48 protein-coding genes and 1 pseudogene (2 of these 49 only partly in view) are annotated in these 56,645 nt (G+C 70.1%); 30 read left to right on the plus strand and 19 right to left on the minus strand.

What is annotated here, in order from left to right; translation table 11 throughout:
* Positions 1 to 1,345, minus strand: partial view of an acyl-CoA carboxylase subunit beta gene (locus ACIBK3_RS07695; protein ID WP_399362899.1) — the 5' portion only. The gene continues 293 nt to the left of window position 1, outside the view; the window shows 1,345 of its 1,638 coding nt (coding positions 1–1,345); the start codon lies at positions 1,343 to 1,345; its stop codon lies beyond the left edge, outside the window.
* Positions 1,346 to 1,600: 255 nt separating this feature from the next.
* Between ACIBK3_RS07695 and ACIBK3_RS07700 the strand changes: the two genes are divergently transcribed.
* Both ACIBK3_RS07700 and ACIBK3_RS07705 read left to right on the plus strand, forming a co-directional pair.
* Positions 1,601 to 2,494 (plus strand): biotin--[acetyl-CoA-carboxylase] ligase, encoded by an 894-nt coding sequence (locus ACIBK3_RS07700; RefSeq protein ID WP_399362901.1) that lies wholly within the window; start codon positions 1,601 to 1,603, stop codon positions 2,492 to 2,494.
* 172 nt (positions 2,495 to 2,666) lie between these two features.
* Positions 2,667 to 3,782, plus strand: a complete 1,116-nt coding sequence (locus tag ACIBK3_RS07705; RefSeq protein ID WP_399362903.1) for an adenylate/guanylate cyclase domain-containing protein — start codon at positions 2,667 to 2,669, stop codon at positions 3,780 to 3,782.
* Between the two features lie 46 nt (positions 3,783 to 3,828).
* On the opposite strand, the gene ACIBK3_RS07710 is transcribed toward ACIBK3_RS07705, so the two are convergent.
* Positions 3,829 to 4,530, minus strand: a complete 702-nt coding sequence (locus ACIBK3_RS07710) for a hypothetical protein (RefSeq protein ID WP_399362905.1) — start codon at positions 4,528 to 4,530, stop codon at positions 3,829 to 3,831.
* A gap of 222 nt (positions 4,531 to 4,752) precedes the next feature.
* Between ACIBK3_RS07710 and ACIBK3_RS07715 the strand changes: the two genes are divergently transcribed.
* The 3 genes from ACIBK3_RS07715 (at position 4,753) to hutH (ending at position 8,502) form a co-directional block, all read left to right on the plus strand.
* Positions 4,753 to 5,553 carry an enoyl-CoA hydratase/isomerase family protein gene (locus tag ACIBK3_RS07715; RefSeq protein WP_399362907.1) on the plus strand — a complete coding sequence of 267 codons (801 nt, stop codon included), beginning with the start codon at positions 4,753 to 4,755 and terminating at the stop codon, positions 5,551 to 5,553.
* 154 nt (positions 5,554 to 5,707) lie between these two features.
* Positions 5,708 to 6,853, plus strand: coding sequence for a diguanylate cyclase domain-containing protein (locus ACIBK3_RS07720; protein WP_399362909.1), 1,146 nt, complete (start codon positions 5,708 to 5,710; stop codon positions 6,851 to 6,853).
* 110 nt (positions 6,854 to 6,963) lie between these two features.
* Positions 6,964 to 8,502: a histidine ammonia-lyase gene (hutH, locus tag ACIBK3_RS07725; protein WP_399363961.1), complete on the plus strand. Its 1,539-nt coding sequence runs from the start codon at positions 6,964 to 6,966 to the stop codon at positions 8,500 to 8,502.
* Positions 8,503 to 8,675: 173 nt separating this feature from the next.
* Here the strand turns inward: hutH and ACIBK3_RS07730 are convergent, their stop codons facing one another.
* Positions 8,676 to 8,969 (minus strand): LPXTG cell wall anchor domain-containing protein, encoded by a 294-nt coding sequence (locus tag ACIBK3_RS07730; protein WP_399363963.1) that lies wholly within the window; start codon positions 8,967 to 8,969, stop codon positions 8,676 to 8,678.
* 130 nt (positions 8,970 to 9,099) lie between these two features.
* Here ACIBK3_RS07730 and ACIBK3_RS07735 point away from each other — a divergent pair, with 130 nt between their 5' ends.
* The 7 genes and pseudogenes from ACIBK3_RS07735 (at position 9,100) to ACIBK3_RS07765 (ending at position 17,938) form a co-directional block, all read left to right on the plus strand.
* Positions 9,100 to 9,447, plus strand: a complete 348-nt coding sequence (locus tag ACIBK3_RS07735) for a hypothetical protein (RefSeq protein WP_399362911.1) — start codon at positions 9,100 to 9,102, stop codon at positions 9,445 to 9,447.
* 244 nt (positions 9,448 to 9,691) lie between these two features.
* A complete protein-coding gene (locus ACIBK3_RS07740; protein WP_399362912.1) occupies positions 9,692 to 10,945 on the plus strand; it encodes an Ig-like domain-containing protein in 1,254 nt (417 codons plus the stop codon).
* Between the two features lie 384 nt (positions 10,946 to 11,329).
* Positions 11,330 to 12,550 carry an RNA-guided endonuclease InsQ/TnpB family protein gene (locus ACIBK3_RS07745; protein WP_399362914.1) on the plus strand — a complete coding sequence of 407 codons (1,221 nt, stop codon included), beginning with the start codon at positions 11,330 to 11,332 and terminating at the stop codon, positions 12,548 to 12,550.
* A 70-nt stretch (positions 12,551 to 12,620) separates the two neighbouring features.
* Positions 12,621 to 12,899, plus strand: a pseudogene (locus tag ACIBK3_RS07750) (ATP-binding cassette domain-containing protein); the annotation flags it as partial.
* 284 nt (positions 12,900 to 13,183) lie between these two features.
* Positions 13,184 to 16,423, plus strand: coding sequence for a S8 family peptidase (locus ACIBK3_RS07755; protein ID WP_399363965.1), 3,240 nt, complete (start codon positions 13,184 to 13,186; stop codon positions 16,421 to 16,423).
* 113 nt (positions 16,424 to 16,536) lie between these two features.
* Entirely contained in the window at positions 16,537 to 17,307 is a 771-nt protein-coding gene (locus ACIBK3_RS07760; RefSeq protein ID WP_399362916.1) for a group II truncated hemoglobin, read from the plus strand.
* 211 nt (positions 17,308 to 17,518) lie between these two features.
* Positions 17,519 to 17,938 (plus strand): hypothetical protein, encoded by a 420-nt coding sequence (locus ACIBK3_RS07765; protein WP_399362918.1) that lies wholly within the window; start codon positions 17,519 to 17,521, stop codon positions 17,936 to 17,938.
* 30 nt (positions 17,939 to 17,968) lie between these two features.
* Here ACIBK3_RS07765 and ACIBK3_RS07770 read toward each other — a convergent pair whose 3' ends face one another.
* On the minus strand, positions 17,969 to 18,889 hold the full coding sequence (locus ACIBK3_RS07770; protein WP_399362920.1) for a helix-turn-helix domain-containing protein: 921 nt from the start codon (positions 18,887 to 18,889) through the stop codon (positions 17,969 to 17,971).
* A 172-nt stretch (positions 18,890 to 19,061) separates the two neighbouring features.
* Here ACIBK3_RS07770 and ACIBK3_RS07775 point away from each other — a divergent pair, with 172 nt between their 5' ends.
* Positions 19,062 to 20,102 carry an NAD(P)-dependent alcohol dehydrogenase gene (locus ACIBK3_RS07775; RefSeq protein ID WP_399362922.1) on the plus strand — a complete coding sequence of 347 codons (1,041 nt, stop codon included), beginning with the start codon at positions 19,062 to 19,064 and terminating at the stop codon, positions 20,100 to 20,102.
* Between the two features lie 327 nt (positions 20,103 to 20,429).
* On the opposite strand, the gene ACIBK3_RS07780 is transcribed toward ACIBK3_RS07775, so the two are convergent.
* On the minus strand, positions 20,430 to 20,501 hold the full coding sequence (locus ACIBK3_RS07780; protein ID WP_399363967.1) for a hypothetical protein: 72 nt from the start codon (positions 20,499 to 20,501) through the stop codon (positions 20,430 to 20,432).
* A gap of 210 nt (positions 20,502 to 20,711) precedes the next feature.
* On the opposite strand from ACIBK3_RS07780, the gene ACIBK3_RS07785 reads away from it, so the two are divergent.
* A complete protein-coding gene (locus ACIBK3_RS07785) occupies positions 20,712 to 22,226 on the plus strand; it encodes a lysyl oxidase family protein (protein ID WP_399362924.1) in 1,515 nt (504 codons plus the stop codon).
* 270 nt (positions 22,227 to 22,496) lie between these two features.
* On the opposite strand, the gene ACIBK3_RS07790 is transcribed toward ACIBK3_RS07785, so the two are convergent.
* Positions 22,497 to 23,090 carry a DUF4291 domain-containing protein gene (locus tag ACIBK3_RS07790; RefSeq protein ID WP_399362926.1) on the minus strand — a complete coding sequence of 198 codons (594 nt, stop codon included), beginning with the start codon at positions 23,088 to 23,090 and terminating at the stop codon, positions 22,497 to 22,499.
* A 226-nt stretch (positions 23,091 to 23,316) separates the two neighbouring features.
* Between ACIBK3_RS07790 and msrA the strand changes: the two genes are divergently transcribed.
* Complete coding sequence (msrA, locus tag ACIBK3_RS07795) at positions 23,317 to 23,829, plus strand: peptide-methionine (S)-S-oxide reductase MsrA (RefSeq protein ID WP_399362928.1); 513 nt, start codon at positions 23,317 to 23,319, stop codon at positions 23,827 to 23,829.
* A 141-nt stretch (positions 23,830 to 23,970) separates the two neighbouring features.
* Here msrA and ACIBK3_RS07800 read toward each other — a convergent pair whose 3' ends face one another.
* Positions 23,971 to 25,089, minus strand: coding sequence for a hypothetical protein (locus ACIBK3_RS07800; RefSeq protein WP_399362930.1), 1,119 nt, complete (start codon positions 25,087 to 25,089; stop codon positions 23,971 to 23,973).
* 276 nt (positions 25,090 to 25,365) lie between these two features.
* Here ACIBK3_RS07800 and ACIBK3_RS07805 point away from each other — a divergent pair, with 276 nt between their 5' ends.
* On the plus strand, positions 25,366 to 26,520 hold the full coding sequence (locus ACIBK3_RS07805) for a cystathionine gamma-synthase (protein ID WP_399362932.1): 1,155 nt from the start codon (positions 25,366 to 25,368) through the stop codon (positions 26,518 to 26,520).
* A gap of 29 nt (positions 26,521 to 26,549) precedes the next feature.
* On the opposite strand, the gene ACIBK3_RS07810 is transcribed toward ACIBK3_RS07805, so the two are convergent.
* The 3 genes from ACIBK3_RS07810 to ACIBK3_RS07820 all read right to left on the minus strand — a co-directional run bounded on the left by ACIBK3_RS07810 (position 26,550) and on the right by ACIBK3_RS07820 (position 28,123).
* Positions 26,550 to 26,798 (minus strand): hypothetical protein, encoded by a 249-nt coding sequence (locus tag ACIBK3_RS07810; protein ID WP_399362934.1) that lies wholly within the window; start codon positions 26,796 to 26,798, stop codon positions 26,550 to 26,552.
* Positions 26,799 to 26,805: 7 nt separating this feature from the next.
* Positions 26,806 to 27,318, minus strand: a complete 513-nt coding sequence (locus ACIBK3_RS07815; protein WP_399362936.1) for a sigma factor-like helix-turn-helix DNA-binding protein — start codon at positions 27,316 to 27,318, stop codon at positions 26,806 to 26,808.
* Between the two features lie 298 nt (positions 27,319 to 27,616).
* Entirely contained in the window at positions 27,617 to 28,123 is a 507-nt protein-coding gene (locus ACIBK3_RS07820; RefSeq protein WP_399363968.1) for a MarR family winged helix-turn-helix transcriptional regulator, read from the minus strand.
* Between the two features lie 164 nt (positions 28,124 to 28,287).
* Between ACIBK3_RS07820 and ilvA the strand changes: the two genes are divergently transcribed.
* The 3 genes from ilvA (at position 28,288) to ACIBK3_RS07835 (ending at position 31,597) form a co-directional block, all read left to right on the plus strand.
* On the plus strand, positions 28,288 to 29,517 hold the full coding sequence (gene ilvA / locus ACIBK3_RS07825) for a threonine ammonia-lyase (protein WP_399362938.1): 1,230 nt from the start codon (positions 28,288 to 28,290) through the stop codon (positions 29,515 to 29,517).
* Positions 29,518 to 29,717: 200 nt separating this feature from the next.
* The gene (locus ACIBK3_RS07830; protein ID WP_399362940.1) at positions 29,718 to 30,743 is read left to right on the plus strand and encodes an ATP-binding cassette domain-containing protein; all 1,026 of its coding nucleotides are present in this window, start codon (positions 29,718 to 29,720) and stop codon (positions 30,741 to 30,743) included.
* Entirely contained in the window at positions 30,740 to 31,597 is an 858-nt protein-coding gene (locus tag ACIBK3_RS07835) for an ABC transporter permease (protein ID WP_399362942.1), read from the plus strand. Before ACIBK3_RS07830 ends, ACIBK3_RS07835 begins: the two co-directional genes overlap by 4 nt.
* Before the next feature lie 57 nt (positions 31,598 to 31,654).
* On the opposite strand, the gene greA is transcribed toward ACIBK3_RS07835, so the two are convergent.
* Complete coding sequence (greA, locus tag ACIBK3_RS07840; RefSeq protein ID WP_399362944.1) at positions 31,655 to 32,155, minus strand: transcription elongation factor GreA; 501 nt, start codon at positions 32,153 to 32,155, stop codon at positions 31,655 to 31,657.
* Between the two features lie 258 nt (positions 32,156 to 32,413).
* A complete protein-coding gene (locus ACIBK3_RS07845; RefSeq protein WP_399362946.1) occupies positions 32,414 to 32,812 on the minus strand; it encodes a DUF4307 domain-containing protein in 399 nt (132 codons plus the stop codon).
* A 166-nt stretch (positions 32,813 to 32,978) separates the two neighbouring features.
* On the opposite strand from ACIBK3_RS07845, the gene mca reads away from it, so the two are divergent.
* Both mca and ACIBK3_RS07855 read left to right on the plus strand, forming a co-directional pair.
* On the plus strand, positions 32,979 to 33,839 hold the full coding sequence (mca, locus tag ACIBK3_RS07850) for a mycothiol conjugate amidase Mca (RefSeq protein ID WP_399363970.1): 861 nt from the start codon (positions 32,979 to 32,981) through the stop codon (positions 33,837 to 33,839).
* Positions 33,832 to 34,080 carry a hypothetical protein gene (locus ACIBK3_RS07855; protein ID WP_399362948.1) on the plus strand — a complete coding sequence of 83 codons (249 nt, stop codon included), beginning with the start codon at positions 33,832 to 33,834 and terminating at the stop codon, positions 34,078 to 34,080. The genes mca and ACIBK3_RS07855 overlap by 8 nt, the downstream gene beginning before the upstream one ends.
* A gap of 171 nt (positions 34,081 to 34,251) precedes the next feature.
* Here ACIBK3_RS07855 and ACIBK3_RS07860 read toward each other — a convergent pair whose 3' ends face one another.
* Positions 34,252 to 37,452: a tetratricopeptide repeat protein gene (locus ACIBK3_RS07860; protein ID WP_399362950.1), complete on the minus strand. Its 3,201-nt coding sequence runs from the start codon at positions 37,450 to 37,452 to the stop codon at positions 34,252 to 34,254.
* 365 nt (positions 37,453 to 37,817) lie between these two features.
* Here ACIBK3_RS07860 and ACIBK3_RS07865 point away from each other — a divergent pair, with 365 nt between their 5' ends.
* The 5 genes from ACIBK3_RS07865 to ACIBK3_RS07885 all read left to right on the plus strand — a co-directional run bounded on the left by ACIBK3_RS07865 (position 37,818) and on the right by ACIBK3_RS07885 (position 46,610).
* Entirely contained in the window at positions 37,818 to 39,872 is a 2,055-nt protein-coding gene (locus ACIBK3_RS07865) for a thioredoxin domain-containing protein (protein ID WP_399362952.1), read from the plus strand.
* Between the two features lie 201 nt (positions 39,873 to 40,073).
* Positions 40,074 to 41,342, plus strand: a complete 1,269-nt coding sequence (locus ACIBK3_RS07870) for a glycosyltransferase (RefSeq protein ID WP_399362954.1) — start codon at positions 40,074 to 40,076, stop codon at positions 41,340 to 41,342.
* Positions 41,339 to 42,997 (plus strand): ArnT family glycosyltransferase, encoded by a 1,659-nt coding sequence (locus ACIBK3_RS07875; RefSeq protein ID WP_399362956.1) that lies wholly within the window; start codon positions 41,339 to 41,341, stop codon positions 42,995 to 42,997. Before ACIBK3_RS07870 ends, ACIBK3_RS07875 begins: the two co-directional genes overlap by 4 nt.
* Positions 42,994 to 44,196, plus strand: a complete 1,203-nt coding sequence (locus ACIBK3_RS07880) for a glycosyltransferase (RefSeq protein ID WP_399362958.1) — start codon at positions 42,994 to 42,996, stop codon at positions 44,194 to 44,196. Before ACIBK3_RS07875 ends, ACIBK3_RS07880 begins: the two co-directional genes overlap by 4 nt.
* A 71-nt stretch (positions 44,197 to 44,267) precedes the next feature.
* Positions 44,268 to 46,610 (plus strand): galactose oxidase-like domain-containing protein, encoded by a 2,343-nt coding sequence (locus ACIBK3_RS07885; protein WP_399363972.1) that lies wholly within the window; start codon positions 44,268 to 44,270, stop codon positions 46,608 to 46,610.
* 145 nt (positions 46,611 to 46,755) lie between these two features.
* Here ACIBK3_RS07885 and ACIBK3_RS07890 read toward each other — a convergent pair whose 3' ends face one another.
* The 3 genes from ACIBK3_RS07890 to ACIBK3_RS07900 form a co-directional block, all read right to left on the minus strand.
* Entirely contained in the window at positions 46,756 to 47,490 is a 735-nt protein-coding gene (locus ACIBK3_RS07890; RefSeq protein ID WP_399362960.1) for a Mut7-C RNAse domain-containing protein, read from the minus strand.
* Positions 47,491 to 47,546: 56 nt separating this feature from the next.
* A complete protein-coding gene (locus tag ACIBK3_RS07895; RefSeq protein ID WP_399362962.1) occupies positions 47,547 to 48,176 on the minus strand; it encodes a TetR/AcrR family transcriptional regulator in 630 nt (209 codons plus the stop codon).
* A gap of 183 nt (positions 48,177 to 48,359) precedes the next feature.
* The gene (locus tag ACIBK3_RS07900) at positions 48,360 to 49,067 is read right to left on the minus strand and encodes a hemolysin III family protein (RefSeq protein WP_399362964.1); all 708 of its coding nucleotides are present in this window, start codon (positions 49,065 to 49,067) and stop codon (positions 48,360 to 48,362) included.
* A gap of 327 nt (positions 49,068 to 49,394) precedes the next feature.
* Between ACIBK3_RS07900 and ACIBK3_RS07905 the strand changes: the two genes are divergently transcribed.
* Both ACIBK3_RS07905 and ACIBK3_RS07910 read left to right on the plus strand, forming a co-directional pair.
* On the plus strand, positions 49,395 to 51,218 hold the full coding sequence (locus ACIBK3_RS07905; protein ID WP_399362966.1) for a phosphoenolpyruvate carboxykinase (GTP): 1,824 nt from the start codon (positions 49,395 to 49,397) through the stop codon (positions 51,216 to 51,218).
* A 503-nt stretch (positions 51,219 to 51,721) separates the two neighbouring features.
* Positions 51,722 to 52,366 (plus strand): hypothetical protein, encoded by a 645-nt coding sequence (locus tag ACIBK3_RS07910; protein WP_399362968.1) that lies wholly within the window; start codon positions 51,722 to 51,724, stop codon positions 52,364 to 52,366.
* Positions 52,367 to 52,480: 114 nt separating this feature from the next.
* Here ACIBK3_RS07910 and ACIBK3_RS07915 read toward each other — a convergent pair whose 3' ends face one another.
* The 3 genes from ACIBK3_RS07915 to ACIBK3_RS07925 form a co-directional block, all read right to left on the minus strand.
* Positions 52,481 to 53,767 (minus strand): glycosyltransferase, encoded by a 1,287-nt coding sequence (locus ACIBK3_RS07915; protein WP_399362969.1) that lies wholly within the window; start codon positions 53,765 to 53,767, stop codon positions 52,481 to 52,483.
* Between the two features lie 223 nt (positions 53,768 to 53,990).
* Positions 53,991 to 54,419 (minus strand): hypothetical protein, encoded by a 429-nt coding sequence (locus ACIBK3_RS07920; protein WP_399362971.1) that lies wholly within the window; start codon positions 54,417 to 54,419, stop codon positions 53,991 to 53,993.
* Between the two features lie 68 nt (positions 54,420 to 54,487).
* Positions 54,488 to 55,699, minus strand: a complete 1,212-nt coding sequence (locus tag ACIBK3_RS07925) for a pyridoxal phosphate-dependent aminotransferase (RefSeq protein ID WP_399362973.1) — start codon at positions 55,697 to 55,699, stop codon at positions 54,488 to 54,490.
* Positions 55,700 to 55,825: 126 nt separating this feature from the next.
* Here ACIBK3_RS07925 and ACIBK3_RS07930 point away from each other — a divergent pair, with 126 nt between their 5' ends.
* Together ACIBK3_RS07930 and ACIBK3_RS07935 are read left to right on the plus strand one after the other, a co-directional pair.
* Positions 55,826 to 56,509, plus strand: a complete 684-nt coding sequence (locus ACIBK3_RS07930) for a hypothetical protein (RefSeq protein WP_399362975.1) — start codon at positions 55,826 to 55,828, stop codon at positions 56,507 to 56,509.
* Between the two features lie 122 nt (positions 56,510 to 56,631).
* Positions 56,632 to 56,645, plus strand: the 5' portion of a protein-coding gene (locus ACIBK3_RS07935; protein ID WP_399362977.1) for a serine protease. It continues 853 nt past the right edge of the window; 14 of the gene's 867 nt are visible here — the first part of the coding sequence; its start codon is at positions 56,632 to 56,634; its stop codon lies off the right edge, out of view.

Raw genomic sequence — 56,645 nt, forward strand, 5'->3', positions numbered from 1 at the left:
CCAGGTTGAGGTCGGCCCCCAGGTGCTTGGAACCCATGACGTCGTAGGCGCCGCCGAAGGCCTTGCGGGTGATGACGGTGATCAGCGGGACCGTGGCCTCGGCGTAGGCGTAGATCAGCTTGGCGCCGCGGCGGATGATGCCGTCGTGCTCCTGGTCGACGCCGGGCAGGAAGCCGGGGACGTCGACGAAGGTGAGCACCGGGATGTTGAAGGCGTCGCACGTGCGCACGAAGCGGGCGGCCTTCTCGCTCGCCTTGATGTCGAGGCAGCCCGCGTACTGCATCGGCTGGTTGGCGACGATGCCGACCGGATGGCCCTCGACCCGGCCGTACCCGGTGAGGATGTTCGGCGCGAACAGCGCCTGCGTCTCGAAGAACTCGGCGTCGTCCAGGACGTGCTCGATCACCGTGTGCATGTCGTACGGCTGGTTCGCGCTGTCCGGGACCAGGGTGTCCAGCTCGCGGTCCTCGTCGGTGACGGTGAGGTCCGCCTCCTCCGCGAAGACCGGGGCCTCGCTGAGGTTGTTGGACGGCAGGTAGGACAGCAGCTGCTTGATGTACTCGACCGCGTCCTTCTCGTCCCCGGCCATGTGGTGGGCCACGCCGGAGGTCGAGTTGTGGGTGCGGGCGCCGCCGAGTTCCTCGAAGCCGACGTCCTCGCCGGTGACCGTCTTGATGACGTCCGGGCCGGTGATGAACATGTGCGAGGTCTGGTCCACCATGACCGTGAAGTCGGTGATCGCGGGGGAGTAGACCGCGCCGCCCGCGCAGGGGCCGACGACCAGGCTGATCTGCGGGATCACCCCGGAGGCGTGGGTGTTGCGGCGGAAGATCTCGCCGTACGCGCCCAGGGAGGCGACGCCCTCCTGGATGCGGGCACCGCCGGAGTCGTTGATGCCGATGACCGGGCAGCCGGTCTTCAGCGCGAAGTCCATCACCTTGACGATCTTCTGGCCGTAGACCTCGCCCAGCGCCCCGCCGAACACGGTGAAGTCCTGGGAGAAGACCGCCACCGGGCGGCCGTCGACCGTGCCGTACCCGGTCACGACGCCGTCCCCGTACGGGCGGTTGGTCTCCAGGCCGAAGTTGGTGGAGCGGTGCCGGGCGAACTCGTCGAGCTCGACGAACGACCCCTCGTCGAGCAGCAGGTCGATCCGCTCACGCGCCGTCAACTTGCCCTTGGCGTGCTGCTTCTCGACGGCGCGTGCCGAGCCGGCGTGCGTCGCCTCGTCGATGCGGCGCTGGAGATCCGCGAGCTTGCCCGCGGTCGTGTGGATGTCGATCCCGGGAATCGCTGGGATTTCTGCGATCTCTGGGACCTCTGGACGCTCTTCCGGCTCGGACATCGGGATGTGGCTCCCTGCCTGCTCAAAAGGGGGGACGGTTACTCATCCGTAGAGTAGTGGGGTGCCCCTCGTTCGGCAGTGCGGCGTTTACCACACTCCCCACCCCTTCCGGCTGTACGATCAGTGCGTCACGGCGGGACACGCCGGAGGGGTGACATCACGAGAGTGATCGAGCGCCCGTGAACCTCAGCCCTTCGCTGGGCTGGAATCCACCTCCGCTGGGGGGTGGAGGATGTCAAACCTAGGGTGGGTTGCATGACTACGCCACCAGGTGCAGAAGGAAACCCGTTCAACGGGCCCCACGAGCCGAGGTCGGACCGATGGTCCGACCTCGACCGCCCACCCCTTAACGCCGCCGCTTTGCGGCGGGGGCTGGTGCAGCAGGGCGGACTGTGGTCCGGGGTCGAGGTGGTGCAGCGTACCGGCTCCACCAACTCCGACCTGGTCGCTCTCGCAGCGGCCGGCAAGGCGGCCGAGGGCTCGGTCCTGGTCGCGGAGGAGCAGTCCGCCGGGCGGGGCCGCCTGGAACGCCAGTGGACGGCACCGGCCCGCTCCGGTCTGTTCTTCTCCGTCCTGCTGAAGCCGACCGGGGTGCCGGTGGCCCGCTGGGGCTGGCTCCCGCTGCTGACGGGGGTGGCGGTGGCCACGGGCCTGTCGCGGGCGGCCGGTGTCGATACGGCCCTGAAGTGGCCGAACGACCTGCTGGTGACCGTTGGCGGGGAGGAACGCAAGGCGGGCGGGATCCTGGCCGAGCGGGCCGGGGACGACGGGGTCGTCGTCGGCGTCGGCATCAACGTCACCCTGCGCGCGGACGAGCTGCCGGTGCCCCAGGCGGGGTCCCTGGCCCTGGCCGGAGCGGTGAGCACGGACCGGGATCCGCTGCTGCGGGGCGTCCTGCGGTCCCTGGAGGAGTGGTACGGGCGCTGGCGCGCGGCCGGCGGCGACCCGACCGTCAGCGGCCTCCAGGAGACGTACGCGGCGGGCTGCGCGACCCTCGGGCGCAGGGTCCGGGCCGAGTTGCCGGGGGACCGGTCGATCGTGGGGGAGGCGGTGGCGGTCGACGGTGACGGCCGGTTGGTGATCGCCACGCAGGAGGGCGTGCAGGAGCCGGTGGGGGCGGGGGACATCGTGCACCTGAGACCGGCGTGAGTGATGCAGGCGTACCTGGCGTTATGAGGAAGAGACCCGCATGGACGCCGGGTGACGTATCCGAAGCGGCACCGTACCGTCGGCCACACCGAACGGAGTGAGCTGGCGCACACCTGCCGTAAAGTGAAGGCCGGTCGATACCTGACCGTGGCAGATCGGAAGGGCAGCAGGCGTGACCGTCGACGACACGGGCTCCGGCGCGGACGGGGCGGACCCACACGCCACCGATCCCGGCGATGACCCGCTCGCCCTGCGCCTCGAACAGCTGATCCTCGGGGCCGAGCGGCGCTACACCCCCTTCCAGGCGGCCCGCACCGCCGGCGTCTCCATGGAGCTTGCCTCCCGTTTCTGGCGGGCCATGGGTTTCGCCGACATCGGCCAGGCCAAGGCGCTCACCGAGGCGGACGTACTCGCGCTGCGCCGGCTCGCCGGTCTCGTCGAGGCCGGGCTGCTGAGCGAGGCGATGGCGGTCCAGGTGGCCCGGTCCACGGGACAGACCACCGCCCGGCTGGCCGAGTGGCAGATGGACTCGTTCCTGGAGGGGCTGACCGAGCCCCCGGAACCCGGCATGTCGCGCACCGAGGTGACGTACCCGATCATCGAGTTGCTCCTGCCCGAGCTGGAGGAGTTCCTCGTCTATGTCTGGCGGCGCCAGCTCGCCGCCTCGGCGGGCCGGGTCGTGCAGACCGCCGACGACGAGGAGATGGTCGACCGGCGCCTCGCCGTCGGCTTCGCCGACCTCGTCGGGTTCACGCGGCTGACCCGCCGGATGGAGGAGGAGGAGCTCGGCGAACTCGTCGAGGCCTTCGAGACCACCTGCGCCGACCTGGTCGCCGCGCGCGGCGGACGGCTCGTCAAGACACTCGGCGACGAGGTCCTGTACGCCGCCGACGACGCGGGCGTGGCCGCCGAGATCGCCCTGCGCCTGATCGAGACGATGGCGAACGACGAGACCATGCCCGAGCTGCGCGTCGGCATCGCCTTCGGCACGGTGACCACCCGTATGGGCGATGTCTTCGGTACGACGGTGAACCTCGCCTCCCGGCTGACGTCGATAGCTCCCCGCGATGCCGTCCTCGTCGACAGCGCCTTCGCTCAGGAGCTGATCCGCACCGGAGAGGCCCCGGTCTCCGAGGCGGAGGCCGCCGAGGCCGCGGCCGCCGCCGAGAAGGAGGGCGAGGAGCCGCCCACGTACCGCTTCGCGCTCCAGCCGATGTGGCAGCGGCCGGTCCGTGGGCTCGGCGTGGTCGAGCCGTGGCTGCTCACGCGGCGGGACCGGGAGTCGTAAGCCCCGCGGAGGGTGTCGCCGGTCGTACGGAGGGTGTCGCCCTCCTTCAGCGATCCGGCTGAGCCGGCTGGTCCAGGCAGAGGCCGATGATCGGCACGCACAGGCCGGGACGGCGGGGCTGACCGGGCGGCTGGGGAGCCTGGGGTGGCTGGGGCGTCGGGGTCGGTGAGGGTGAGGTCCGGCTCGGCGTCGGTGCCGGGCGCGGGACGGCGGGCGCGGAGGACACGGGCGTGCCGGTGGGCGGGTTCAGGGCCTCGGGGATGGTCGTGATGGGGGTGAGGCCGGACCCGGGTCCGGCCTGGGACGTGGTCGTGGACGCCGTCGGGCCGAGGGGCGCGCCGGAGCGCGGTGGGCTCGCGTCGGCCCCGCCCGGCACGGCGGTCGACGACCGACTCACCGTGGTCGCGGCCCCGGACGCCCCGGCGGCCCCGGCGGACTCCACGGCGGTGGCGGTAGCGGTGGCGGCGTCGGTCGCCCGGTCCGGGCCGGCGACGGCGCCCGGGCCGTGTGGACGGGGATCCGCCTCGGCGGTGCCGAGACCGCCGACTCCGGCATCGGGCGTCAGCCGTACGAAACTCAGCACACCGGCGGCCAGGGCGAGTCCGCCCGCCGCGAGCAGCGCCTTGCGGGGGCGGGGCCTGCGGTGACGGCCACGGGGGTGCCGGAGGCGGGGCTCCGTGCCGTTGCCTTCCGGCTCCGCGGTGGCGCTCTCCGGTGTGGCGTCGGCCTGCGTGTCCGTCGTCGTCATCGCGATCCCTCCCGTGCCTCGCGCCCCCGATGCGCCAGGCGGACGCACGTTATGCGCCGCCGTGGGTGGTGCGCCGGGGGTTGTGCAGGTGTTCACTCGAACGGGGTGTCGGGTGAGGTCGGGGGAACCGGCCCGGCCCTTTCCCGTTACCGGCCCGGCTGCGATGATCGGAGACACGGAGTTAACCGTCGTTAACCATTGGCCGTCGAGCGGGAGGATGTCATGAGCGAGGAACGGTTCGGGGAGTTCGTGGTGGTACGGCGGCACCAGGAGGGGCATGTCGCGGAGCTGGCCCTGGACCGGCCCAAGGCCATGAACGCGGTGTCGACGGAGATGGCCAGGTCCCTCGCGGCGGCCTGTGCGGCGCTCGGCGAGGACAGGGACGTCCGCGTGGTCGTGCTGACCTCGACCCATGAGCGGGCCTTCTGCGTCGGCGCCGACCTCAAGGAGCGCGACTCCTTCTCCGACGCCGACCTGGTACGGCAGCGGCCGGTGACCCGGGGCGGGTACACCGGCGTACTGGAACTGCCCGTCCCGACGATCGCGGCGGTCCACGGGTTCGCCCTGGGCGGCGGCTTCGAGCTGGCGCTCGCCTGCGACCTGATCGTGGCGGACGGTACGGCCGTGGTGGGGCTGCCGGAGGTGTCGGTCGGGGTGATCCCCGGAGGCGGCGGTACGCAGCTGCTGCCACGGAGAGTCGGGGCGGCCCGGGCGGCAGAACTGATCTTCACGGCACGGCGGGTGGAGGCCGCCGAGGCGGCCGATCTGGGGCTCGTGGACGCGCTCGTGGAGGAGGGCCGGGACCGGGAGGAGGCGCTGGCCCTGGCCGCCCGGATCGCCGGGAACTCACCGGTCGGGCTGCGCGCGGCGAAGCGGGCGCTGCGGCTCGGGCACGGGATGGATCTGCGCGCCGGCCTGGAGGTCGAGGACGCGGCATGGCGTTCGGTGGCCTTCTCGGGGGACCGGGCGGAGGGAGTCGCCGCGTTCAACGAGAAGCGGCCGCCTGTGTGGCCGGGGGAGTAGGGAGGCCGGTGTTTGGTGCCGGTGCCAGTACCGCTACCGGTGCCGCAGTGTCTGCGGGTGACCCCGGGTAAGGGACAGTCGGCCCTCGCTTACCCAGTCACCCCTGCGGCGCACAAAGTGACCGGTTCATCCGGAACCTCCCTAGGGTGGAGTGATGGGTGAGGACAGTCGGCTCGCGGGCATCGTCGCGTTGGCGCAGGGCATGGCCGCGGCCCGCAGCTCGCGGGACGTGTGGCGGGCCGCCGCCGGTGGGGCCTGCCGTGCGCTCGGCGGGAGTTTCGCCGCGCTGTCGGTGTGGGAGCGGGAGCTGGGGCGGCTCAGGGTCCTGGTGAACGTGGGGGAGCGGGCCGAGGGCGAGAAGGAGTTCCCGGACGACGAGACCTACCCGGTGCACCAGTTCGCCGAGATCACCGAGTTCCTGCACGAGCGCTGGGCCGGGGGCGGCGAGCCCAACGCCTGGGTGGAGACCGCTCAGGGGCCCGCCGCCGGACGCCGGCCCGGTTACGTCCATCAACGCGTCGCCGCCCTGCGCAGACGCGGCCGCGGCTGCTGCGTGGTCGCGCCCGTGGTGCAGCACGGGCGGGCCTGGGGGGAGCTGTACGTGGCCCGCCCGGTCGGCGCCCCGGTCTTCGACCGCGGTGACGCCGATTTCGCCACCGTCCTGGCCTCCGTCGTCTCCGCCGGGATCGCCCAGTCCGAGCGGCTGGAAGAGGTACGGCGGCTGGCGTTCACCGACGCCCTCACCGGTCTCGCCAACCGCCGCGCCGTCGACGCCCACCTGGACGAGGCCGTGGAGCGGCACCGCAGGGAAGGGGTGGTCGTCAGTCTGGTCGTCTGTGATCTCAACGGGCTCAAGCGGGTCAACGACACCCGGGGGCACGCCGTCGGCGACCGGCTGCTGGAGCGGTTCGGGTCGGTGCTCTCGTTGTGCGGCGCCATGCTGCCGGGGGCGCTCGCGGCCCGCCTCGGCGGGGACGAGTTCTGTCTGCTCGCGGTCGGATCGCCCGCCGACGAGGTGGTCAAGGCGGCCGACGAGCTCTGCCGCCGGTCCGCCGAGCTGGAGCTGGGGGAGGGGGTCGCGTGCGGGGTCGCGTCCACCGAGGACGCCATCGGGCCGGTGCACTCCGCCCGCCGGCTGTTCCGGCTCGCGGACGCGGCCCAGTACCGGGCGAAGGCCGAGCGGGCCACCCGGCCGGTCGTCGCAGGCCGCGCGGGCCCCGACGACCCGGTCGTACGGCTGGCCGACGAGCCCTCCGCCGAGCAGACCCCCGAACGCCGCCGGTTCAGGGGGCGCCCGTGAGGAAGCGCCGGCACCGGGGGAGCGTGACGGTGTGACGTATCGGTAAGGGGCAAACCCCGCCCCCACTGGTGACAGCCCGGAATTCACTGCGTACGCTCCTGAATATGGATATGCACACTGTGGTGGTGGGGACGTCCGGGGTGACCGCGTCCGACGTGCTCGCCGTGGCGCGCGACGGTGCCCGGGTCGAGCTTTCCGAGGAGGCGGCCCTGGCCCTCGCCGCCGCTCGCAGGATCGTGGACACGCTCGCGGCCAAGCCCGACCCCGTCTACGGCGTGAGCACCGGCTTCGGCGCCCTGGCGACCCGGCACATCAGCCCGCAGCTGCGGGCCCAGCTGCAGCGCAACATCGTCCGCTCGCACGCCGCCGGTATGGGACCGCGGGTGGAGCGGGAGGTCGTACGGGCTCTGATGTTCCTGCGGCTCAAGACCCTCTGCTCCGGGCACACCGGCGTCCGGCCCGAGGTCGCGCAGACCATGGCCGACGTCCTGAACGCCGGCATCACCCCGGTCGTCCACGAGTACGGCTCCCTCGGCTGCTCCGGCGACCTGGCCCCGCTGTCCCACTGCGCCCTGACCCTCATGGGCGAGGGGGACGCCGAGGGCCCGGACGGTGTCGTACGGCCCGCCGGTGAGCTCCTCGCCGAGCACGGCATCGACCCCGTGGAACTGCGCGAGAAGGAGGGGCTCGCCCTCCTCAACGGCACCGACGGCATGCTCGGCATGCTGGTCATGGCCCTCGCCGACCTGGACACCCTCTACAAGTCCGCCGACGTCACCGCGGCCCTCAGCCTCGAAGCCCTCCTCGGCACCGACAGGGTCCTCGCCCCCGAACTGCACGCCATCCGCCCGCACCCCGGGCAGGGCGCCTCCGCCGCCAACATGCTGGCGGTACTGGAGGGTTCGGAGCTCACCGGACACCACCAGGACGACGCTCCCCGCGTCCAGGACGCCTACTCCGTGCGCTGCGCCCCGCAGGTCGCCGGCGCCGGCCGGGACACCATCGCCCACGCCCGCACGGTCGCCGAGCGCGAGCTGGCGTCGGCCGTGGACAACCCCGTGGTGCTGCCTGACGGGCGGGTCGAGTCCAACGGCAACTTCCATGGCGCCCCGGTCGGCTACGTCCTCGACTTCCTCGCCATCGCGGCCGCCGACCTCGCCTCCATCACCGAGCGCCGCACCGACCGGCTGCTCGACAAGAACCGCAGCCACGGCCTCCCGCCGTTCCTCGCGGACGACCCAGGCGTCGACTCGGGGCTGATGATCGCCCAGTACACGCAGGCCGCGCTGGTCAGCGAGATGAAGCGGCTCGCCGTACCGGCGTCGGCGGACTCGATCCCGTCCTCTGCGATGCAGGAGGACCACGTCTCCATGGGCTGGTCGGCCGCCCGCAAACTGCGGACCGCCGTCGACAACCTCACCCGGGTCATCGCCGTCGAGCTGTACGCCGCCACCCGCGCCGTCGAACTGCGCGAGGGGCTGACCCCGGCGCCGGCGTCCCGGGCGGTCATCGAGGCCGTACGCAAGGCGGGGGTACAAGGCCCCGGTCCTGACCGGTTCCTGGCGCCCGACCTGGCCGTGGCGGACGCGTTCGTGCGCGAAGGGCGGCTGGTCGCGGCGGCGGAGACGGTCACCGGGCCGCTGCGGTAGGCGTCGGCAGCCAGGTTTCGGCCAGGCGTACCGAGGGGCCCTGCCGTGTGTACGGCGGGGCCCCGGTCCGTCAGTGGGTCACGCGAGCTTGGCCGCCTGGGCGTCGATCACGGCCGCCAAGCTGCTTCATGGGCGGACCATGAACGGGTCGTCAAGAACAGGTCAAGCGGAATTCAAAACCCGAGGCGTTCCCGGCGTACCGAATAGACCACGAAGCCGGCACCCAGCGTGAGGAACATGGTGCCGCCGATGACATACGGGGTGGTGTCGAAGCTTCCGGTGTCTGCGAGCTGGGTGCCGTCCCCGGTCGTGGACGAGATCTCGGTGGTGGCCCGGGCCTGGGCCGTGACCTGGGAAGTCGGGGTCGCCGAGGGTTCCGTTCTCGCCGGGTGGTCGTCTGTCGCGTTCGCGGACGGGACGAACCACAGGGCACCCAGGAGGGTCCCCGCGGCGGTGGCGGTCAGCAACGATCGGCGAGCGGTTGACACGGAATATCGATCCCCTTGTGGCGCTGGCGAATTGGCCGTGTGGGGCGATGTTAGTGAAAGGCGCGGGTCACAGGAAAGTCACGGGAGGATTGAGTCGTACTCTCCGGGCATGAGCACTCCAGAGACATCACGTTTTGTACGGCTTCGCGTGGAACTCGTCCTCGAGGTGGACGAGACGGGCGCCGTCACCGAGGCCGCGTTGGCGCGGATGTCGGAAGACCCCGACATGCCGGCCGAGGAGCGAGTCCAGGCCGAGAGCGCTGTGACGCACGACACCGCGGAGGCCCTCGCGTATCTCGTGGACCCGTTCGACCTGGTCAGGCAGGTGCCGGGGGTGGACTTGGCGCAGGCGTCCTGGTCCTGCGAGCAGGTCGAGTACGACCCTGACGCGCCGGACTGGGACCTGGACGGGGATGATGTCGACCTGGACGAGGAAGAAGCAGGGGCGGCAGGCTGAGCACGAGCACGCTTGGGGAAATTCGTGATCCCGGGCGGCAACCGCCGCCCGGGGTTTCGTCGTCTCAGGGGGCGCACGGACCGAGATTCGCACCACCCGCAACGGCGGACGTGGTGTGCCCCACACAGGCGAGGAATGTGGAACGGGGTGAACCGGCCGTAGCGTTGAAGGTTCATGAGCGGGGACTCTCGATGAGCGGGAACTCCCGTGATTTCGGGATTCGGCAACGATGGAGAAGCGTGTGATGACGGTCGGTAAGCGGCGCAGGGGCCTCACGGTCGCGTCCGCACTGCTCGGCGGAGTGCTGGTGCTCTCGGCGTGTTCCAGCGGCGGCGACGACGCCTCCGCGAGCGACGGCGGGAAGGACAGCTCGCAGTCCAAGGTCGACGAGGCGGCGGCCAAGAAGGCCTCCGAGGCGCAGATCACCATCACGCCCAAGGACGGCTCCGACAACGCGTCCATCAACAACTCCGCCGCCGTCACCGTGAGCAAGGGCACGCTCACCGACGTGTCGATGACCACCACCGACGGCACCAAGGTCAGCGGCCAGATATCCGCGGACCGGACCAGCTGGAAGCCCAGCGGCCAGTTGGAGCGGTCCACCACCTACAAGCTGACGGCCGAGGCGAAGGACTCCGACGGGCGCGTCGCCCACGAGAACGCCTCGTTCACCACGGTCTCGCCGGCCAACAGCTTCATAGGCACCTTCACGCCGGACGACGGCACCACCGTCGGCGTGGGCATGCCGGTGTCGATCAACTTCGACAAGGCGATCACCAACAAGGCGGCCGTCCAGAAGGGCATCACCGTCTCCTCCAGCGGCGGCCAGGAGGTCGTCTGCCACTGGTTCAACGCCAACCGCATGGACTGCCGGCCCGACGACTACTGGAAGGAGAACTCCACCGTCACGCTGAAGCTCGCGCTCGACGGTGTCGAGGGCGCCTCCGGTGTCTACGGTGTCCAGCAGAAGACGGTCACCTTCAAGATCGGCCGCAACCAGGTCTCGTACGTCGACGCGAAGACCAAGCAGATGAAGATCACGCAGGACGGCAAGACCGTCAGGACCATCCCGATCTCGGCCGGTTCGCCCGACAACAAGACGTACGAAGGCATCATGGTGATGTCGGAGAAGTTCAAGGAGACGCGCATGAACGGCGCGACCGTGGGCTTCACCGACGACGACGGCAAGGGCGAGTACGACATCAAGGACGTGCCGCACGCCATCCGCCTCACCAGCTCCGGCACCTTCGTGCACGGCAACTACTGGGGCGCCAAGTCCATCTTCGGCAGCGTGAACACCAGTCACGGCTGTGTGGGCCTGTCGGACACCAAGGGCGCCAACGACCCGAACACGCCGGGCGCCTGGTTCTACAACAACTCGATGATCGGTGACGTCGTGGTCGTCCAGAACACCGGCGACAAGACGGTCCAGCCGGACAACGGCCTCAACGGCTGGAACCTCAGCTGGGCCGACTGGAAGGCCGGGTCCGCGGCCTGACGGACCGCCGCTGACCGGATCTCCCACCGACCGGCAGCAAGCCCGGGCAAGTACGCAGTACGTCCGCAGTTCTTCCGATGCCGCCCTCCGGGGCGGCATCGGTGTTTTCCGGCATTCCCCGCCTTCTCATCCTTCTCTTATGTCTGCCTTATGCCTTCATCGCGTCCGGGGTGTTGTGGCGTGGAGCGTCGCCGTATCCGGTTCTGGGCGCGGAGCGCCGGTACCGGTGTCAGAGTCGCCGAGGTGATGCGAACGCGTGTGCCTGTGATCGCTGGTCGGGTGGCGGATGTGGGATCGGGTGCGTTTGTGCTGCTGTCGTACATATGGTCCTTCGGAGGGTTCGGGGCGGCATAGTGTCCCGACCGGGCCGTGTGAGGGAGGCGGATGGTGCAGGTGGCGACGGGCGCGGAGATCGGGCATGCGCGATACACCTACCGGCTGCGCGTGTCGTCCACCGCCCGCACGTCCCTGGCGGCGGAGTGGAGCCGGTGCCGGTGGCTGTGGAACGAATGCGTGGCCAAGTCCAGGGCTGTGCACCTGCACAGCAAGGCGACCGGTCAGAAGGCCGCGTGTGGTCCGGCTCAGCTCGACAGGATGCTGACCGAGGCCCGCGCCCGCACGCCGTGGCTGCGTGAGGGCTCGTCGGTCTGCCAGCAGCAGGTCATCCGCGACTTCGGCCGCTCCCGCGCAAAGGCACACAAGGACATCCGCGAACGCCTGCCCATGGCGCGCCGGGTGGGGATGCCGAAGTGGAAGTCCAAACGCGAGGCGCTGCCGACGCTCAACTACACCAAGAACGGGTTCCGGTTGAAGGACGGCCGGCTGCACCTGGCCGGGGGCATCGTGGTGGCGGTGGTGTGGTCGCGTGAACTGCCGTCCGAGCCGTCCTCGGTGCGCCTGTACCAGGACAGCCTCGGGCACTGGTACGCCTCGTTCGTTGTCCCCGCCCAGGTTCAGCCCCTGCCGCAGACCGGTCGGGTACTGGGTGTCGACTGGGGCGTGAAGGAGACCGCGACCACCACGTCCGACGCGCACGACCTGCCGCACGCCGGGCACGGCCAGAGGGCCCGGGCGAAGCTGACCCGGTACGACCGGATGATGGCCCGCCGCAGGCCGAAGAAGGGACAACCGGTATCGAAGGGCTACCGCGAGGCGAAACACCTGCGGGCGAAGGCGCACAAGAAGGTCGCCAGGCAGCGGGAAGACACTGGCCGTAAGTGGGCCAAGAAGGTGGTCCGCGACCACGACGCCATCGCGGTCGAGGACTTCCGCCCGAAGTTCCTGGCCAAGAGCTCTATGGCCCGTAAGGCCGCTGATGCCGCCATCGGTCCCACCAAGGCGGCTCTGATCGAGATGGGCCGTAAGCACGGGCGGGACATCCGTCTGGTCCACCCCGCGCACACCACGATGGACTGCGCGCAGTGCGATGCGAGAGCCAAGCATCGCCTGCCGCTGGGTGAGCGCACCTACACCTGCACCGCGTGCGGAGCCGTGTCCCCCAGGGACAAGAACTCCGCCCGCGTGATGCTCGTCCGGGCTGGTCTCGACCCGGCTGGTGCTGATGGCGGAAGGCCTCCTGGAGCGCTGCTCCAGGAGGCGGCCTGAGCCAGGAATCCCCTTCCCTTCAGGGAGGGGAGGATTCAACTACCTGAGGCGCGAACGCCGGACTTGCGCCGGGCATCTGCCCGGTGAGATGTCCGGCGGCCAGCAGCAGCGCGTGGCCATCGCCCGCGCCCTGGTCAAGCAGCCGAAGGTGCTGCTCGCCGACGAACCCACCGGAAACCTCGACGAGTCGATGCGGGACGGGATCATGGACGTACTCGAACGCATGTGGAAAGAGCTGGGATTGACCTTCATCCTGGTCACCCACGACTCGTCGCTCGCGAAGAAGGCCCCGCGCCTGGCGACCATCCGCAAGGGAAAGATCACGGTGAAGGAGAACGCCGTTCCGTAGTACGGGCGTTCATCGGCGCGTTTCATGTGGCCGGAGTTTTTCGCTCACCCGGCGATCGTGTAACAGACCCTCCCTGTCGGCTTCTTGTGTATTGAGGTGCCTGATCGCCCCCCGGCATACTGCGTGTTCCGGGGGGTGTGCGCGTTTGCGTGCGGATTGCCCCCGCCTGGGTGAATCGGGAAATTCGCCCGGAACTTCTGCAAGGGGGAAACTTGCACAGAAAAGTGAAAAGAGCGTGCGCGGCCTCCGTCGCCACGGCGGCCGCCGTCGCCCTCGCAGCGGGCATGACCAGCCCGGCGTCGGCGAAGCCCGAGCAGCGTGCGACCGGCGCCGCTCAGCTCTCGTCCCATCACCGCATCACCCTCATCACGGGTGACCGTGTCTCCGTCGACTCCAAGGGCCGTGTCGTCGCCCTGGACCGGGCGAGGGGCCGCGAGCACATACCCGTCCAGATCCGCAAGGCCGACGGGCACACGCTCGTCATCCCGGCCGACGCGGCCCGGCTGGTCGCCACCGGCAAGCTCGACCAGCGGCTCTTCGACGTCACCGAGCTCGACAAGGCGGCGACCCGCGCCTCGCAGCGCAACGGCCTGAAGGTCATCGTCGGCTACCGGGGAGCCGCGACCGCGACCAAGGCCGAGGTCCGGGACGCGGGCACCCTGCGCCGCACCCTGAAGTCCCTGAACGCGGACGCCGTGCAGACCTCGCACGAGGACACGCCCGAGCTGTGGGACGCGGTCACCAACGGCGACAAGGCGGCCTCCGGTGTCGCGCACGTCTGGCTCGACGGGGTCCGCAGGGCCACCCTCGACAAGTCCGTGCCGCAGATCGGCGCCCCCAAGGCGTGGGCGGCCGGCTACACCGGCAAGGGCGTCAAGATCGCCGTCCTGGACACGGGGGTCGACGCGACCCATCCGGACCTGAAGAACCAGGTCATCGCGGCCAAGAACTTCTCGACGTCCACCAACGACCAGGACCACGTCGGCCACGGCACGCACGTCGCCTCCATCGTGGCGGGCACCGGCGCGAAGTCGGGCGGCAAGTACAAGGGTGTGGCGCCCGGCGCGTCGATCCTCGCCGGCAAGGTCCTCGGCGACACCGGCTCCGGCGAGGACTCCAACATCCTGGCCGGCATGGAGTGGGCGGCCGAGCAGGGCGCCGACATCGTCAACCTCAGCCTCGGCGGCACGGACACCCCGGAGGTGGACCCGCTGGAGGCGGAGGTCAACAAGCTCTCCGCCGAAAAGGGCATGCTGTTCGCCATCGCGGCCGGCAACTCCGGCCCGGAGTCGGTCGGTTCGCCGGGCAGCGCGGACGCCGCGCTCACCGTCGGCGCCGTCGACGACAAGGACAAGCTCGCCGAGTTCTCCTCCACGGGCCCGCGGGTCGGCGACGGGGCGATCAAGCCGGACGTCACCGCGCCGGGGGTGGACATCACGGCCGCGGCCGCCAAGGGCAGCCTCATCGACCAGGAGGTCGGCGAGAAGCCGGCCGGCTACCTGACGATCTCGGGTACGTCGATGGCGACCCCGCATGTGGCGGGCGCCGCGGCGATCCTCAAGCAGGAGCACCCGGACTGGAAGTACGCCGAACTGAAGGGCGCGCTGACCGGGTCCGCCAAGGGCGGCAAGTACACCCCCTTCCAGCAGGGTTCGGGCCGGATCCAGGTGGACAAGGCCATCAAGCAGACCGTGATCGCCGACCCGGTGTCGGTGAGCTTCGGGGTGCAGCAGTGGCCGCACACCGACGACAAGCCCGTCACCAAGCAGCTGACGTACCGCAACCTCGGCAAGCAGGACGTCACGCTGACCCTTTCCGCGACCGCCACCAACCCCAAGGGGCAGGCGGCTCCGGCGGGCTTCTTCAAGCTGGGCGCGACCAAGGTGACCGTCCCGGCGGGCAAGGAGGCGTCCGTCGGCGTCACCGTCAACACCAAGCTGGGCGGCACGCTCGACGGCGCGTACTCCGCCTATGTGACGGCGACGGGCGGCGGGCAGAGCGTCCGTACGGCCGCCGCCGTACAGCGTGAGGTGCAGTCGTACAACGTCACCGTCAAGCACATCGGCCGGGACGGACAGCCGACGGACGACTACAACACGGCGGCCCTCGGCTACGCGGGCCTCGGCAACGGCCGGGCCTACCAGGTCCCGGTGGCGGCCTCCGGCACCACCACCATGCGGCTGCCCAAGGGCACCTACCTGCTGGACGCCTGGATCGCGAAGGACCTGGTGACCTTCAAGGACGGCCTCGACTGGCTGGTCCAGCCGAAGCTGAGCGTCACCAAGGACGTCACGGTGACCATCGACGCCCGCAAGGCCAAGGGCGCCGACATCACCGTGCCGGACGCGCAGGCGAAACAGACGTCCGCGATGAGCGACTACTTCTACGAGCCGGCCGGCATCGGCATCGGCGTCGGCGTCGACACCTTCGCCAACCTGCGCATGGCCCACCTCGGCCCGGAGGCCGCGACCGGTCTGACGCAGACCTGGAACGGCCAGTGGACCAAGGGCGCCAACGCCGAGTACGACGTGGCCACCACCGCCAAGGTCAAGCAGATCCAGGGCGGGAAGGTCCGTCACTTCAAGGCGGCCGAACTCGCCACGGTGAAGAACAACCTGGGTACGGCCGCCGTCGGCAAGACCGGCGGACTGGTCAGCACGGGTCTGTTCCCCGACGACGTGGCTCTCGGCCTCCCGGTGGAGCAGAAGCTGCCGGGCGCGCGCACGCTGTACCTCTCGACGTCCGACAAGATCCAGTGGCTCCTCGACTTCGAGCAGTACGGCGGCAAGGACGCGGAGGGCTTCCCGGTCCCGGACGCGTACTACACGCTGGGCAACGCGCAGACCTTCAAGGCGGGCCAGAAGTACACGAAGACCTTCAACACAGCGGTCTTCGGCCCTCACCTGAACACCGACTACGGGCTCTTCCGCCAGGGCAACGACGTCTACGGGTTCGTCCCGCTGTTCGCCGACGGCGCCGGGCACGCCGGTTCCTCGGACTTCACCGCGGTCGCCACCTCGCTGTACCGCAACGGCAGCAAGGTCGGCACCAACGCCGACCCGCTGTTCGGCGAGGGGATCTTCAAGGTGCCTGCCGGTGACGCCGAGTACAAGCTGACCACCTCGGTGAAGCGGAGCGTCAAGGTCGCGGCCGCCTCCACCCGGATCGACGCGAGCTGGACCTTCCGCTCGAAGAAGCCGGCCGGCCAGGACGCGGTGAAGCTGCCGGCCTCCATGGTCCGCTTCAACGCGACAACGGGCCTGGACAGCAGGGTCGAGGCCGACAAGAAGGTGACGTTCCCGGTCACCGTCGAGGGCGCGGCCAAGGGTTCCAACCTCAAGTCCCTGTCGGTGTACGTGTCGTACGACTACGGCCAGACCTGGAAGAAGCTGGACGTCAAGAACGGCAAGATCACCGTGAAGAACCCGGCGAAGGGGAAGGCCATCTCCTTCCACGCGAAGATCGCCGACAAGAAGGGCAACAAGTCGACGATCTCCATCTACAACGCGTACTACGGGAAGTAGGGGAGCCAGTCGTACGACGCCGAGCAGGCCGTCGTACGACGCTGAGTAGGCCGTGAGCGAAAGGCCCGCCGGAGGCGCAGCATCCGGCGGGCCTTTCGTGTTTCTGTGGGCGCATGACGACTCAGACGGTGGAGTACATCCGGTACCGCATCCCCGAAGAGCAGTCGGCGGAGTTCCTGTCCGCCTACTCCCGCGCCGCGGCCCAGCTGTCGGCGGCACCGCAGTGCGTCGACTACGAACTGGCGCGCTGCGAGGAGGACTTCGAGCACTACATCCTGCGCATCACGTGGACGTCGACCAAGGACCACGTCGAAGGCTTCCGCACGTCCGAGCTGTTCCCCGACTTCCTCGCCGAGATCCGCCCGTACATCCCGAGCATCGAGGAGATGCGCCACTACAAGCCGACCACGGTCCGCGGCACCGGCTCCGCCCTGCCCACCCTCTACGAGTGGGCGGGCGGCGCGGAGGCCTTCGCCCGGCTGACGTCGGTCTTCTACGACAAGGTCCTCCGCGACGACCTGTTGGCACCGGTGTTCGAGGGACTCGCCCCCGAGCACGCCCAGCACGTCGCCCTGTGGCTCGCCGAGGTCTTCGGCGGCCCGCCCGGCTACTCGGAGACCCAGGGCGGCCACGGCCACATGGTCGCCAAGCACATGGGCCGGGGCATCACCGAGGCCCAGCGCCGCCGCTGGGTCAACCTGATCCAGGACGCCGCGGACGAGGCGGGACTGCCCATGGACGCCGAGTTCCGCTCGGCCTTCCTCGCCTATGTGGAGTGGGGCACGCGGCTGGCGGTCCATTTCTCCGGCCCGGACGCGAAGCCGCCGGCCGAGCAACCGGTGCCGCGGTGGCACTGGGGGGCGGCACCGCCGTACCAGGGCTGACCCCGGCGGCGCGCTGCCGGCGCCCGACCCGGCCCCGGCGGCCTTCCCGGGGGCGCCCGGGGGTGGCCGCACCCTGACACCTCACAGGATGTGCCCGCCTCCGTTCGATGCCACAGTCAGGGCTCGTCGGCAGGCCAGGCCGTGGGCAACCCGGCCCGTGGGCCTGTCCGGCCCACGAGCGACCGAACCCTCGGCAGTCAACGGAGGATCCATGCAGACGTCACGATTCCTCAGGTCCCGGGCCCGGTCCGCGTCCGTCGCGGGGGCGGCCGCGGTCCTGCTCGCCGGCGCCGGCGTGCTCGCCGCCTCACCCGCGCAGGCCGCCCCGCGCCCCTGCCCCGGTGCCGGCCCGGGCGACCCGGCCCGCTGCGCCCAGGTCATCGGCATCGACCCCGGCTCGGCCCTGGTGATGCGCACCGCACCCCGCTACAGCGCCGGCGCGGTGGCCCGGTACGGCAACGGCCAGTGGCTGGAGGTCGAGTGCTGGACCACCGGCGACCCGGACGCGGACGGCCACGGCTACCGGTACTGGATGCGTGTCTCCACGGCCAGTGCCTGGGGCTACGTCAACGACTGGTACCTGGACACCGGCGGCCCGAGCACATGGAAGCCGATCCTGCCGCAGTGCTGAACGGCAAGGTCCGGCCCGGTGACGGCGCCGTCAGGCCGACGGCGCCGACCTCCCCGTACCCGCCCGGGTCGCGTCCGCACCCCAGCTGGCCAGCAGCCGCAGCGCCTCCGCGGACGGCGAGCCCGGTTCCGCGTGGTACGTCACCAGCGACTGCTCCTGGTCCCCGATCATGCTGAACGACTCGAAGTTGAGGTCGAGGTCGCCGACGAGCGGATGCCGCAGCCGCTTGATCCCGTAGCTCTTCTCCTTGACGTCGTGGGTGGCCCACAGCCGCCGGAACTCCTCGCTCTTCACGGAGAGCTCGCCCACCAGCGCGGACAGCCGCGGATCGTCCGGATGGCAGCCGGCGTCCATGCGCAGCGCGCAGACGATGTCGATCGCCTTCTGCTCCCAGTCCACGAACAGATCGCGGTACTCGGGCCGCAGGAACACCAGCCGCGCCCAGTTCCGCTCCGCGGGCGGCAGCTCCCCCCAGTCGCCGAAGAGCGCCGCGGCCATCCGGTTCCACGCCAGGATGTCCGAGCGCCGCCCCACGGCGTACGCCGGAACACCGTCCATCGAGTCCAGCAGGGTCCGCAGCGCGCCCCGCACCTGCTGGGCACGGGCGGCCGGCTTCTTCTTGTGCTGCTTGGGCTTGGCCAGATGGGTGAGGTGGGCGTGCTCGGCGTCGGTCAGCCGCAGCGCGCGGGCGATGGAGTCGAGGACCTCCGCCGACACGTTGCGCCCGTTGCCCTGCTCCAGGCGTGTGTAGTACGCCACAGACACCCCGGCCAGCTGCGCCAGTTCCTCGCGGCGCAGGCCCGGCACCCGCCGGCGCCGTCCGAAGTCCGGCAGCCCCACTTCCTCCGGCTGCAGCCGGGCCCGCCGGGTACGCAGGAACTCGCTGAGCTCGGCGCGCCGGTCCAGCGCGCCGCCGACGGGCTCCGGTACGGATTCGGGGTGTTCGTCCATGCCTCAAGTATTCACGGTCGTACGCACAGGAGCCTGACCCCGCCAGTGGTAGGCACAGCAGACGTACGAAAAGCCGTGGCCTGGGTGAATCACGGAGTCTCGGGCAGGCTGGACGTGTGCCCGGCCGGAAGAAGGCAGCCGGGCGCGCAACCCTCGCAAGGAGAACCACGGCATGACCACTGTCGCTGCGTACGCCGCACCCGCCGCCAAGGCTCCGCTGGAGCGCACCACCATCGAGCGCCGCGCGGTCCGCGAGTTCGATGTGCTGATCGACATCAAGTTCGCCGGTATCTGTCACTCCGACATCCACCAGGCCCAGGAGGGCTGGGGCGAGGCGATCTTCCCGATGGTCCCGGGCCACGAGATCGCGGGTGTCGTCTCCGAGGTCGGCCCCGGCGTCACCAGGTTCCAGGTCGGCGACCGCGTGGGCGTCGGCTGCATGGTCGACTCCTGCCGCGAGTGCGACAACTGCAAGGCCGGCCTGGAGCAGTACTGCGCCAAGGGCAACATTCCGACGTACAACGGCATCGGCAGGGACGGCGAGCCGACCTACGGCGGCTACTCGGAGAAGGTCGTCGTCGACGAGAACTACGTCGTCCGCATCCCCGACGGCCTCTCCCTCGACGTCGCCGCGCCGCTGCTGTGCGCCGGCATCACCCTGTACTCCCCGCTGAAGCGCTGGGGTGCCGGCCCCGGCAAGAAGGTCGCGATCGTCGGCCTGGGTGGCCTCGGCCACATGGGTGTGAAGATCGCCCACGCGCTCGGCGCCGAGGTGACCGTGCTCTCGCAGTCCCTGCGCAAGAAGGACGACGGTCTGAAGCTGGGCGCCGACCACTACTACGCCACCAGCGACGAGAACACCTTCAAGGAGCTGGCCGGCACGTTCGATCTGATCGTGTCGACGGTGTCGGCCCCGCTGGACTTCAACGCCTACCTGACGCTGCTGAAGACGCAGGGCGCGCTGGTGAACGTGGGCGCCCCCGAGGAGCCGATCTCCCTCAACCTCTTCTCGGTGATCGGCGGCGGCAAGACCCTCGCCGGTTCCATGATCGGCGGCATCGCGGAGACCCAGGAGATGCTGGACTTCTGCGCCGAGCACAGCCTCGGCGCGGAGATCGAACTGATCGCCGCCTCCGAGATCAACGAGGCGTACGAGCGGGTGCAGAGCAGTGACGTGCGGTACCGGTTCGTGATCGACACGGCGACGATCTGAGGGCCGCTCTGACGGACACGGCGACGATCTGAGCGTCCGCAGCTGGGCCCCGGTGGGTGACCGCCGGGGCCCAACTGTCGTCGGGGCGACGGGTACGGGCGGCGCGATCCGTGCCGACCAGGACGACCGCTTCGGTCAACGCCGAGAAGGCTGTCCGGAGCGTCGGCGGCCGACGTTCACCCACTCCGTTGGGGCACCTGCGGGTCCGATGCCGTCCCTGCCGCACGTTCCTGGGCTTCGAGGAGCTCGTCACCGTGCTCGCCCGCCCAGCGTCCGAGCGCCGTCAACGGACCCTCGACCAGGCTCTGGCCCCAAGCCGGTGGGGGCTTACTCGACCCGGGGCGGCGCCTCGGCATGTGCGTGACGCTCGACCAGGCCGGCGGCGAGCAGACGGCGCAAGGAGTCGGTCAGAACCTTGTCGCTGATGCCGCCGAGGACGAGCGGCCGTCGATGACCGGGCCGACAGTGGCAACGAGCCGCGATTCATGACGATTTTCGGTCTCCAGGCAACCTGAGTCGACCTCTCACCCTTTTCACAGATGGCACACAAGCCTTCCGTGCCCCCACGACGTGCACTGCTCGTCCCGACCAGACGCAGAAAGAGCACCCATGACCAGACACCACCCCAATGCCTTACGGCGTTCGGCGATCATCGCCGCTGCCGCCCTGACCGTCGGTGCCGCCGGAACACTCGCCGCGCCCGGCGCGGGAGCGGCGACGCCGGCGGGTACGCCGAAGCTCGATCTGATCGCCGCTTCCCCCACGGTGACCGTTGACCGATGGGAAGGCGAGCCGGGGGTCTACCTGGACCTCGGCACCTACGTCACTGTCGACGGGGGACCGCTCGAACTCCGGGTGACGCGCAAGTCCTACAACGACCCCGTCGTCGCGGAGCAGGTGATCCGCTCCGGCAGCCGGACGGTGACCAAGGCCCTGCCGAAGGGCCTGGTGAAGGACTTCTCCGGCCTGCCGGGCTTCCTCGACGTCAGTATCAGCGACCAGTCGGGCGCGATGGTGGCCAAGGCCACGCAGTCGTTCTGCCCGAACAACCGGGCGGGCCGGATCCAGCCGGACGCCCCGGCCACCTCGAAGTACCCCGGGGGCTGCTCCGACAACCCGTTCGCGCTCGGCGGGGTGTGGGGTGTCGAGAAGGGCTGGGCGGCAGCCACGTCCCAGGGCTTCCGTGAGGACGACGCGGTCGACCTGCCCGCCGGTGTCTACACCGCGAAGGTGTCGGTGGCGAAGAAGTACCGCGACCTGTTCGGCATGCCGGACAAGACCCAGACCATCAAGGTGACGGTCCGGCAGGACTCCGGCGGTCAGGGTCTGGCCGGTGTCAAGCGCGGGCAGAAGAACACGTCGAAGAGCCCGAAGCCGGCCGCCGAACGGCCCGTCGGCAAGGCGGCCGTCCCCGCCGATGCGCCCAAGCCCGACCTGCGCTCCCTCCCCGCGTACGGCATCGCGATCACCAAGGGGGACGAGGGCGGAGAAAGTGCCGTCCCGGGCAAGGACTACCTCGCTTTCAGCGCCACCGTCTGGAACGGCGGCCCCTCGCCGCTGGTCGTGGACGGGTTCCGCAAGCCCGGCGCGGAGAAGATGGACGCTTACCAGTACTTCTACGACGCCAAGGGCGAGCAGGTCGGGTACACGCCCACCGGCACCATGGAGTGGGACCCGCGGGACGGCCACCAGCACTGGCACTTCAGCGACTTCGCCAGCTACCGGCTGCTCGGTGCGGACAAGAAGGAGATCGTCCGCAGCGGCAAGGAGGCGTTCTGCCTGGCCAACACCGACGCCATCGACTACACGGTGAAGAACGCCAACTGGCACCCGGGCAACACCGACCTTGCCACCGCCTGCGGTGAGGAGACTTCCGTCTCGGTGCGCGAGGTGCTCGACGTCGGCAACGGCGACACCTACAGCCAGTACCGGCCCGGTCAGTCCTTCGACGTTTCGGACCTGCCGAACGGCACCTACTACATCCAGGTCATCGCCAATCCCGACAACCGGCTCAAGGAGCAGAGCACGGCCAACAACGTCACGTACCGCAAGGTCGTCCTCGGCGGCACGCCGGGGGACCGCACGGTGACCGTGCCGAAGTACGGCCTCGTCGACGCTCCCTGACCACCCGGCGGGCGGGGGCAGGCGCCTCCGCCCGCTCGGAGCGGGACGTGGGCCCGGGTCATACGGCACGCCACCGGTGGCGGCGACCCCTGGCGGACTCTGTTGCTCCTGGTCCGTGACATTCGACTGGTCCGTGACATCTGACGCCGGAGCGACGCCCGTCAGGCAGCACGCCCCCAGCTCGTCTCGAACGGGCCCATGGGGCCCTGGGCACCACCGCCTTCGGCGTCAGAGGCATGGTCGCCATCGGCCGTGCGGTGAAGCGGCGCGTCATCCGCGCAGATGGGCAGGGAGTTCGTCTCCGAGGGAGCATGGGCGTTCCTGGGGCAGCAGCCGGGCGGCTGAGTCCAGGTCGCCGTCGCTGACCAGGGCGTGGATCTCGTGGGCGAGCGGAGTCACGTCGCGGATGGAGACCGTCCACTCGTCTGCGTAGCGTCGTACGGCCTCACCGGACAGACCGAGCTGCAAGGAGCGGTACGGCAGGGGCTGTAGCTGCAGGTCGCGTTCGGGATCCCACTGAAGACGCGTAGGCGCACGCTTCAGCTGACGCTGCCAGGTGGCGCGGTCGCGGTGCACCCCGCGAACATAACTCGACAGACACGCCTGCCGCAGCGCCCACTCGAAGCCGTCGCGGGTGATCTCGACAGCCAGTACGATCTCCTGCCCTGCCTTTGTGCCCCAGCCACAGCGGTACATCATCCACAGGAAGGAGGGCTTGATCCACGTCATCCGGTCCCGCTTCCACGTGGCGGGAAAACGGCCCTCGCGGACGGCGGGCAGGCCGATTTCCGGGGCGTACGCTTGGTAGACGGTGATCGTGGAGTCTGAGTGGACCGCACGAATCCGGCGGTGCGGTTCTTCCATGAGGTACAGCGTGACGCGGCCGGGTCCGGTCGGCCACGGATTTTCTGCCGCCGTTCCCTCCGTCGGCGAGCCGGCCCCAGCATCGACCGGGTTGATCGGTGCCACGGTCGTCCGCTGACGGAATCGCTCGGAACCCTCGCGCGTTGAAGAGGGTGGGCATGGGATGCCGGTGGTGTGCGAGCCGAGTAGCCCGAGTCACCGAGCTGACAGAAATTGGAGGGTCGCAATGGCTGCGCAGACGCAGAGGGCCGTGCTGGCGGGCGGATGCTTCTGGGGGATGGAGGAGCTGATCCGCCGACTTCCGGGCGTGACGGCGACCCGGGTCGGATACACCGGGGGTGACGTGCCGAACGCGACGTACCGTAACCACGGCACGCACGCGGAAGCCATTGAGATCCTCTTCGACCCCGCGAAGACCGACTTCCGCGCGATCCTGGAGTTCTTCTTCCAGATCCACGACCCGAGCACCAAGAACCGTCAGGGCAACGACATCGGCCTCAGTTACCGCTCGGCGATCTACTACGTGGACGACGAGCAGAAGCGGATCGCCGAGGACACGATCGCGGATGTGGACGCCTCTGGCCTGTGGCCGGGCAAGGTCGTCACCGAGGTGGAGCCGGTGGGCCCGTTCTGGGAGGCCGAGCCGGAGCACCAGGATTACCTGCAGCGTTACCCGAACGGCTATACCTGCCACTTCCCGCGCCCGGGATGGCGGCTGCCCGCCCGCGCTCAGAGCTGACCGCGAGGCGGCCCGGCGGACGGCGGAGTCTGACTGGCGCAGGCTCCGCAGCCGGTTCCGATGCCTGTCGTTTCGGGAGACCCGGTCTCATGCGGCATGGCGGACCTTCTGCGGAGGCACCGGCCGCACGGGCCTCACGGCTCAGCGGGGCAGCGTCGCCGGGTTGCCTCCGTTCGCCTCGTAGCCCGCTACCGCCAGCGCCCGGTACACCGCGAACTCCGCGGCCGGGTCGGCGGACAGCGTCCAGGGCAGGGCGCCGACGTGGCCGTCGATGTGTATGAGCTGGTTCATCGCCTCGGCCCAGCGTTCGGAGCGGACCAGGAAGAAGACCAGGAGGTGGCGGACGTGCGCCAGCATCGGGTCGTCGGGCCGGGAGGAGTGCACGGCGTGCAGGGCGCCGTGGATCGCCTTGGTCACCACCTCGCTCCGGTAGAAACCGCTGACCAGATTCACCTCGGGCAGGTGCTCGAAGACCGCGAACAGCGGCAGGGCGGCCAGCAGCGAGCCCCTGGGAGCGCGGGCGGCCGCCGCCTCGGCGAAGCTGTACGCCAGTTCACGCGAGCCGTGCCACTTCTCGCACCAGTAGTGCAGCGCGGCCAGATGCGCCCCCATGTGGTGCGGGGCGCGGTCCAGGATCTTCAGCCAGAGCTGCTCGAACTCCGGCCGGGGATACGCCAGTCCGCGCGCCACGGACAGCTCGATGATGTACGGGATCGGGTCGCCGGGCGCCAGCAGTGCCGCGTCACCGCAGGCCGCCCTCGCCTCCTCCATGATGATCCGGAACTCGTCCGTGCCGGGCGTCGACGTCCGCCACGCCTGCTGGACCAGGAACTCCGCGTGCACCGCCGCGCCGCCCGCGTCCTTGGGCGCCTCGGCCCGCCACACCCTGAGCCACTGCCCGCCCGGCGTCTCGCTGACCCCGCCGGGCCGCTGCCGCAGCTCCAGCGACGCGGCGCCGGCGAAGGCCTGCACACGCTGCCAGCGCAGCTCGCCCTCGCTCTCCGTGCCCGCGAGGAGCTGCGCCGCGGCGTGGTGGTCCTGCGTGCGCTGCACCAGGTCCAGGACGTCCAGCAGGTCCTGGTCCGGGCCGGGCATTCGGATGTCCAGTTCCTCCTGCTGCACGAATCCGTAGTCCGCCGGGTCCGCGGCGTCCGGGTGTCCCGGGTGGACCTGCTCGATCATGCCGCGCCCGCGCCGCATGAAGGGAAGCAGCACGAAACCGAGCAGGACCAGCGCCATCAGGACCCAGAGGATTTCCATGTCTCCAGGGTTCCAGACGCCTGTGACAATTGGCCAACCCGGTCCCGCGGCCTGTGGACAACCTCCGCCGATCCTGCCGCTGACCCTCTGCCGACCCCCGCCGATCCCGCCGCTGACCTCTGCCGATCCTGCCGCTGACCCTCAGCCGACGGGGCTCCCGACCCTCGCAGACCGGGCTCCCGACCCTCGCCGACGGGGCTCCCGACCCCCCGCCGACGCCACTGCCCCCGCTCGCCGTCCGTCATCGACCGCGTCGGAGCACTACCCTCGGTGCCCATGAGCGACAGGCACATCAGTCAGCACTTCGAGACCCTCGCGATCCACGCGGGCAACACCGCGGATCCCCTCACCGGCGCGGTCGTCCCGCCGATCTACCAGGTCTCGACCTACAAGCAGGACGGCGTCGGCGGCCTGCGCGGCGGCTACGAGTACAGCCGCAGCGCCAACCCGACGCGCACCGCCCTGGAGGAGAACCTCGCCGCCCTGGAGGGCGGCCGCCGGGGCCTCGCGTTCGCGTCCGGACTGGCGGCCGAGGACTGCCTGTTGCGTACGCTGCTCAGTCCCGGTGACCACGTCGTCATCCCCAATGACGCCTACGGCGGCACCTTCCGCCTCTTCGCCAAGGTGGTCTCCCGGTGGGGTGTGGAGTGGTCGGTCGCCGACTCCGCTGACCCGGCCGCCGTACGCGCCGCGATCACGCCGAAGACCAAGGCCGTGTGGGTGGAGACCCCTTCCAACCCGCTGCTCGGCATCACCGACATCGCCGCCGTCGCCCAGGTCGCGCACGACGCGGGCGCCCGGCTCGTCGTCGACAACACCTTCGCCACGCCGTATCTTCAGCAGCCGCTGTCGCTCGGCGCGGACGTCGTCGTGCACTCGCTGACCAAGTACATGGGCGGACACTCGGACGTCGTCGGCGGCGCCCTGGTCGTCAGCGACCCGGAGCTGGCCGAGGAACTGGCGTATCACCAGAACGCGATGGGCGCGGTCGCCGGGCCCTTCGACTCCTGGCTGGTGCTGCGCGGCACGAAGACGCTGTCGGTGCGCATGGACCGGCACAGCGAGAACGCCACCAAGGTCGCCGACATGCTGTCCCGGCACGCGCGCGTGACGTCGGTCCTGTACCCCGGTCTGCCGGAACACCCCGGTCATGAGGTCGCCGCCAAGCAGATGCGGGCCTTCGGCGGAATGGTGTCCTTCCGGGTGAAGGGCGGCGAGGAGGCGGCCGTCGAGGTCTGCAACCGCGCCAAGGTGTTCACGTTGGGCGAGTCCCTGGGCGGCGTGGAGTCGCTGATCGAGCACCCCGGACGGATGACGCACGCCTCCGCGGCCGGCTCGGCCCTGGAGGTGCCCGCCGATCTCGTCCGCCTGTCCGTGGGCATCGAGAACGTCGAGGACCTCTTGGAGGACCTGCGCCAGGCGCTCGGCTGAGGCGTCGTACGCCGAGACGACTCCACCCCTCACCAGCCCGTGAGCGGTGGAGTCGTCTCGGAGGGCGGCTCCACCCAGGGCTGCGCCATCACCGCCCACACCACGAACGCCACGACCGCCGCGAACAGCAGCAGCCACAGCACCCGGCGGACGGCCCTCCTGCGGCGCAGCATCCGGCCGCCGCGCCGCACGACGTCCGCGCACAGCTCCGGCGGCACGGACGGCGTCGGCGCCGCCAGGATCCGCCGTACGGCGTCCTCTCGTCGGGGCTGGTTCATCGCGGCCTCATGACGGCACCATCTTCGGGCCGATCGTCGCGGGGGCCGGGTCCCGGGGCGGGTGGAGGAGGTTCGTGACCGCGCGGTCGCAGATGCCGCGGACGCGTTCCTGGGAGAGCCCGAGCAGTGCCGCCGCCTGTTCCTCCGCGACTCCTTCGTAGAGGCGAAGGACCAGGATCAGGCGTTCCTGCGGGCTGAGCCGGGCCAGCGCGCCGGGGCGGCGCGGTCGGGACCGGCCGAGGACGCCGAGGCAGCCGGACTGGTGCCACGCCCCACGCGCGAAGCGGGTGGCCAGGTGCTGGCGGGCCCGGTCGTACGGGTCCTCGCCCCGCAGCCGCTCCCAGCAGGCGTACGTATGGGCGAGGGCCAGCGTCAGCAGGTGCCGCGCGCGCGGGTTGTCGCGCGGGTCCTCCGCGGTGAGGAGGGTGGCGGCGTGCAGCAGCCGCCCGGCCGCGCCCGCGACGAACGCGTCGAACTCCCGGGCCCGGCGGGCGTCCTGGACCGTATGCCGTTCTCGCACCGCGCCTCCCGCCTGAGGGAGATCCTGAGGAGGACCGGGCCCCGGCCGCGTACCACGACACCAGGTACGAGATCACGTACCGAGATCACGTACGGGGATCTCTTACTGGGATCACTTACGGAATGCGGAACCGCGTACGACAGAGGGCCCGTTCTCATCTGAGGCCAGGCAAGGCCTGTCGGTCAAGAGTCGCGCACCGCCGAGCACGGCGGGCAGAAGGAAACGGCGGCCAACGGCGGGCAGCGGGGAACGGATCCGGCAACCGCGCGTGGTGCGGGCACGCGCGCGTGGGGGCCGTTCAGGAGGCCGGCGGCGGCTCCGCGCCCGGTACTCCCTGTACCGCCATCCGGGAGGAGAGCGCGGTGTTGAAGCGCGTGAGGAGCGTGCAGAACGCCTCGCGCTCCTCAGGCGCCCAGTCGTGTGTCAGCTCTGCCATCAACTGACGCCGGGAGGAGCGCACTTCCTCAAGACGCGACAGCCCGCGCGGGGACAGCTGAAGCACCACCGCCCGGCCGTCCTCGGGGTGCGAGGTCCGCTTGACGAGCCCGGTGTCGACGAGCGGGGCCACCTGCCGGGTGACCGTGGACGAGTCGATGCCCATGCTCGCGGCGAGCGCCTTGACGCCCATGGGGCCTTCCTTGTCGAGCCGGTTGAGCAGCAGGTACGCGGCCCGGTCCATGGAGTTGCGCACCTGCCCGACCCCGCCGAGGCGGGTCTGTTCGGCACGGCGGGCGAACACCGCCACCTCGTGCTGCAGCGTGTCGAGGAGACCGAGGTCACCGACGGTCGTCATGTCCATCGACATTTCAGGTGTTGTGGGCATGGCCGGGGGCTCACTTCATGAATGGGGGTGCTGGGTTGGGGGACAGGGTACGCGGCCGGGAGGCAGACCGTACCGGGGCTTGGCAAACGAGTCTCGGACGTTGGTCACAGCGGCGGTTCGCGCGTGTGAACTGCGAGACTTGAGTCATGAACTACCGCGAGACCCAGTCCGTTGCGCCGGTCACCCTGGACGACGTGCGCGGCGCCCAGAAGATGCTCTCGGGCGTGGCGCGGGTGACCGCCATGGAGGGCAGCCGGCACCTGACCCAGCTGGTCGGGGCACCGGTCCACTTCAAGTGCGAGAACCTCCAGCGGACGGGGTCGTTCAAGCTGCGCGGCGCCTACGTCCGGATCGCCGGGCTGCTGCCCGAGGAGCGGGCCGCCGGTGTCGTCGCGGCCAGCGCGGGCAACCACGCGCAGGGCGTGGCATTGGCGTCCTCGCTGCTCGGCGTGCGCTCCACGGTGTTCATGCCGAAGGGCGCCCCCCTGCCGAAGATCAGCGCCACCAAGGAGTACGGCGCCGAGGTGCGCCTGCACGGCCAGGTGGTCGACGAGACGCTGGCCGCCGCGCAGGAGTACGCGGCCGAGACGGGCGCGGTGTTCATCCATCCTTTCGACCACCCCGACATCATCGCGGGCCAGGGCACGGTCGGCCTGGAGATCCTGGAGCAGTGCCCGGAAGTGCGCACGATCGTCGTCGGTATCGGCGGGGGAGGCCTCGCGGCGGGTGTCGCCATCGCGGTGAAGGCGCTCAGGCCGGACGTGCGGGTCGTGGGCGTACAGGCGGCGGGCGCGGCCGCGTACCCGCCCTCGCTGGCCGCCGGGCGCCCGGTGTCGATCGAGAACCCGGCGACGATGGCCGACGGCATCAAGGTCGGACGGCCCGGCGACGTGCCGTTCGGCATCATCGGTGAACTCGTCGACGAGGTGCGCACGGTGACGGAGGACGAGCTGTCCGCCGCGCTGCTGCTGTGCCTGGAGCGGGCCAAGCTGGTGGTCGAACCGGCCGGGGCGAGTCCGGTCGCGGCGCTGCTGAGCGACCCCGACTCCATCGAGGGACCGGTCGTCGCCCTGCTGTCCGGCGGGAACGTCGACCCGCTGCTGCTCCAGGGCATCCTGCGGCACGGCATGGCCGCGCAGGGCCGTTACCTGGCCGTACGGCTCAGGCTGACGGACCGGCCGGGCGCCCTCGCGACGCTTCTCGGGGTGTTGTCAGTGGTGGACGCTAACGTCCTCGATGTGAGCCACGTACGGACCGACCCACGGCTCGGGCTCACGGAAGCGGAGGTCGAGCTGCACCTGGAGACGAAGGGGCCGGCGCACTGCGCCGAGGTCGGCCGGGCACTGCGCACAGCGGGCTACACGGTCATCGACTGAGGCGCTCACAGCGCGGAAACCCCAGCTCAGGGCCCATTCGTCACTCGATCGAGCAAATACTTGAGTGACGCGATACATCGCGTTATGGTGGGTGTCGTGATACGGTCCCGACCCCTCGCGTCATGCGCGTTGTTCGCGAGGCCGGGTAAAGCGCACAAATCTAGGCTTTCCGAAGAATCCCCGAAGACGTGGAGACTCATATGCCAGGCGCCATCTATGCCGAAGGCCTGGTCAAGACCTTCGGTGACGTAAGGGCTCTGGACGGCGTCGATCTTGACGTCCCCGAGGGCACGGTCCTCGGTCTGCTCGGACCGAACGGCGCGGGCAAGACGACCGCCGTCCGCTGCCTGACCACCCTCCTGCGCCCCGACAGCGGCAAGGCCGTCGTCGCCGGCCTCGACGTGCTCAAGCAGCCGAACGAGGTGCGGCGCTCGATCGGCCTGTCAGGCCAGTTCGCCGCGGTCGACGAATATCTGACCGGCCGCGAGAACCTCCGGATGGTCGGCCAGCTCTACCAGATGAAGGCCAAGGAGGCGAAGGCCCGGGCCGGTGAGCTGCTCGACCAGTTCCACCTCGCCGACGCCGCCGACCGGCCCGCGAAGACCTACTCCGGCGGCATGCGCCGACGCCTCGACCTGGCCGCCGCGCTCGTCGTCTCCCCGCCCGTGATGTTCATGGACGAACCGACGACCGGCCTCGACCCGCGCAACCGCCAGCAGTTGTGGGAGGTCATCAAACAGCTGGTCTCCGGCGGTACGACGCTGCTGCTGACCACCCAGTACCTGGAGGAGGCCGACCACCTCGCCCACGACATCGCCGTGGTCGATGCCGGCCGGGTCATCGCCCGCGGCACCTCCGACCAGCTCAAGGCCCGCACCGGCGGCGAGCGCGTCGAGGTCGTGGTGCACGAGCGCGAGCACATCGCGACCGCCGCGGAGGTGCTGCGCGGATTCGGCAAGGGCGACACCGCCGTCGAGGAGCACATGCGCAAGATCACCGTGCCCGTCTCGGGCGGCGCGAAGCTCCTCGCCGAGGTCATCCGGGAACTGGACGTCCGCGGCATCGAGATAGACGACGTCGGCCTGCGCCGTCCCACCCTGGACGACGTCTTCCTCTCCCTGACGGGCCATGTGGCCGAGGCCAAGGACGAGGAGAACGGCTCGGTGGCGGACGCCGAGCAGAAGGTCCAGCAGCAGGCCCAGGAGAAGAAGGAGGCCTCCGAGTGAGTGCCGTCACCGAGACCGCGCGGATCGCGGCACCCGCCAACCGCTTCGGCCAGTCCGTGCGTGACTCCCTGGTCATCGCCAAGCGCAACCTCATCCGGATGTCCCGGATCCCGGAGATGGTGATCTTCGGGCTCATCCAGCCGATCATGTTCGTCGTGCTGTTCAGCTACGTCTTCGGCGGATCCATGCAGATCGGCGGCAGCACCAGCTCCACCGACTACAAGAACTTCCTGATGGCGGGCATCTTCGCGCAGACCGTCACGTTCGCCACCGCCGGCGCCGGCGCGGGCATCGCCGACGACATGCACAAAGGCCTCATCGACCGCTTCCGCTCGCTGCCCATGGCGCGTGGCGCGGTGCTGACCGGGCGTACCCTCGCGGACCTGGTCCAGACGGCCCTGACGCTCCTCGTCCTCGCCGTGGTCGCCCTTCTGGTCGGCTGGCGTGTGGGGTCCGACGGCGACACGAACGCGGGCAAGGTCCTCGGGGCCTTCGGCCTGCTGCTTCTGCTCGGTTATGCCTTCACCTGGATCGGTGCCCTGATCGGCCTGTCCGTCCGTACGCCCGAGGCGGCCACGTCCGGCGGGCTGATCTGGCTCTTCCCGGTGACGTTCATCTCGGCCGCGTTCGTGGACTCGGGCAACATGACGCCCTGGCTGCGTCACATCGCGGAGTGGAATCCCTTCAGTGCCACGGTTCAGGCCTGCCGTGTGCTGTTCGCCAACCCCGGACAGTCCCGGTCCGACGCCTGGCCCATGCAGCACCCGGTCTGGGCCTCACTGATCTACTCGGTCCTGATCATCCTCGTGTTCAGGACCCTGGCTGTGCGCAAGTACCGCTCGGCGACGGCATGACGATGCCCCCGGCGTCAGCGAGACGCCGGGGGCCCGTCGACACCGGGGTGGCCGGGATCAGCCGCTGTACGGCTCGGCCTTCAGGATCTTCACCGAGGCCTTCCTGCCGTTGGGCAGCTCGTACTCGGCGTCGTCGCCGACCTTGTTGCCGATCACGCCGGAGCCCAGGGGGGACTGCGGCGAGTAGGTCTCGATGTCGGAGCTCGCGTACTCACGCGAGGCGAGCAGGAAGGTCAGCGTGTCGTCCTCGTCGCCGTCGAACGCGATGGTCACGACCATGCCCGGGGCCACCGCACCGTCCGCCGAGGCCGGCGCCTCGCCGACCTTGGCGTTCTCCAGGAGCTGGGTCAGCTGGCGGACACGGAGCTCCTGCTTGCCCTGCTCCTCCTTGGCCGCGTGGTACCCGCCGTTCTCGCGCAGGTCCCCCTCCTCGCGCGCGGCGGCGATCTTGGCGGCGATCTCCGTGCGCGCAGGACCAGACAGGTACTCCAGCTCGGCCTTGAGCTGGTTGTACGCCTCCTGGGTCAGCCAGGTGACGTTCTCGCTGGTCTGGGTCACAGGTGCTCCTCGTAGGTACTGGGAATACAAAGCATCGCCCTACCCAGAAGAATGTTCCTCCATGGATGGGCGAAACCACGAGCCTAACAATTCAGGGACGGAAGGGGGAGGACATAAGCGACCAGAATTACATCGCCGCAGGCCAGCGCCCTGTATTCGCGGGCGGACGGGCGAGGTCAGCCCTCGGCGGGGGCGTTCTCGGTCGGGCTCGGGCGGCCTCGGGCGGCTCCGGCCGGCCTTGGACGGCTCCGGTCGGGCTCAGTCGGCGTGGCAGCCCAGGAGCTCGGCCGTGGTGCCGGGTGACGTCGTGCGGAGTGTGACGACCTTGTCGATGCGGGTGGCGTCCCCGGTGAAGCGGAAGTCTGCCCGGCCCACCTCGGCGCCGTTCTCCGCCTGAGAGCGCACGGTGCAGTAACCGCTGGCACCGGCGTCCTTGCGGACCTCCAGATGCACCTGGACCGCGTCCTTGCCGGCGTCGAACGCGATCACCTCGGCGCTGATCTTGTTCTGGCCGACGTAGTGGTACGCGAAGTAGCCGACGAGAGCGAGCAGCAGCACCGCGAGGACGGTACCGGCGATCTTGAGTTTGTGATCGGCACGCTCGTCCGAGGAGCGGCCGTACCGGCCCTCGGGCGGTCGCGTACTCACCGTACTCATGATCGTCCTCTCGGCAGAAGCGGGACCAATCTCCCGGAAGAGAGTCTCCGGAGCGGACCCCGGAACAATTCGCCCTCCGATTCGGTCACTATAGAAGCCGCCGATCGCCCCGGTTCACGCGGGCGCCGACTACAAGGATTGAGTCTTGACTGACCAACTGCGACTGATGGCCGTGCACGCCCACCCCGACGACGAGTCGAGCAAGGGCGCGGCCACCATGGCGAAGTACGTGTCCGAGGGGGTGGACGTGCTCGTCGTGACCTGCACGGGCGGGGAGCGCGGATCCATCCTCAATCCGAAGCTGCAGGGCGACGCGTACATCGAGGAACACATCCACGAGGTGAGAAAGAAGGAGATGGACGAGGCCCGGGAGATCCTGCGCGTCAAGCAGGAATGGCTCGGCTTCGTCGACTCCGGCCTGCCCGAGGGCGATCCGCTGCCGCCGCTGCCGGAGGGCTGCTTCGCCCTGGAGGACGTCGACAAGGCGGCCGGCGAACTGGTGAGGAAGATCCGCTCGTTCCGCCCGCAGGTGATCACCACCTACGACGAGAACGGCGGCTACCCGCACCCCGACCACATCATGACCCACAAGATCTCGATGGTGGCGTTCGAGGGCGCGGCGGACACCGAGAAGTACCCGGAGAGCGAGTTCGGTCCGGCGTACCAGCCGCTCAAGCTCTACTACAACCAGGGCTTCAACCGCCCCCGCACCGAGGCGCTGCACCAGGCGATGCTCGACCGGGGCCTGGAGTCGCCGTACGGGGACTGGCTCAAGCGCTGGGACGAGGCCGGCGCCAAGGAGCGCACGCTCACCACGCACATCCCGTGCGCCGACTTCTTCGAGATCCGCGACAAGGCACTGATCGCGCACGCCACCCAGATCGACCCCGACGGCGGCTGGTTCCGCGTGCCGATGGAGCTTCAGAAGAAGGTCTGGCCGACGGAGGAGTACGAGCTCGCGAAGTCCCTCGTCGATACATCCCTCCCCGAGGACGACCTCTTTGCGGGCATCCGCGACAATGCCTGACATGAGCGCAAGCGCAAGCCTGGCAATGACGCACCTCGCGACCCTCGCCAAGGAGGTCGACCAGGACAAGGTGACCCCCGGCGTCCTCGGCTTCATCGTCTTCGCGGCGATGGCCCTGGCGGTGTGGGCCCTGATGAAGTCCATGAGCCGCCACATGCACAAGGTCGACTTCCAGGAGTCCCCGGACCCGAAGGCAGGCTCCGGGGGCACCCCGGCCGTGCCGAAGGCGAAGCAGGGCTGAGAGCCGGGGGCCTGAGAGGCCGAGGGGCCGAGAGGCCGAGGGGCCGAGAGGCTCGACGGGGACGCCGTACCGGGGAGCGGGCGGCGGCCGGCGCAGGCGCGGCCGCCCGCCGGAGGGATCGTGTCGCGTCACAGCGCTCCGCGGCCACCGCGGAGCGCTGCGACACGGGCCCTACGCCCGCGAAGCGACCGTCACCCCCATCACCTCCCGGGCATGCCTGCCCGGCACCATCCCGAGCCGCCACGCCTGCCAGCCCGCTTCCAGGCTCACGCCCCGCTCCAGGAGCAGCTGGTAGGCCTCGATGTAGTCGTCCAGTTTCTCGTCGCGGGTCGGGTGGTTCGCCCGGGACAGCTGGGTCAGTTCCTCCTGGGCGACCGCCGTGCCCACCTCCACGCCTCCCGGTGCGGCGTACGGCAGCAGCGTGCAGCGCAGGAAGCGGGCCCAGTCCTCACCCCGGCGGTCGCCGTACGACGTGAACAGCCCCACCGCCTCGTCGCACAGCGCGAGGGCCTGTTGGGTGCGGGCGTTGCCGGCGTCCACGACCGCCAGCTCCAGGCAGGTCCAGGCCTCGCCGTGCGCGACGCCGATGCGCTGGAAGTCGGCCCGGGCGTCCACCAGGAGCTGACGGGCGAATCCCGAGTTCCGCAGCGAGCCCGTCTGTGCCGCCCGCTGGTCCCGGGTCGCCCGGGCCGAGTGGTGGCGGGCACAGGCGAGGCCGTAGACGTCGCGGATCCGGGAGAACATCGTGCGGGAACGTTCCAGTTCCCGGACCGCCTGGTCGAGGTTGCCCGTCTCCTCCAGGGCCTGGCCGAGGTAGTAGACCGTCCAGGCCTCGCCGCGGGCGTCCTCGTTGTCGCGGTGCCGGGAAGCCGCCTGGCGCAGGGCGTCCAGTGCCGCGGACGCGTCGCCGTCGACCAGGCGGGCCCGGGCCAGCTGGGTCAGGGCCCAGGCCTCGCCGCGGGCGTCGCGGGTGCGGCCGTACAGGTCGAGGGCGGTGTGGAGTTCGCGTTCCGCGCGCGGGACGTCGCCCATGCGCAGACCCAGCTGCCCGAGCTGGAAATGGGCCCACGCCTCGCCGTGCATCGACTCGCCGGCCCGGTGCAGGACCAGGGACTCGGTGAGGAGGTCCAGCGCCTCGGACAGATGCGACCGGTCCCGTTCCACCGCCGCCAGCGCGTGCATCGTCCAGGCGCGGTCAGTGGCCAGCTCGGGGGCGGACTGGAGGTCGAGGGCCTCGCGAAGACGGGCCGCGGCCTCGGTCAGGTTGCCCTGGTGGTGGAGGGTGATTCCGAGGGAGCACAGGGCCCGGGCGGCGCCCGCGTCGTGATGAGCCTCCATATAGAGGTCGACCACCGACGTCAAGGTGGTGCGGGCCTTGTCCAGCTCGCCCAGCTGCCGGGCCGCGATGCCGGTACGCCACTGCACCGAGCGCACCAGCAGGCCCTGGTCGACTGCCTGCGCCAGTTCGCTGATCTCGCCCAGGCGGTAGAGGTCGCCGCGCAGCAGGCAGTAGTCGCACAGGGCGCCCAGCAGGTTCAGTACGGCCGCCTGGTTCACGCCCTCCGCGTGCCGCAGCGCCGCCGTGATGAAGCTCGACTCGTCGTCCAGCCAGCGCAGCGCCTCGTCGAGGGAGGTGAACCCGTGCGGGCTGAACCGGTCCGAGCGGGTCGACATGTTGCCGTCGACGAGGCGCAGTACGTTGTCCGCGAGGTCGGCGTAGTTCACGATCAGCCGTTCCTGCGCCGCCGTGCGCTCGGCGGGTTCCTCCTCGTCGAGGAGGCGGGCCTGGGCGAAGGTGCGGACGACGTCGTGCAGGCGGTAGCGGTTGCCGCGGACATGGTCGATCAGACCCGCCCGGGCCAGCGCCTCCAGGTGACGCTTGGCCTCGGTCTCGTCCGTGGCCAGCAGCGCGGCCGCCGCGGCGGCGCCGAGCGAGGCACGGCCGGCCAGGGCGAGGCGGCGCAGCAGCCGGCGGGCCGGGTCGGACTGGTCGGTGTAGCGCAGCCACAGGACCCGCTCGGCGGGCCCGACAGGACCGTAGGCGCCCAGGTCCGCGGCGAGCCGGCGGGGTGAGCGCGGGCCCAGCGAGGAGCCGGCGATCCGCAGCGCCAGCGGCAGACCGCCGCACAGTGCTCTGATCCGGTCGGTGGACTCGGCGTCGTAGGGCCCGGTGGTGTCCTGCGCGGCCGCGCCGAGGAGTTCCTCCGCGCCGGGCGCGTCCAGGGTCTCGACGGGGAGGTGGTGCACCACCGCCGGCAGGTCGGCGGGCAGGGCGAGGGGCTCGCGGGCGGTGACCAGGACCAGGCTGTCGGAGCGCTCGGGGACCAGGGTGCGGACCTGCTCGGGGTCCGAGGCGTCGTCCAGGACGATGGTGACGGGCAGGCCGGTCAGATGCTGGTGGTACAGCTCGCTGAGCCGTTTGACCTGCTGGTCCGCGGATGAACGCTCGCGGAACAGGAGCTGTTCGCGGGGTGCGCCGAGCCGGTTGAGGAGGTGCAGCAGCGCGTCCCGGGTGGGCAGCGGCTGCTCGTCCGGGGTGTCGCCGCGCAGGTCGACCACGCACGCGCCGCGGAAGTAGTCCTTGAGGTCGTGGGCGGCGCGCACCGCGAGAGTCGTACGGCCGCTGCCGGGCGCCCCGTGCAGGACGACCACTGCCGGCCGGGTCTCGGTGCTCGCCCGGGACGCCTGCACCCACTGCCGGATACGTGCCATCTCCTGCCGTCGGCCCGCGAACGTGCCCCCCGGCTCGGGGAGTTGACCGAACGACTGCTGGAGCACGTTGCGTCCGCGGGCCGCCGCGCTCTTGTCCGCGCCCTTCAGCCGCGGGCTGGTCTTCTTCGGACCGGTGGAGGCGCTGAGCATCCGCTGCTGGTCGAGGAACGGGCGGATGCCCCGTACCTCCAGCGCCGTCAGCCACTGCAGCCGCAGCTGCTCGGGACCGCCGGGCTGGCCGATCGCGCCCGCCCGGTGGTGTGCGGCGGGAAGATGGGAGCCGGCCACCTTCACCACGGTCGCCGCCGCGCCCACCACCCCGACGGTTACCCCGGTGCCCAGCGCCGTGCCCGCGCCGGTGCCCAGGGCCAGGTCGGCGACCGTGGCCGCGACCGCGGCGACGCCGGCGACCAGCAGCGGAGTGCCGGAGCCCTCCTGGGCGTAACGCTGACCGAAGGTGAGCTGACCGGCCTTCGCCTCGTCCAGCGCGCGCGTGTAGGCCTCGTACTCCTCGGCGGCGGTCTGCGCCATCGCGTCCAGCGAGGCGCGCGCCCGCGACAGCAGCACGCCGCCCTCGGTGCGCCCGCCCGAGCGCCGTACCTCCTCCTCCACGGCCCGCGCCAACAGCCGTTCGGCCTCCACGCGATGACTGTCCCGCATGTCGCGTCCCCCTCCGGCGGCAACCGCTCTCCCGGTCGTTCCCTGCTTGTTACTTGCCCCGTTTCTTGGTCAAGTGTGCTGCGGACGGCGCATTGGTGCGAGGGGGCGTGCGGTCTGCAATGACTGTGCCGCGTAGGGAAATTGGCGCGTGGGACGGCCGTGGCTGTCGTGATCGCGGACCGGATCGGCAGTGATCGCGGACAGGAACGGCCGGGGACGGGGAGCGCGTGAGTACGGTGAACGGCGGGCCATCGGGTCCGGCGCAGGGATCCCAGCAGCCTCGCCGGGCGCGGTGGGTGGTCGGGGCTCGCGTCCGGGACACGCCTGCCGCCTGACGGGACGGGTACTGCGGCAGGATGGACCCCATGCCGAACCGACTGGCGCACGAGACGTCCCCCTACCTCCTTCAGCATGCCGAGAACCCCGTCGACTGGTGGCCCTGGTCGGATGGGGCCTTCGAGGAGGCACGGAAACGGAACGTGCCCGTCCTGCTCAGCGTCGGCTACAGCAGCTGTCACTGGTGTCACGTCATGGCTCACGAATCCTTCGAGGACCAGCAGACCGCCGACTACCTCAACGCCCACTTCGTCAGTGTCAAGGTCGACCGCGAGGAACGCCCCGACGTGGACGCCGTCTACATGGAGGCCGTGCAGGCGGCCACCGGCCAGGGCGGCTGGCCCATGACCGTGTTCCTCACCCCGGACGCCGAGCCGTTCTACTTCGGCACCTACTTCCCGCCCGCCCCCCGCCACGGCATGCCCTCCTTCCGGCAGGTGCTGGAGGGTGTCCAGCAGGCCTGGGCCGAGCGGCGGGACGAGGTCGCCGAGGTGGCCGGGAAGATCGTCCGGGATCTGGCCGGGCGGGAGATCTCCTACGGCGACAGCCGGGCGCCCGGCGAGGAGGAACTCTCGCAGGCCCTGCTCGGGCTGACCCGGGAGTACGACCCACAGCGCGGCGGGTTCGGCGGGGCGCCCAAGTTCCCCCCGTCCATGGTGATCGAGTTCCTGCTGCGGCACCACGCCCGCACCGGCGCCGAGGGCGCTCTCCAGATGGCCCAGGACACCTGCGAGCGGATGGCCCGCGGCGGGATCTACGACCAGCTCGGCGGCGGCTTCGCCCGCTACTCCGTCGACCGCGACTGGACCGTGCCGCACTTCGAGAAGATGCTCTACGACAACGCCCTGCTGTGCCGGGTCTACGCCCATCTGTGGCGGGCCACGGCCCGCGACGGAGTCGCTGATGAGCACAGCGAGCTCGCCCGCCGGGTCGCTTTGGAGACCGCCGACTTCATGGTGCGGGAACTGCGCACCGCCGAGGGCGGTTTCGCGTCCGCGCTGGACGCGGACAGCGACGACGGGACGGGCCGGCACGTCGAGGGCGCGTACTACGTGTGGACGCCGGAGCAGCTCACCGAGGTGCTCGGCGCGGACGACGCCGAGCTCGCCGCGCAGTACTTCCGCGTCACCGTGGAGGGCACCTTCGAGGAGGGCGCCTCCGTACTGCAACTCCCGCAGCAGGAGGGCGTGTTCGACGCCGATCGGATCGAGTCCGTCAAGCAGCGGCTGCTCGCGTCCCGGGCCGGGCGCCCCGCTCCCGGCCGGGACGACAAGGTCGTCGCCGCCTGGAACGGCCTCGCGATCGCCGCGCTCGCCGAGACCGGTGCCTACTTCGACCGCCCCGACCTGGTGGAGGCCGCGCTCGGCGCCGCCGACCTGCTGGTCCGGCTGCATCTGGACGACCACGCCCGGCTCTCCCGCACCAGCAAGGACGGCCGCGCCGGCGCCAACGCGGGGGTGCTGGAGGACTACGCCGATGTCGCGGAGGGCTTCCTCGCGCTCGCGTCCGTGACCGGCGAAGGGGTGTGGCTGGATTTCGCCGGGTTCCTCCTCAACCACGTCCTGGCCCGGTTCGCCGACGACTCCGGCAGTCTCTACGACACCGCCTCCGACGCCGAGCGGCTGATCCGCCGTCCGCAGGACCCCACCGACAACGCCACACCCTCCGGCTGGAGCGCCGCCGCCGGCGCCCTGCTGAGCTACGCGGCCCACACCGGCTCCGAGCCGCACCGCACGGCGGCCGAGAAGGCGCTCGGTGTCGTCAAGGCCCTCGGCCCGCGCGTCCCCCGCTTCATCGGCTGGGGGCTAGCGGTCGCCGAGGCGCTGCTGGACGGGCCGCGCGAGGTGGCGGTCGTCGGACCGGCGCCGACCGACCCGGCCGCCAGGGCCCTGCACCGTACGGCGCTGCTGGGCACCGCGCCCGGTGCGGTGGTCGCCGTGGGGACGCCGGACAGTGACGAGTTTCCGCTGCTCGCCGACCGTCCGCTGAGCGGCGGTGAACCGACCGCGTATGTCTGCCGTAACTTCACGTGTGACGCTCCGACGACCGATCCGGAGCGTCTGCGGACGGCTCTGACCCGCTGAACGGCGGAGGGGAGGGCTCGTTCGAGGTGCCCAAATGAGTCACGTGTCGGGATAACGCCCGGTAGTCGCCGCACTATTACGAAACACACAATTTATCGGAACGGACTCCCACGATTCACAGTTCCCCCCTAATCTCTGCACAGTGACGCGAGAGGCGAACAGTCTTTCGCGACAGGGGGTTTGGGGATCTGGGGGGATCTGTTGCTCACGTCTGTCTTCATCGCTGCCGTTTCGCTTGCCTTGTTCTGGATGGCCGCCTTCACCTTGTGGTGGCAGATGCACGCCTGGCGTACGCCGGAAGTGCTGGCCTCCACCCGCTTCCACAGACCGGACGGCGGGGAGAGCCTGTCGTTCTCGCTGCTGCTTCCGGCACGCCACGAACAGGCCGTGCTCGACCACACCATCCAGCGGCTGCTGGAGTCGAGCCACACCGACTTCGAGATCATCGTCATCGTCGGGCACGACGACCCGGAGACCACGGCGGTCGCCCGTGACGCCGCGGAGCGCGATCCACGGGTGCGGGTCGTCGTCGACACCCATGAGAAGAAGAACAAGCCGAAGGCCATGAACACGGCGCTGCCGCACTGCCGCGGCGACGTCGTCGGGGTCTTCGACGCCGAGGACCAGGTTCATCCGGAGCTCCTCGCGCACGTCGACCACGCCTTCCGCACCACCCGGGCGGACGTCGTCCAGGGCGGGGTGCAGCTGATCAACTTCCACTCCAGCTGGTACAGCCTGCGCAACTGCCTGGAGTACTTCTTCTGGTTCCGCTCCCGGCTGCACCTGCACGCGCAGAAAGGATTCATTCCGCTCGGCGGCAACACCGTCTTCGTCCGCACGGACGTGCTGCGGGAAGCCGACGGCTGGGATCCCGACTGCCTCGCCGAGGACTGCGACCTGGGCGTCAGGCTGTCCAGCGTCGGCAAGAAGGTCGTCGTCGCCTACGACTCCGACATGGTGACCAAGGAGGAGACGCCCGGTTCGCTGATGTCGCTGCTGAAGCAGCGCACCCGCTGGAACCAGGGCTTCCTCCAGGTGTACCGGAAGAAGGACTGGAAGCAGCTGCCGGGCTTCGGGCAGCGGCTGCTGGCCCGCTACACGCTCATGACCCCGTTCATGCAGGCCTTCACCGGCGTGATCATCCCGCTCAACGTGGCGATCGCGCTCTTCATGGACGTGCCCGTGGCCATCGCCTTCATCACCTTCCTGCCGCTCGTCACCGCCATGGTGACCTTCGTCTTCGAGATCGTCGGACTGCATGACTTCGGCAAGCAGTACGGGCTGCGCGTCCGCTTCGTCCACTATCTCAAGCTCATCGTGGGCGGCCCCTTCTACCAGGTGCTCCTCGCCGGCGCCGCCATGCGCGCCGTATGGCGTGAACAACGCGGCCGCAACGACTGGGAGTTGACCACGCATGTCGGCGCCCACCTCACCCCGTCCGAAGTGACCCGAGAGGACGTCCGCGCGTGACTTCCACCCTTCCCGCGGTGACCACTTCCACGGTCCCCGCGCAGCGGCAGCCTGCGCCCGCCTCCGGTTCGGACGGTCGAACAAGCCCGCCGAGCCGCCTGCGTTCCTCCCGCTCCGACCTCCTCCTGTGCGGCGTTCTCCTCCTGGCGATCCTGGTCGTCCAGGGCTGGAACATCGCCGACTACCCGACGCTCAGCGACGACGAGGGCACCTACCTCTCCCAGGCGTGGGCGGTCCAGAACGGCACGGGCCTCGCCCACTACACCTACTGGTACGACCACCCGCCGCTCGGCTGGCTCCAGCTCGCCGCGCTGACCTGGATCCCCTCGCTGATCAGCCCCGACTCGATGACGGTCGGCTCGATGCGCGTGATCATGCTGCTCGTCAGCGGCATCAGCGCGGTGCTGGTCTACGTCCTGGGGCGCCGGCTGTCCCTGCCCCGCTGGGCGGCCGGACTCGGCATGGTCCTGTTCGGGCTCTCGCCGCTGTCCGTGGTCCTCCAGCGGGAGATCTTCCTCGACAACCTCGCGGTGATGTGGACGCTGCTCGCGTTCACCCTCGCCGCTTCCCCGAGCCGTCACCTCTGGCACCACTTCGGGGCGGGCATCGCGGCCGCCACGGCCGTGCTCACCAAGGAGACGATGCTCGTCGTCCTGCCCGCGCTCCTGCTGACGATGTATCGGCACAGTCACCGCGACACCCGGAAGTTCGCGGTCACCGGCGCCGTCACGGCCTGCGTACTGATCGGATGCGCCTACCCGCTCTTCGCCCTCCTCAAGGGCGAACTGATACCAGGCGGCGGCCACGTCTCCCTCTGGGACGGCGTCAAGTACCAGATGACCAGGCCCGGTTCGGGCTTCATCCTCGACCAGGGCTCCGGCTCCCACGGCGTCTTCCAGTCGTGGCTCTACTACGACCGTGTCCTGCCGCTCGGGGGCCTGGCCGGCGCGGTTCTGCTGCTGGTCACCTGGCGCTGGTCGGTGACCGCCCGCGCGCTGGCCGGACCGGCCCTGACGGTGGCGATCCTCGCCGCGCTGGCCCTGCGGCCCAACGGTTACCTGCCCGCGATGTACGTCATCCAGGCGCTGCCCTTCCTCGCCCTGGTCCTCGCCGGAGGCACCGCCTCCATCGCCCACGCCGTGGTGCGCAGATGGCGGACCGACGGGGAGAAACGGTTGCTCACGAGCGGGCGGTACGCCCTCGCGGCCGCCCTCGCGATCGCCGCCGGCTCCTACGTCGTACCGAAGTGGTACGACGGCGACCACACCGCGGTCACCGCGGACGCCAACGCCCCCTACCGGGCCGCCTCGAAGTGGCTGAGCAGCGAGGTGGCGGACCCGAAGCACACGCGGGTGCTCGTCGACGACGCGCTGTGGCTGGACCTGGTGCACGCCGGGTACCAGCCGGGGCTCGGCGTCATCTGGTTCTACAAGGCCGACCTCGACCCCGCGGTGACGAAGACGATGCCGCACGGCTGGAAGGACATCGACTACGTGGTCGCCTCGCCGACGGTGCGGCGCGACGCGGTCGACCTGCCCAACGTCCACGCCGCCATCCAGCACTCGACACCGGTCGCCACCTTCGGCACCGGTGATGACCGGATCGAGATCCGGCAGATCCAGACCACCGGCACCGCCGTGGGAGGCGTCCGATGAGCCAGGAATCCATCGTCCCCGGAGAACTCGACGATCCGGCCGTACGCGCGGTGGAGGTCCCGGAGCCCGGGGCCGTCACCATCGTCGTCCCGACCTTCAACGAGTCCGCCAACATCCGCGAACTGCTGCACCTGATCACCGAGTCGGTGCCGTCCCGGCTGCCCTGCGAGGTGGTCTTCGTGGACGACTCCACCGACGACACCCCGGAGGTCATCTACGAGGCCGCCAAGGACTGCCCCTTCCCGGTCACCGTCCTGCACCGGGACGAACCGGTCGGCGGGCTCGGCGGCGCGGTCGTCGAGGGCCTGAAGGCGGCCTCCTCCGACTGGATCGTCGTCATGGACGGCGACTGCCAGCACCCGCCGTCCCTGGTACCGGAGTTGGTCGCCACCGGCGAGCGGGCGAACGCCGGCCTGGTCGTCGCCTCCCGCTACATCAAGGGCGGCAGCCGCGCCGGTCTCGCCGGCAGCTACCGGGTCGCCGTCTCGCGTGGCGCGACCTGGCTGACCAAGTCGCTCTTCCCGCGCAAGCTGCACGGCATCAGCGACCCGATGAGCGGTTTCTTCGCGATCCGCCGCAGCGCGGTCACCGCCGACGTGCTCCAGCCGCTCGGCTACAAGATCCTCCTCGAACTCGCCGTCCGCAGCCGTCCGCGCCGGGTCACCGAGGTGCCGTTCGTCTTCCAGGACCGGTTCGCGGGCGAGTCCAAGTCCAGCGCCCAGGAGGGCCTGCGCTTCCTGCGCCACCTGGTCGGGCTGCGGTCGGCCTCCCCGGTGGCCCGGATGGTCGGCTTCGGCCTGATCGGCGCGACCGGTTTCGTGCCGAACCTGGTCGGCCTGTGGGCGTTGACCCTGGCCGGCATGCACTACGTACCGGCGGAGATCCTCGCCAACCAGCTCGGGGTGGCCTGGAACTTCGTGCTCATCGAGCATCTGCTCTTCCGCGACCGGCGGCAGCACCGGCGGTGGTGGGACCGCGTGGGGCGGTTCGGTCTGCTCGCCAACGCGGACCTGGTGCTGCGCATCCCGCTGATCGCTTTGTTCGTCGACCGGTTCGGGATGGGTGCGCTGTCCGCGACCGCGCTCGCTCTGGTGACGACCTTCGTCCTGCGCTTCGTGGGGACCGAAGCGCTGGTCTATCTGCCGCGCAGGGGCCGCGGGGGCCCCGACAGCGGTGCTACCGCAAGGAGAGCCGTGTGAACAGACTTGGTTTCACCAAGTACCGGAGAAGAACCGCACTCCTGGGGGTCGGCGCACTCACCGCCGGCCTCATGCTCACCTCACCGCAGTCCGCGTCCGCCGCGAACCTGGTGAAGAACCCGGGCTTCGAGACCGCCGGCACCGGCGACATGCCGTACTGCTGGGAGAAGTCCGGCTGGGGCGACAACGACTTCACCTTCTCCACGGTGAGCGACGCCCACAGCGGCTCCAAGGCGATGAAGGTGTCGCTCACCCGCCGTGTCAGCGGTGACCGCAAGGCGCTGATCACCGAGACGGCGGAGTGCGCGCCGGTGGTGACGGCGGGCAAGCAGTACGACCTGGGGCTCTGGTACAAGTCGACCACCCCGGACACCTCGCTCACGCTGTTCCGGCACGACGCGACCGCCGGCTGGCAGTACTGGACCGACCTGAAGACGTTGGACATGTCCTCCACGTATGCCCAGGCCACGGTCCGCACCCCCCAGGTCCCGGCCGGTACCGACCGCATCACCTGGGGCGTCTCCGTGTACGGCACGGGCTCGGTGACCACCGACGACTACACGATGGACCAGGTCCCCGACACGCCCCCGCCCGCCACCTGCACGGGCACGGCCGACCAGTGCGCCAACGGCAAGTGGGACGTGCTGCCCACGCAGAACCCGGTCCGTTCCATGCACTCCGTCGTCCTCAACAACGGCAAGGTGCTGCTGATCGCGGGCTCCGGCAACAGCGAGGAGCAGTTCAACGCGGGCACGTTCACCTCGGCGGTGTACGACCCGGTCAAGGGCACCTACAAGGTCATCCCCACGCCGAAGGACATGTTCTGCTCCGGGCACATCCAGTTGCAGGACGGGCGCGTGCTGGTGATGAGCGGCAACAAGGCGTTCCCGGTCGCGGGCGGGCACGGCTACGAGGGGTACAAGGACTCGTACATCTTCGACCCGGTCACCGAGACGTACAGCAAGACCAACGACCTGAACGACGGCCACTGGTACCCGTCGGCGACCGAACTCGGCAACGGTGACGTCGTCTCCTTCGGCGGGCTGAAAGAGGACTCGACCGGCTCGGTGACCGCCGAGTACTGGTCGAACGCCGAGCAGCAGTGGCAGCCGCTGTGGAAGGTCAACCAGACCTGGTCGTACTGGGGTCTGTACCCGTCGATGGTCCTGATGCAGGACGGGCGCCTCTTCTACACGGGCAGCCATGTCTTCGGCAACAACATCCCGGGCACGGGGTCGGCGATCTACGACTACAACGCCAACACGATCACGCAGATCCCCGGCCTGCAGAACAAGGACCAGCGTGACCAGTCGGCGAGCGTGCTGCTGCCTCCGGCGCAGGACCAGAGGGTCCTCACCCTCGGCGGCGGCAACATCGACTCCAACCCGGACGGCAACCGGCTGACGGACATCATCGACCTCAAGGCCCCCAATCCGGCCTACGTCGCCGGCCCGCCGCTGCCGCAGGGCACCGTCGACCTCGGCAACGGCAAGATCCCCGAGACCGGCAACCAGGGCAAGATGTACGTCTCCGCGGTACTGCTGCCCGACGGCAAGGTGCTGGAGACCGGCGGCGCGCTGCACAACCGGGCCAACCCGGTGTTCGAGTCGTCGATCTACGACCCCGGGACCAACACCTTCGACCCGGTGGCCGCCGACCCGGAGGCGCGGGGCTACCACTCGTCCTCGTTCCTGCTGCCCGACGGCCGGGTGATGTCGACCGGTGACAACCCGGGCAACGGCACCTGGAACCACAACGTGTCCATCTACACGCCGCCCTATCTGCTCAAGGGCACGCGTCCGACGATCACTTCGGTGATCGACAGCGAGTGGAACTACGGCGACACCCAGCGGATCACGGTCGACCGGCCCGTCGCCAAGGCCGAGCTGATCCGTCCCGCCGCGGTGACCCACTCCTCGGACCCGAACCAGCGGTTCGTCGACCTGCCGCTGTCCGTCTCCGGCAACAACGTCGACCTGAACGTGACGAGCAACCCCAACCTGGCGCCGCCCGGCTGGTACATGCTCTTCGCGGTCGACGCCAACGGCGTGCCGTCGGTGGCCAAGTGGGTGCACCTCCAGGGCCCGGCGGCCCTGAGCGCCTCCGACGCCTCGGCCCACGTCCACTCCTTCGCCGACTCGCTCGAAGGCACGGTGACCGGGCCCGGCAAGAAGAAGACCTCGCAGAAGGTCAGCCCGGCCATCTCCGGCTGCGACCGGCACTACGGCTCGATCAACGTCTGCGTGCCGACCGTGTTCCCGGCCACGGTCAAGAAGACGACGGCCGCCCGCTGCGCCTGGCTGAAGGTGAACGACTACGGCCGCCTGAAGATCAACGGCGGGGACGACCCCCTGAAGCTCGACCCCGACAAGAACGGGATCGCCTGCGGGAAGGGAGACGTCAGGCGCCGCTGAGGATCAGCACGCCCAGCATGAGCTGAGCGGCCCACCGCACCAGCACGGCCCCGGACCCGGGCGGACTCCGCCCGGGTCCGGGGCCATGCCAGTGCCAGTACACATCCCATCGCGCCGACCGCGGCGCGGTGATCGGCCCGGCTGCTCAACCCTCGTGGGTGCGCATGCTCAGCGCACGCTCCACGATGGCCTCCAACTGCTCGTGGTGCGCGCCCTTCCAGTACGCCCGGCCGCACTCCCGGCACTGCGCGAAGACGTCGTACGACCGCTGCGTCCCGCCCTCCAACTGGTCGGTGACCTCCTCCTTGGTGGCCTCCCGCAGCAGGCCGTTGCAGGCGGTGCACCGGGTCCAGGGCCTGAGCTCGGGGCGGAACCGCTCCAGGACGTCCCGGAGTTGCTCCTCGGAGCGCGTGCTGTAGACGAAGGCGCCGGCCCACAGTTCGCGGCGGCGCAGCAGGCCCCGGTCGCGGCTGAGCATGACGCGCCGCTCGGCGGCCGAGCGGGCGGCGAGGGCCGGATCGCCGATGTCCGTCGACTCGTACGCCGTGTCCACACCGAGCAGGCGCAGCCGGCGGGCGAGGGTGCCGAGGTGGACGTCGAGGAGGAAGCGCAGGGGGGCGCCGGGGACCCGCTGGGGGCGTTCGACGGCGCGCACCTCCACCGACTCGCCCGCGGCCGGGAGGTGCGACACGGCCACCTCGCGGCCGTCCACGAGCAGGGCGCCGACCTCGGTCAGCGGGACGCCCAGCGACTCGACGACATGGCCGAGGGTGGAGACGCCGTCGATGGCGACCGGGGTGGCGCCGGATCGGCGTCCGCGGGGGACGAACAAGGCGAGTTCGCGGGCGAACGCGACGTGGATCTCCGGTACTGCGGTCACCGGGCCAGGATGTCACGGCCGCGGGCGCGGGCCTCAGCACCGTTCAGGCGCGGGCCTCAGGACCGCTTGGGGACAGGGCCGTGCTCGAAGACGTCCAGGGCGCGGTCGAGGAGGGTGCGGAGGTCGTCGTGGAAGTCGTTCTCGGCCCAGTACAGGGGGACCTCGGCCAGGCCGCCGATGAGGGACATCGTGTAGACCCGCACCTCCAGACTGTCCTCGTCGCGGCCCGTGCGCTCCGCGACGGCGCCGGCGAGCAGTTTGCCGGTGGCGGACATGCTCTCCATCATCCGCGAGCGCACCGCGGGCACCTCGACCATCAGCCGGGACCGCAGCCGGGTGACCTCGGCTTCCTCGGCCGCCCCCAGGCCGATGGCCTGCCGCAGGACGTACCGCAGGGATGCCCTCCACGGCTCGTTCGCGGGCCGGGCACGCAGTTCCTCCAGCAGGAGCGGGTGGTACGCGTCCGTGAGGACGATGTCCTCCTTGGTGGGGAAGTAGCGGAAGACCGTGGACGGCGAGACCTCGGCGCGCTCGGCGATCTGCTCGATCGTGGTGGCGTCGTAACCCTGTTCCTTGATCAGCGCGTACGTCGCCTCGCGGATCGCCGTCCGGGTCTTGATCTTCTTGCGCTCCCGAAGTCCCAGCCGGGGGCCGTCGGTGAGGGGGAGGGGGCGTGCGGGCGTCATGAGAGTCATTGTCGGGCATCGGCCTGCGACGCCACCATGTCCGGGCTCCCGGGGCACACCGGTCAGGACGACGCCCTTGCCGTGGACGCACGTGCTGTGACGGAGGCGGCCAGGCCACGGCGGACGGCCACGGCTCGAGAGCCGTGGCCGTCGTTCACGGTGCGGGAGGGGCGGGCTCGCCCGCTAGTACGCGACCAGCGAGATGGACACGTAGTGCGCGATGAAGGCCGCCAGGGTCAAGGAGTGGAACACCTCGTGGAAGCCGAACCAGCGCGGTGAGGGGTTCGGGCGCTTGAGGCCGTAGATCACTCCGCCCGCGCTGTAGAGGAGGCCGCCGACGATCACCAGGACCAGCACCGCGACGCCGCCCGCGCGCATGAAGTCGGGCAGGAAGAAGACGGCGGCCCAGCCCATCGCGATGTAGCAGGGGGTGTAGAGCCAGCGAGGGGCGCCGACCCAGAAGACGCGGAAGATGATCCCGGCCGTCGCGGCGCCCCAGATGCCCCACAGCAGCCACTGCCCCTTGGCGCCGGGCAGGAGCAGCATCGTCAGCGGGGTGTAGGTCCCGGCGATGATCAGGAAGATGTTGGCGTGGTCCAGGCGGCGCAGAATGCCGTCCATCCTGGGGCTCCAGTCGCCCCGGTGGTACAACGCGCTCACGCCGAACAGCAGGCACGCTGTCAGCACGTAGATCGCGCAGGCGAGCCGGGCTCTGCTGGTGTCGGCGAGGGCGGTGAGCACCAGTCCGGCGATGAGTACGGCCGGAAACATGCCGAGGTGCAACCAGCCCCGGAGCTTGGGTTTGACCGGATGCGGCAGGGAGAGCGCGACGGGGCCGCGACCGGCGGGGGCCGGGCTGTCCGTGGGCGCGTCGGGGACGGACGCAGTCATACGGCGCATCGTACCTACGCAACCGTAAGTAACGGGTCAGTCGTATGAGATGACTGCCCAAGAGTGGCCATCCTCTCATGGCAGTTGCTCAAAGAGAGCGTCAGTTGAACCCCAAGTGGATGCAAAGCGGCCATTCTAACCGTGGTGATCCTCACGTCGCTCACTTGTGAGCTCCTCTGGACAGATGGGCGCTCTCGTCGGATGATCATATGAGTGCAGTCGGCACCGGATGAGCGCGAAAGATCACCTGCCTGAAGCATCCGGGTCGCAGCCCCCACGGGGCCTCCAAGCTGAAAACCCTCATATACCCGTCATCTAGGAGCAATCGTGGCGCGCGACATCGTGGCTCCCCCCGTCATTCCCACCCACCACAAGGAACTGGTCTCGTGGGTGAACGAGATCGCAGAACTGACGCAGCCGGACAGCGTGGTCTGGTGTGACGGATCCGAAGCGGAGTACGAGCGCCTGTGCGAGGAGCTCGTGGCGAAGGGCACCTTCAGGAAACTCGACCCGATCAAGCGCCCCAACTCGTACTACGCGGCGTCCGACCCGACCGATGTCGCCCGGGTCGAGGACCGCACCTTCATCTGCTCCGAGAAGGAGGAGGACGCGGGCCCGACCAACCACTGGAAGGACCCCGCTCAGATGCGGGAGATCTTCGCCGGTGAGAAGGGCGTCTTCCGCGGCTCCATGAAGGGCCGGACGATGTACGTCGTCCCGTTCTGCATGGGCCCCCTCGGCTCGGACCTGTCCGCGATAGGCGTCGAGATCACCGACTCCGCCTACGTCGCCGTGTCCATGCGCACCATGACCCGCATGGGACAGCCGGTCCTCGACGAACTCGGCTCCGACGGCTTCTTCGTGCGTGCCGTGCACACGCTCGGAGCGCCGCTGGAGGAGGGCCAGGAGGACGTGCCGTGGCCCTGCAACTCCACCAAGTACATCTCGCACTTCCCGGAGACCCGCGAGATCTGGTCCTACGGCTCCGGCTACGGCGGCAACGCCCTGCTCGGCAAGAAGTGCTACGCCCTGCGTATCGCCTCCGTCATGGCGCGTGACGAGGGCTGGCTGGCCGAGCACATGCTGATCCTGAAGCTGACCCCGCCCACCGGCGAGTCGAAGTACGTCGCCGCCGCCTTCCCGAGCGCCTGTGGCAAGACAAACCTCGCCATGCTGGAGCCCACCGTCTCCGGCTGGACCGTCGAGACGATCGGCGACGACATCGCCTGGATGCGCTTCGGCGAGGACGGTCGCCTGTACGCGATCAACCCCGAGGCCGGCTTCTTCGGTGTCGCGCCCGGCACCGGTGAGCACACCAACGCCAACGCGATGAAGACGCTGTGGGGCAACTCCGTCTTCACCAACGTGGCGCTCACCGACGACAACGACATCTGGTGGGAGGGCATGACGGAGGAGACTCCGGCCCACCTGACGGACTGGAAGGGCAACGACTGGACCCCGGAGTCCGGCGTCCCGGCCGCCCACCCCAACGCCCGCTTCACCACCCCCGCCGCCCAGTGCCCGATCATCGCGCCCGAGTGGGAGGACCCCAGGGGTGTGCCGATCTCCGCGATCCTCTTCGGGGGGCGCCGCGCCACCGCCGTACCGCTGGTGACGGAGTCCTTCGACTGGAACCACGGCGTCTTCCTCGGCGCCAACGTGGCCTCCGAGAAGACCGCCGCCGCCGAGGGCAAGGTCGGCGAGCTGCGCCGCGACCCGTTCGCCATGCTGCCGTTCTGCGGCTACAACATGGGCGACTACATGGGCCACTGGGTCGATGTGGCCAAGGACAAGGACCCGGCGAAGCTGCCGAAGATCTACTACGTGAACTGGTTCCGGAAGAACGACGAGGGCAAGTTCGTCTGGCCCGGCTTCGGCGAGAACAGCCGCGTCCTGAAGTGGATCGTGGAGCGGCTGGAGGGCAAGGCGGAGGGCGTCGAGACGCCGATCGGCATCCTGCCGACCAAGGAGGCCCTCGACACCAACGGTCTCGAACTGTCCGCGTCCGACCTGGACTTCCTGCTCAGGGTCGACAAGGAGGTCTGGCGCGAGGAGGCCGCCCTGGTCCCCGACCACCTCAACACCTTCGGCGACCACACGCCCAAGGAGCTGTGGGACGAGTACCACGCGCTGGTGCAGCGCCTGGGCTGAACCGCCCCCCCGCGAAGACGCCGCGGCCGGTCCGATCGTGCCCTGACCAGCAACATCGTCACGGCCAGCCGCGGTGACAGCATCCAGTACCGGCGAGACTTCGTACAACGGCGTGCGGGGTCCTGGGCCCGTCGTCGTCTCTCCCGTCCGCCCCGACGGGAGAGACGACGGCGGGCCTTCGCCTGCTCTGGGCCTCGCGGTCGCTTCTGAAGCCAGGGCCGGGCATTCGGTCGATATCACCCTTTTGGCGGTGTGATGAACGGGCGCCAAAGGTATCGACGTCGCTTGGGTGATCTTTGTCCACGGAGACGGCGTTGCTCAGTCATTTTTTCATGAAAAGGGAAGAAGTGTCTCGTCTGTGTCCGTGGGGGATGAGGCACGCAAGCGAAGTGAAGCGCACTGGGCGCGCGCTTACGGTCTGATCCCTCCCAACCGTGAGGAAGGTTCTCTTGAACCGCAGAACGATCAGAATCTCGCGTCTGAGATCCGCCACGATGGTGTCGGTGGGTGCGGTAGCCGTGGCGCTCAGCGTCGTCCCGAGCACGGTGGCTGTCGCCGACGCGATGCAGGGTTCCGGCTCCGACCGCGCTGTGCCGCACCTGCGCCCGAACAACGCCCCCACCGGCGCCATCGCCGACGCGATCCGCAGGGCCGGCTCCGAGGGGCAGGCGGCAGTGCGTCCGGATCCCCAGGGCCCAGGGGGCAAGCAGGGCAAGCAGGGCAAGCCGGGCAAGCCGGGTCCGCAGGGTCCCCGTGGTCCGCGGGGTCCCCGGGGTCCTCAGGGTGCTCAGGGCGCACAGGGTGCTCAGGGTGCTCAGGGTGCTCAGGGCGCGCAGGGTGCTCAGGGCGCGCAAGGTGCTCAGGGCGCACAGGGCGCACAGGGCGCGCAAGGTGCTCAGGGCGCGCAGGGTGCCCAGGGCACGGTCGGCAGTTCCTACGTCATCACCTCCACCACCCCGGGAACCGCGACCGCCAACTGCCTGGCGACCGACGTCGCCACCGGCGGTGGAGCCCTGGCCGGGACCCCCATCACCGGGACCTTCCCGATCGGTGGTACGACAGTGACGCCTCCCACCGGGTGGCAGGCCGTCGGCACCGGCCAAGGCACCCCCGTCACCGCCTACGTGGTCTGCGCAGCTACCCCGTAACCCCTCCCTGAGCGGTGCCCCCGAGGCCTCGGCCCCGGGGGCCCGTTGCCGCTGAGGGCGTGTGCCGCCCCTGTACTGCCCAGGCAGGTTGACCAACCTGCCTGGGCAGTACACCTAGACCAGCAGCGGGCCGCCGCACCGTTCGGCGCCGTCCTTCACCGCGATGAGGTTGGCGGTCACGTACGAGATGTTCTTCTCGGAGTGCCACTCGGACGGGAAGTAGGTGGCAAGTCGCGAACTCTGGAACCGGGCCTCGAGATCGGGCACGACAGCGCGGTAGTGGTTGTCCGTGTAGTACCAGAACGAGTTCTCGTTGTAGTACGCGACGTGACTCGGGTCCTGGTACGCGCCCCGGCCGTCGGAGCTGGGTGTCACCGTGAGGAGCATGCCGCCGGGTGCCAGCAGCCGGTACAGCTCGTTGATCAGCGGCACCTTCGCGGGCACGTGCTCGAGGAAGTTCACGGCCCGCATCAGGCCGACGGAGTCGTCGGGCAGGTCCACCCTGCCGGGCAGGGTCGCGACGATGTCGACGCCCTCCGCCGGGTACTTGTCCACGCCCACGTAGCCGGGCGGCTTGCGGCGGGCCGCGCCGAGGTCCAGCGCGATCAGTCCTCTCCGGTAGGTCCAGGCGAGGGCGTTGGCCTCGATGTACTTGTCGTACAGGGCGACCGTCTCGCGCTGGATGTGCGCGTTGATCTCCGGGTCGCGCTGGGTGTTCGCCGGGTGCATCCGCTGGAGGTACAGACAGCGGGGGATGTGGTGGAAGTCGCCGATGTGGTACAGACGGCACATCAGGTCCTGGTCGTCCAGGACCGTGCGCGCCGCGTCGTACCCTCCGGCCTGCTCGTAGGCGTCCCTGCGGAACGCCCGCACGTGGTTGGGCGCGTACCAGATGTAGGCGACGTTGTGCGGGGTCGGGGCCATGGACCTGACCTGCAGCAGCTTGCGCCCGTCCACGCGCACGTCCTCGTAGTGCCAGCCGTGCTCCTCGTTGAAACGACTGTCGTCGCGCTTGCCGTCCTCCGCGATCTGCGCGGTGTTGCTGTAGACGAACACGGCGTCGGGATGCGCGTCGAAGGCCTTGCCGAGTTCCGCCAGGCACGCCTTCGCCAGCAGGTCGTCGTGGTCGAGTTCCACGAGGATCTCGCCGCGCGCCAGTTCACAGGCCCTGCGCTTCGCCGCTCCGACACCGACGATCTCGTCGGCGATCTCCACCCGGACCCTCTCGTCGGGCTGCTCCGGCCGCCACCGGGCGCCGTTGTTGAGCAGGACGATCCACTCCCAGTCCGGACAGGTCTGCGCCTGCAGGGTCGCCAGGCACTCATCGAGGAAACGGGGCCGGTGGCTGGGGGTGAAGACGGAGAACCTGGGTGTCGCGGTCGACGTCATCTGATGGGCCATGTCCGTCGACGTTACGAGGCCGTGCCGACGGTGCCGCCGCTTGGCGGGAACGTGGGGCGCGCAGTCCACCCGAATGTACGCAGGGAGATCTTCGGACAAACCCTGCCAGACGAGATCTGCCCAAATATGTCAATCCCTGACAATTACCGACGAACATGGCGCCCGGTCCGCGCGTCGCTGTGGGTGCACGCGGACCGGGGCCGCTCATGGGGACCCGAGAGGGTCAGCCGGTGGCGCTCAGTTCCCTCGGTTCGGACAGCGCGGCGGTGTGCGCGTCCATGCGCTCGGCGCTCAGGATCGCCGCCGCCGTGTCGGCGCGGGACGCGGCGACGACCAGCGCCCGTCCGGCCAGAGCGTGCGCCCGCAGGTGCAAGGCTGTGACCTGGGACACGCGCGGTCCGCCGGAGGTCGCCGCGCGGGCCGGCGTCCGGCCGCCCCGCAGGCGGGCGACCTGCCCGGCGAGCTGGTCGGCCGCGGTGTCCAGGTCGGCGGAGGGTGCCAGGGCCCGCAGCTCGTCCGTGACGGCGAGCAGTGCGGCGAGGTGGCCCGCGAGCTGGATGTCCAGCTCTTCCTCACGGGTCCGGTGCGGGAAGTCCGAGGCGGTGTCGGCCATCGCGCTGTGGACCGACTTGGTGCGGATCGGCTCGTACATGGGATGGCCTCCTGGAAACTGTCAGGAAGCCATCCTAGCTTAGAATTCGTCTAAAGTAGAAACCCTTGTCAGAGCTGGCCGTAGCCGTCGAGGAAGGTGCCGATCCGAGTGATCGCCGACCGCAGGTCGGCGACCGTGGGCAGGGTCACGACCCGGAAGTGGTCCGGTTCGGGCCAGTTGAAGCCGGTGCCCTGGACGACCATGATCTTCTCCTGGCGGAGCAGGTCCAGGACCATCTGCCGGTCGTCCTTGATCTTGAAGACCTGCGGGTCGAGGCGCGGGAAGAGATACAGCGCCCCCTTCGGCTTCACGCAGCTCACCCCCGGGATCCGGGTCAGCAGCTCGTACGCCACATCCCGCTGCTCCCGCAGCCGCCCGCCCGGCAGTACCAGGTCGTTGATGGTCTGCCGCCCGCTGAGCGCGGCGACGACCCCGTGCTGACCCGGCATGTTCGCGCACAGGCGCATGTTCGCCAGGATCGTCAGGCCCTCGATGTAGGAGTCGGCGTGTGCGCGCGGCCCGGAGATCGACATCCAGCCGACCCGGTAACCGGCGACCCGGTACGCCTTGGACATCCCGTTGAAGGTGAGGGTGAGCAGGTCGGGGGCGACCTTGGCGGTCGGGGTGTGCGTGGCGTCGTCGTACAGGATCTTGTCGTAGATCTCGTCCGAGCAGACCAGCAGGTTGTGCCGGCGGGCGATGTCGGTCAGGCCCCGCAGCATCGCCTCGTCGTATACCGCGCCGGTCGGGTTGTTCGGGTTGATGATGACGAGCGCCTTGGTGCGGTCCGTGACCTTGCGCTCCACGTCCGCGAGGTCGGGCATCCAGTCGGACTGCTCGTCGCACCGGTAGTGCACGGCGGTGCCGCCGGACAGGGACACGGCCGCCGTCCACAGCGGGTAGTCGGGTGCCGGTACGAGGACCTCGTCCCCGTCGTCCAGCAGCCCCTGCATCGCCATCACGATCAGCTCGGAGACGCCGTTGCCGATGAAGACGTGCTCGACGTCCGTCTCGATGCCGAGGGTCTGGTTGTGCATGACGACGGCGCGGCGCGCGGCGAGCAGGCCCTTGGCGTCGCCGTACCCGTGCGCCGACGACACGTTGCGGAGGATGTCCTCCAGGATCTCCGGCGGGCACTCGAAGCCGAACGCGGCCGGGTTGCCGGTGTTGAGCTTGAGGATGCGGTGCCCTGCCGCTTCCAGGCGCATCGCCTCCTCGAGAACCGGGCCCCGGATCTCGTAACAGACGTTGGCGAGCTTGGTCGACTGGATCACCTGCATGTCTGGGAGCTTACGGCCCGGTAACGCATCAGGGGTCGTGTTTTCCGCCACGTGAGACGCGGCGGTTTGGGTGGATATCGTCGACAGCTGTCCCATCGGCCCCTTCCGTCTCTAGAATTCGCCGCCATGGCGAGGCCACCGCAGTACGACAACGGCGCGAACGGCGCCCCCGACGCCACCCGGGAGAGTGACGAGTCCCCGGGGTGGCCGGACATTTACCTCCCGCAGGTCGAGTCGGCGCCCGTGTATGAGCAGTACGTCGACCCGGCGGCCGCGCACGGCTGGCAGAACGCCTATGACGAGACGCACGAGCTGCCCACCATCGCCGCCGGTGATCCGGCGCCGGTCCGGGGTTCCCACCGGGGACCGCGCCGGGCACGTCAGAAGCCGCCCGCCCGGCCGTCGCGCCGCGCCCTGGTCGCTGTCGGCGCGCTGGGTGTGTCGGCGGTGGCGCTGATCGCCGGGATCTCGTTCTCGGGGTCCTCGTCGGGCGGGAGCCAGGACAGGAAGGGCGGCGGCGTGCGAACTGCGCCGGACGAGCCCACGGACGGGACGGGCCCGGCCTCCTCGGCCGGCCCGACGGTTCCGTCCCATGTCCCACCCGCCCGGGCGACGGCGGGGACGGCGTCCGCCGGGACGAGCGCCACGCGGGGAGCCGCGGCGGGTGCGACAGAGCCCGGTGGTCCCTCGGTCCCGTCGTCCGCCCCCTCCACCTCACCGGCCGGTTCAGCCCCCGCCGCGACCGCCTCGGGCCCGGGCAACTCCGCAGGCAAGGGGCACGGGCACGGCAGCACGAAGGGTCCCAAGTAGCGGCCAGGCCGAAAACCACTCCTTGCCCCCGCACGCCCCTCCACTGACAATGCACATGACAAAAACGCCCGGTGGCCGGAAGATCTCCGGCCACCTTCGTCATACAGAGGGGACCCCCCCACATGAGAAAGCCTCT

Source organism: Streptomyces sp. NPDC050287, assembly GCF_044459385.1.
Lineage (GTDB): Bacteria > Actinomycetota > Actinomycetes > Streptomycetales > Streptomycetaceae > Streptomyces.

What these genes read in the sequence shown, in the direction of transcription:
- ACIBK3_RS07700 (WP_399362901.1), top strand. Translation starts at nt 1,601, where the DNA reads ATGACTACGCCACCAGGTGCAGAAGGAAACCCGTTCAACGGGCCCCAC.
- ACIBK3_RS07710 (WP_399362905.1), bottom strand. Translation starts at nt 4,530, where the DNA reads ATGACGACGACGGACACGCAGGCCGACGCCACACCGGAGAGCGCCACC.
- ACIBK3_RS07715 (WP_399362907.1), top strand. Translation starts at nt 4,753, where the DNA reads ATGAGCGAGGAACGGTTCGGGGAGTTCGTGGTGGTACGGCGGCACCAG.
- ACIBK3_RS07720 (WP_399362909.1), top strand. Translation starts at nt 5,708, where the DNA reads ATGGGTGAGGACAGTCGGCTCGCGGGCATCGTCGCGTTGGCGCAGGGC.
- hutH (WP_399363961.1), top strand. Translation starts at nt 6,964, where the DNA reads ATGCACACTGTGGTGGTGGGGACGTCCGGGGTGACCGCGTCCGACGTG.
- ACIBK3_RS07735 (WP_399362911.1), top strand. Translation starts at nt 9,100, where the DNA reads ATGAGCACTCCAGAGACATCACGTTTTGTACGGCTTCGCGTGGAACTC.
- ACIBK3_RS07740 (WP_399362912.1), top strand. Translation starts at nt 9,692, where the DNA reads ATGACGGTCGGTAAGCGGCGCAGGGGCCTCACGGTCGCGTCCGCACTG.
- ACIBK3_RS07745 (WP_399362914.1), top strand. Translation starts at nt 11,330, where the DNA reads ATGGTGCAGGTGGCGACGGGCGCGGAGATCGGGCATGCGCGATACACC.
- ACIBK3_RS07755 (WP_399363965.1), top strand. Translation starts at nt 13,184, where the DNA reads ATGACCAGCCCGGCGTCGGCGAAGCCCGAGCAGCGTGCGACCGGCGCC.
- ACIBK3_RS07760 (WP_399362916.1), top strand. Translation starts at nt 16,537, where the DNA reads ATGACGACTCAGACGGTGGAGTACATCCGGTACCGCATCCCCGAAGAG.
- ACIBK3_RS07765 (WP_399362918.1), top strand. Translation starts at nt 17,519, where the DNA reads ATGCAGACGTCACGATTCCTCAGGTCCCGGGCCCGGTCCGCGTCCGTC.
- ACIBK3_RS07770 (WP_399362920.1), bottom strand. Translation starts at nt 18,889, where the DNA reads ATGGACGAACACCCCGAATCCGTACCGGAGCCCGTCGGCGGCGCGCTG.
- ACIBK3_RS07775 (WP_399362922.1), top strand. Translation starts at nt 19,062, where the DNA reads ATGACCACTGTCGCTGCGTACGCCGCACCCGCCGCCAAGGCTCCGCTG.
- ACIBK3_RS07785 (WP_399362924.1), top strand. Translation starts at nt 20,712, where the DNA reads ATGACCAGACACCACCCCAATGCCTTACGGCGTTCGGCGATCATCGCC.
- ACIBK3_RS07790 (WP_399362926.1), bottom strand. Translation starts at nt 23,090, where the DNA reads ATGGAAGAACCGCACCGCCGGATTCGTGCGGTCCACTCAGACTCCACG.
- msrA (WP_399362928.1), top strand. Translation starts at nt 23,317, where the DNA reads ATGGCTGCGCAGACGCAGAGGGCCGTGCTGGCGGGCGGATGCTTCTGG.
- ACIBK3_RS07800 (WP_399362930.1), bottom strand. Translation starts at nt 25,089, where the DNA reads ATGGAAATCCTCTGGGTCCTGATGGCGCTGGTCCTGCTCGGTTTCGTG.
- ACIBK3_RS07805 (WP_399362932.1), top strand. Translation starts at nt 25,366, where the DNA reads ATGAGCGACAGGCACATCAGTCAGCACTTCGAGACCCTCGCGATCCAC.
- ACIBK3_RS07810 (WP_399362934.1), bottom strand. Translation starts at nt 26,798, where the DNA reads ATGAACCAGCCCCGACGAGAGGACGCCGTACGGCGGATCCTGGCGGCG.
- ACIBK3_RS07820 (WP_399363968.1), bottom strand. Translation starts at nt 28,123, where the DNA reads ATGTCGATGGACATGACGACCGTCGGTGACCTCGGTCTCCTCGACACG.
- ilvA (WP_399362938.1), top strand. Translation starts at nt 28,288, where the DNA reads ATGAACTACCGCGAGACCCAGTCCGTTGCGCCGGTCACCCTGGACGAC.
- ACIBK3_RS07830 (WP_399362940.1), top strand. Translation starts at nt 29,718, where the DNA reads ATGCCAGGCGCCATCTATGCCGAAGGCCTGGTCAAGACCTTCGGTGAC.
- ACIBK3_RS07845 (WP_399362946.1), bottom strand. Translation starts at nt 32,812, where the DNA reads ATGAGTACGGTGAGTACGCGACCGCCCGAGGGCCGGTACGGCCGCTCC.
- mca (WP_399363970.1), top strand. Translation starts at nt 32,979, where the DNA reads ATGGCCGTGCACGCCCACCCCGACGACGAGTCGAGCAAGGGCGCGGCC.
- ACIBK3_RS07855 (WP_399362948.1), top strand. Translation starts at nt 33,832, where the DNA reads ATGCCTGACATGAGCGCAAGCGCAAGCCTGGCAATGACGCACCTCGCG.
- ACIBK3_RS07860 (WP_399362950.1), bottom strand. Translation starts at nt 37,452, where the DNA reads ATGCGGGACAGTCATCGCGTGGAGGCCGAACGGCTGTTGGCGCGGGCC.
- ACIBK3_RS07865 (WP_399362952.1), top strand. Translation starts at nt 37,818, where the DNA reads ATGCCGAACCGACTGGCGCACGAGACGTCCCCCTACCTCCTTCAGCAT.
- ACIBK3_RS07880 (WP_399362958.1), top strand. Translation starts at nt 42,994, where the DNA reads ATGAGCCAGGAATCCATCGTCCCCGGAGAACTCGACGATCCGGCCGTA.
- ACIBK3_RS07885 (WP_399363972.1), top strand. Translation starts at nt 44,268, where the DNA reads ATGCTCACCTCACCGCAGTCCGCGTCCGCCGCGAACCTGGTGAAGAAC.
- ACIBK3_RS07895 (WP_399362962.1), bottom strand. Translation starts at nt 48,176, where the DNA reads ATGACGCCCGCACGCCCCCTCCCCCTCACCGACGGCCCCCGGCTGGGA.
- ACIBK3_RS07900 (WP_399362964.1), bottom strand. Translation starts at nt 49,067, where the DNA reads ATGACTGCGTCCGTCCCCGACGCGCCCACGGACAGCCCGGCCCCCGCC.
- ACIBK3_RS07915 (WP_399362969.1), bottom strand. Translation starts at nt 53,767, where the DNA reads ATGGCCCATCAGATGACGTCGACCGCGACACCCAGGTTCTCCGTCTTC.
- ACIBK3_RS07920 (WP_399362971.1), bottom strand. Translation starts at nt 54,419, where the DNA reads ATGTACGAGCCGATCCGCACCAAGTCGGTCCACAGCGCGATGGCCGAC.
- ACIBK3_RS07925 (WP_399362973.1), bottom strand. Translation starts at nt 55,699, where the DNA reads ATGCAGGTGATCCAGTCGACCAAGCTCGCCAACGTCTGTTACGAGATC.
- ACIBK3_RS07930 (WP_399362975.1), top strand. Translation starts at nt 55,826, where the DNA reads ATGGCGAGGCCACCGCAGTACGACAACGGCGCGAACGGCGCCCCCGAC.